A 57,671-nucleotide genomic window follows, 5' to 3' on the forward strand; every position below is an offset into this window, starting at 1 on the left:
TCCAAGCTCCAACGGCTGCACGCCGACAAGGCTTACGATCTTCCTGACCTGCGACAATGGCTGCACAGCCGACACATCGGCGTCCGCATCGCCCGCAAAGGAATCGACTCAAGCGAGCGACTGGGCCGCCGAAGGTGGGTGATCGAGCGCACGATCTCCTGGCTCACCGGCTACCGTCGGCTGTCACCCCGTTACGAGCGTCACCCACGCAACTACCTTGCCTTCCTCGGCCTCGCCGCCGCCCTCTGCTGCTACAAACGCCTCCTCAAACTGACCATGTAGGACACGGTGTAAGTCTGGCGAGTTGCGAGGAGAGTTGGCCGTAGGCTTGGCCCACGCACTACGTGTCTCCTCGCTCATTCGCAAAGGGCAGCAGTAGCTCACCAGTCCTGAGTCCGTGCCTCCCACCTTCGGCGCCGACCTCTGCCATGGCTGCCTGGCAAAGGTGGCGGAGCCAGCGGCGTCTGCCGCCGAGATGCCCAGTGGGTCCTCGAGCGCGCCAAGCTCGCGGACGGTGTGTGCCAACTGGGGCGCGGTCACCGACGAGGGCCTTACTCTCGCATGAAGAGACGCTATTCGCTCGGCCGGCTCCTGACCAGGCGACAGGTGTCACGGCGAACCAGGCTTAGGCAGTTTCGTTTTGATCATCGGGCGGACCGGATGAAGAGCGTCTGCGGCGATCCGGAATCGGTGCATGGCGTCGTGATCTCCGGCCAGGCACAGGCGGACAACGACCTGCCGAAGCCGTCCATACAGTCGTTCCACCCCAAGCCCGCGGGTGCGCGTCTGTACGCCGACTCCCTTGAGAAGACACTCAAGGACGAGTAACACCTCATCGTGTGGAAACCGTGGGGTCCTGCGTACGGTACGCAGGACCCCACAGCCTCTGGAAAGTGTGGAATGAAACATGTCCCGAGCGGTACAGCCCCTCAAGGGAGCGGCAGTCACAGCTGTGGCGGTACTCGTATGCCACCTCATCCTCAGCGCCGGTTAGGCCACCGCACGGGCCCAGAAACGCGCAAACTCCGACGACTCATGGATAAGCGATGAAATCCACCTGGTCACATTCGTGGGGATCTTACTCGTCATGCCGCTGCTGCCGTGGGCAGGCATGCGCATACTCGGCGAAAGGGACAACTACCTGCTGATCATAGTCGGCAGTCTGCTCTGGTTGGTCGGAGCCGGATTCAACCTCAGCCACCTGAAGTACACGCCAGGCGGCCACCTACCGGTGCCGCTGCTCGCGGGCATGGTGGCCGTCGGGGCCCTTTTGGCTCCCGCTTCGCGGCTCTTCCGTTGACCACAGGAAGGTCGTATGACCGTCATGGGTGTACCCCGGGCAGGCGCATCAGCGCCGTGGGCATGAGCAGCCGGCCGAGCTTCCGCTACACGTACGGCTTCGATATCGAGCACATCGACATCCTCCGCAGTCCTGATCCCAACGCCGTCATCGGCACCCGGCTCTTCATCGCCACGGCCAGGCCCAGATGATGGCGACACAGGGAGGGGAGGACAGACAGCGACGGGACCCGACGCCGTTCACGCCAGCGCTGCGTCGGGCCGCGCTCAGCGCGCCCTGTATGCCGACTGCGCCAGCAGGTGTCTGAGCTTGGCGACGGCCTGGGGAGAAAGGGTCCCGTACGCGTCCCTCTCCTGTCAGCGACGTGTGGCAGTTTCCCGGACGGTGTGTGTCGACGTTGGTTCTGCTTGAGTCAGGGAGAGCTGTTCACGTAGCGGACCAGCCACGTGAGCATGGCGTCGAGGTCCTCGGCGGCCGCGAGGACTTTGCTGACAGCTTCAGGAGTGTGGAGCCAGTCGTCGCAGCCGAGGGGTTGGGCAGCGATCAGTGAGCGGTGGCGCAGCAGGTCCGTGCGGGAGTGATCGGACGGATAGCCCCGTGGGGGGCGCTTCATCACGTCCCCGGAGATGTCGTAGCCCTTTGCCCTCAAGTCATTGATGATGGCCGAGAGTTCGTGGCCGCTTCCCTCGGCGGCGACGGCCTTGCAGAACATGGTGACCTGGCCAGGGGCGGGATACCACCAAGCGCCTTGGATCCGCAGGCCGTCCAGGTCGAACCGCAGACTGATCTCGATCTTGTGGCCGAGCCGGATCACCGCGCCTTGATGTTGCCACCACCAGGAGTTGGTGCGGTAGTGCCAGACAGAGAAGTCCTCGTACCGGGGATCTACGTCTGCCACATCATTGAGCAGCGCGATCATCGGCTGCCGGACGAGACGTTCGCGATCCGCGCGGTACTGCTCGCGCACCGCGTGTGATGGCTCGCCCTGCAGGTGCAGCAACACGTCGATGGCTCGTTCCGGCCAGCCGGTGAACCGTCCGCTCATGCGGGCACCATAACCCACCAACCCACCCACGATCCGTACAAGGACGTGGCGGCGGGCCAGGAGGAGCAGCTCCACACGTGTGAGGGGTGTTGCGGCGGATCAGCGGCAGGGCAGTGCGGGAGAAGGCGCCCACCAAGCTCTACGCGTGCCACTCCCTCACAAGTCCCCATCGAGGCCGGGGGCTTCTCGAGCCCTGCGCGGTCGGCCTGCAACTCTCAGGAAGGAGAGGCCGTGCTGGGCTCAGCCGTACCAGCGGCCGCGGCCGGGTTGGCAGCCGAGTACAAGACGGACCTCTGCTGCTTGGTGCGGTGAGCTTCGCCCTTGGCGACGAGTGACTCGAGAGTGCTGCGCACGACCGTGGCCTTGATCTCGCGGTCCGGAAGGGCCTGGGTGAGGGCGGAGGTGATCTCGGCTGCGGAGCGCGGTTCACGGTGCTGGGTGAGGTCACCGTGGATGAGGTCCCGGAGGGTGGGCGCACCCGCTGCTCGCACCCGCTTGGTGCGGTTCCCGCCCGACTCCGTCCCCTTCCGCCTGCCGTTGGCTGTGTCGGTCTTCTTCGTCGGCTTACGTGTCGCCGGCCGGTCCGCGGACTTCCGTGCAGCGGATGCACCATTCTCGGAGCCGCTGACGCCGGTGTTCTCCGGAACGTCACCGGAGGCTTCGTCGCCAAGGCTCTGTCGCATGCCGAGCAGCAGCGTTCGGTTGTTTTCCAGCACCAACAGCTGCTGCTGTAGTGCCGTGATCTCGGAGGTGAGACGTTCGTGGTCGGCGGAGTTGCGTTCGAGATCGGTATTGATCTGTGCCGCGTATTGGGACTTCAGATTGGTGTTGTCGGCAGAGGTGTCCACCACAAGCTCCCTCGTCTGGGGCGTTTTCATGTTGGTGGTGGATGGTACCTCTGCGCGACGGCTACGCGGCTACGAGTTTGAGCGGGCAGGTGTGTAGGTGATCCGGGTGTCGCGGCAGCCAGCTACGAGATCGGAGAGCGCGGTTACTTCGCCCGGGTCCGCTGAGAGTCCCCAGCGGGACTTCGCCACGGTCCATTCCTCGATGTACCGGCAGAGTGCTCCCGGATCGGAGGGAAGCCACTGGTTGGGATCCTGATCGGACTTGGAACGGTTCTCCCGAGCGCTCACCGTGGCCAGAGACCTGGTGTCGCCCACATCGTTGGCGTAGTCCTGGCGTTCCTGGGCCGACCAGGTGGAGGTGCCGCTGTCCCAGGCTTCGGCGAGCGGCACCATGTGGTCGATGTCCAGGCCGAGGGTGCCTTCGCCACGGGCAGTGCGTCAATGGCTTCCCGCAGCGTGGTGGTGACCGTCCCATTGGGTGCTGCTGGGCGCCACGGGACCGGGCAGGGTCACGACCGTGGCAGCGAGCGTGAGAACGGTGGATCTGATGTGCAGCCGCATGGGCGTCGCCCCTCCTGTTTGAACCATCCGGGGCAGCAACTACCGGGACCGGGCAGAGCGATACGTGACAGACACATCAAGGACCGCTCGAGAACACGAGAAAGAGGCCCTTGAGGGAAATCGGCAGGCCCTGCAGCGACGGCAACTGTTCCACTGACCAACGTGATCCACAGCAGCCCGGCGGCTGCTGTGGGTGCAGGCGGCCCGGATCAGTGGCAGCGGCGCCCCGGCGGCCCCGGCGCCGCTGCCACTGGACCGCGATTCGGTGACCGACCTGACCGTGCGAGTCCGGGACGGGGCACTCCGGTGGACCGCGCCCGACGACGGCCAGTGGGCGGTGATCTCGTACTGGGAGCGCGGCTCCGGGCAGCGGCCCGAGGGTCCCGCCCACACCTCCCCGCTCGCCTACGTCGTCGACCACTTCAGCGCCGCCGACACCCGCGCGGTCATCGATTTCTGGGAGCGCCGCATCCTCACCCGCCGGGTTCGCGAGCTGCTGCGGCGGGCCCGGGGCGCGCTCTTCGAGGACTCCCTGGAGATCGAGACGGATGCCACGCTGCGGACCCCCGGCCCGGCGGAGGAGTTCGAGCGGCGCATAGACCGCCCCATCTGGCCGCGGTGGTCGAGAAGGACGAGAAGTACGTCTTCATGTCGGCGCCGCCACCGACAAGGCGGTGCGCCGCGACCACATGCAGGTGACCACCGACCTCTATCTGGAACACCACCTGCTGCCGCTGCGCGACTGGGCCCACTCGCTGGGCCTCGCCCTGCGCGCTCAGCCGTACGGCCTGGAGACGGACGCGATCCACAGCGTCTCGCTCCTGGACATCCCCGAAGGCGAGTCCCTCGGTTTCAAGAACCTCGACGATTTCCGCTGTCTGGCCGACGGCCGGGACATGGGCGACGGGCGGGTACTGTTCCAACGAGGCGGGCGCCACGGTGGGCGGCGCGTACACCACCACCTGGGACGCCACGCTGCGCAAACTGGTCACCCAGTACTGCGCGGGCGTCAACCAGGCCGTGATACACGGCTTCGGCTACGCGACGGCGCCCGGCGCCACCTGGTCCGGCTTCGCGGCCTTCTCCCCGTACCACGGCGGCCCCGGCTACGGGGAGGCATGGCGGCCGCGCGCCCCCGCCTGGCGTCATGTGCCCGACGTGGCCGGGTACCTCGGCCGGATCCAGGGCGTGCTGCAGACCGGTACCCACGCGTCGACGTGGCCGTGCTGCGCCAGAAGGGCTACGCGGGCTCCGGGCTCGGCGCGCCCTGGTTCACGTCCGACGGGGTGCCGCTGGGCTGGACGCACACCTTCCTCAGCCCCCGCTCGCTCGGCCTGCCCGGCGCCGTGGTGCGGGGGCCGGCGGCTGGCGCCGGACGTCCCGCCTTCAAGGTCCTGGTGTTGGAGGGCGACGTCATGATCGGACGCGAGCGCACCCTGGAGCTCGAGACTGCCCGCAGGCTGGTTGAACTGGCCGAGGACGGCCTGCCGATGATCGTGGTGGGGGACTGGTCGGAGGGCATGTGCCTGGACTGCCGGGGGAGGGCGACGGCGCACCGTTGCGCGCCCTGATCGCCCAGCTGCTCGCCGTCCCCGGAGTGCTGGGCGTCGCCGACCGGCCCGACATCCCCGCGGCCCTGGGCGACCTGGGCATCCGGCCCGATGTGGCCTACGCGGCGCGCTCGCCGCTGCTGCACGCCCACCGGGCGGCGCGGGACGTGGCCTACCACTTCTTCGCCAACGGCTCGGCGACCGAGGCGGTGGACCACGAGGTCGCCATCGCCTCGCCCTGGGCGAAGGCCACCCCGTACGCGCTCGACGCCTGGACCGGTGAGGTCGGGCCGGTCGCCGTCCACCGCTGCGACGGGGGCCGGGTCACGCTGCGGATGACCCTGGTGCCCGAGGCCACCGCGCTCGTCGCGCTCGCCCACGGCGTCGGGCCCGTCCACGCGATCAGCACCCATGCCGAGGCGGCGTGCTTCACGGACGGTGTCCTGGAGGTGGTGGACATCCGCCCCGGCGCTCGCGAGACCATGCTGAGCGACGGCCGGAAGGTCCTCGCGCGGATCGGTGAGCTGCCCGCGCCGCTGGTCCTGGGCTGGTGGTCACTGCGAGTGGCGGACTGGCGGCCGGGCAGCTCGCCCGACCGCCATGTCACAGTGGACCACCGGCTGGACCTGGGCGCCCTCGCGGCGTGGCCGGACATCCCCGGCCTGGAGGACGTCTCCGGCGTCGGGCGCTACCGCACCACCGTGCGGCTGGGGCGTGGCTGGACCGGAACCACCGGTGCCCGGCTCGAACTGGGAGAGGTCTTCGACACCTGCCGGGTCACCGTCCACGGCACCGCGCTGCCGGGTCACCGTCCACGGCACCGCGCTGGGCCCCGTGGACCAGGTGACGGGCGTGGTGGACCTCCAGAGCCTGCTGCGGCACGGCGAGAACATCATCGAAGTCGAGGTGGCCACCACGCTGCTGAACCGGTTGCGCACCGTCCGCCCCGCGGAGTTCGGCGCCGCCAAGCGGCAGCGGTACGGCCTGATCGGGCCGGTCCGACTGGTGCCCTACGGACGGGCCGTGGTGTCCGACGGCTGAGCGACCGCGGCCCGGGGCGGCTGAAGCGCGCTCCAGAAAGGCATGGTGAGGCGGGCTCGCGTTGCCATGGGCGTTATTGGCGCGGGTTCTGTCGTCGCTGCCGGCGGACCGGGCCGCATAGCGCGTGGTGTTCATAGCCGGTTGGTCACGGGGTGTGGGAACCATGTGTGTTCCATGGGCCCCTTCACATATGTCCCGGCGAGACATGAGTCTCACTGAATCATATGTCCCATGGGGACGTGTGCGGGTTATGGTGAAGCCATGACGGCGACGACGCTTCACCACGGCGGCATGGCCCCGACGGAGGACCGCAGGCAGCGAAAGGCCCGACGGACCCGGGAGGCGATGGCGGCCGCGGCGCTCGACTTGATCCTGGAGCGTGGTCTCACGGCGGTCACCGTCGAGGAGATCGCCGAGCGTGCCGACGTCACCCGCCGCACTTTCAGCCGCCACTTCAACGGCAAGGAGGACGCGGCCCTGGACGCCACCCGCGCCGACGGCGTCCGTATCAACGCCGCCCTGCGCGCCCGTCCGGCCGACGAGCCGCCATTGCTCGCCTACCGCAATGCGGTCGGGGAGTGGCTCACCGCCCGTGAGGCGTTGGGCCCGGCTGCCGCCGAGCGGTGGCGCGCGCTGCTCCGGCTCGTGGACACCGAGCCGGCGCTGTTCGCCGCGTACGAGCGGATCCGGGTCGACGCACAGGGCGAGTCCGTGGCGATCATCGCCGACCGGCTCGGCACGGACCCCGCACGGGACCTGCTCCCGGCCGTCGTCGTGGGGGCCGCTGCGGGGATGCTCACCGCGGCCCTGTGCGGCTGGGCGCGCGAGGAGCACCGGGACGCCGGGGGCCTCACCGGATGGGTGGACCGGGCCTACGACGCGCTCACCGATCAGATCGGCTCTGGCCGGGGCTGATCGTGTCCGGCAACGGCCGTGTCCGCCGTCTGGGCTCCTTGCGGGGCAGCCGTGCCGAGTTCATCGAGGTGCTCGGCCTGGCCAGGGCGGATGTCCTCTCCGCCCACACCGAGCCCTTCCCCTCGACGAGGCACCGCTCGCCCCACGAGCGGCTGCCCGCCGGATAGATCGACGGCCGCGCCGTGATCGTGCCCAACGGCTGATCCTCCCCGGCTTCATCCCGAAGAAAGTGAGTACCGTGAGCACCACAGAACCCGCCGAGTACGCCACCGAGTTCGCCGGCAAGACCGCACTCGTCACCGGCTCCGCCTCGGGCATCGGCCTCGCCATCGCCCACCGGCTGGGCTACGGCGGCGCCCGCCTCGTCATCGCCGACTACAACCTGGAAGGCGCCGAGAAGGCCGTCGAGCGGATGGAGGCGGAAGGCCTCACGGCCGCCGCGGTGCGCGTGGACGTAGCCGACCACACCTCGGTCGAGGCCGCCGTGCGGTTTGCTGTCGACACTTTCGGCGCCCTGCACCTGGCGGTGAACAACGCGGGCATAGGCGCCGACGGCATGCCCGTCGGCGAGCACGACATCGAAGTCTGGAACCGGGTCGTCCGCACCGATCTGGACGGCGTCTTCTACTCGATGCGTTACGAGATCCCCGCCATGCTGGCCGCCGGGGCCGGCGCCATCGTCAACGTCGCGTCCATCCTCGGCTCGGTCGGCTGGGCGGGCTCCTCCGCCTACGTCGCCGCCAAGCACGGTGTCGTCGGACTGACCAAGTCCGCCGCGCTGGAGTACGCCGACAAGGGCGTCCGCGTCAACGCGGTCGGCCCCGGCTTCATCGAGACACCGGCGCTGAAGGCCATGGACCAGGACGCCTACGCCGGCCTCACCGCGCTGCACGCGACCGGCCGGCTGGGCCGCCCCGAGGAAGTCGCCGACCTGGTCGCCTTTCTCCTCTCCGATCGCGCGTCCTTCATCCACGGCAGCTACCACCTGGTCGACGGCGCCTACACCGCCCGCTGAGCCGGAGTGGAGAGGCCACCCGCCCGCCGTGGTCTCCGCGGCAGGCGTGGTGGCGGACCGGCGGCAGCGGCTCGGCCGGGGGACCGCTTCCACTATGTCGGCGTGGGGGTCATCGTCGGCGCGTTCGTCCTGGTGCGCGCGGTACTTCTTTGGCGTTCGGCGGCTGGTCGAGTGGCCACGCCGAGCAGGTCCGAATCCTGCTGAGCGCGACACGCTCCGCCGGGGCCCTGCAAAGTGAGACCTTGCTTGGCATTGTCGCGGCAGCGGCAGGGGTCGTTGGCGCAGCTATCGGCGCTGGTGGAGTGGTAGCAGCTGCTTCACCATGCGGTGTGTCCGGTCGCGCTCGTCGCTCACGACTGATTCCGCGGCCCTATGGCTGGCGCCCTCGGGGCACTGCCACATCCAGCTACTGCGGGGGATGCTCCTACGCGGCGGGCTGCGCGCCCACATCCGGCCGAAGGGGGGTGTGCGGTTTCCTACCCCCCGCGGGTATATTGGCGGTCCCCTGGCAGGGAGCGTGGGTGGAAGCGATGACCGTGCGGAAAGTCCGGTTGACCCGCACCCATAGTGGTGCCGTCCGCTGGGCTCGTGCTGTCGCCATCGCCCTGTTCTTGGTGATCGCCGTTCTGGTGCACCATCAGGCGATCTCGGTGATGACCTCTACTTCGCCGGATGCTTCGCGCGCGATGGCCGCCATGGCTATGCCCATGGACTCCGCCGAGCACGGGGCCCACAAGGGCGCCGCACCAGCCGCCCCCGACGCTCCGGCGGGCTCTGTGGCCACGCGGCCGGTACTCCAGGCCGATCCGGTCATGTACGGGTACGGGAAGATGGCGTGCGGCGGTGCGGGCGTCGAACACTGTTCCGCCTTCAGTGTCGACACGCTGAAGCTCACGGCGCCGCCTGCGATGTCGTACGCCGAACGCGACGCCGCCCCGGACGCAGTCGTCTCCGAGCGCGGTTCCTCCGGCACGGCGGAGCGGGCACCGCCCGACCTGCTTTCCGTCCTTTCTCGTTTGCGCATTTAGGCCGCGCCCCATGGCATCCATGCCCCGGCGACGGGGCGAGGAGCCATGTCCGCATGTGACCTGAATGGCATATCGAGACAAGGACACCACTACTGTGAACAGCATCAATCGCCGATCCATTCTGCTGGCCGGACTGGGAGCGGCCGGCGCTGGTGCGCTCGCCGCCTGCAACAACGCCTCCGGCTCCGGCGGCACCCCCGGTCTGGTCAGTCCCTCCGGCTCCGCGGTCGCTCGCGTGGAGAAGAAGCGCCCGTCCGTCGGCAAGGTGATGAAGCGAAGCCTGACTGCCACACCCGTCAGGCTCGACCTGGGCGGCGGCGTCATGGCGAGGACCTGGGCCTTCGACGGGCAGGCCCCGGGTAAGGAGATCCGACTCACGGCCGGGGACATTTTGGCCGCCGAGCTGAACAACCAGCTGCCGGGCAGGACCACCACATCCATTCACTGGCACGGCCTTGCCCTGCGCAACGACATGGACGGCGTCCCTCCGGCCACCCAACAAGCGGTCCGCGCCGGATCGACCTTCACCTACCGCTTCATCGCCGACGCACCGGGCACGTACTTCTTCCACCCCCACGTCGGCGTCCAGCTCGACCGCGGCCTGCACGCCCCGCTGATCGTCGAGGACCCAAAGGAACCGTTGTCCTACGACGATGAGTGGGTCGTTGTCCTCGACGACTGGCTCGATGGCGTCACCGGCACCCCGGACGAGGCATTCGCGGAGCTCAAGCAGGGCATGGGCGGGATGGACCACGGCGGTATGAGCGGTATGGGCGGCAGCAGCCCCAGCTCTGAAAGCTCGGGTGGCCACGATATGGGCGGCATGGACACGAGTCCGTCGCCATCCCCTTCGGACTCCGCTGACGGCATGTCGATGAAGTTCATGCTCATGGGTGCCGACAGCAGGCTCCTCGGTGGCGATGCGGGGGATGTGAAGTACCCGTACCACCTGGTCAACGGCAGGGTCCCGCAGGACCCGGACGTCTACACCGGCAAGCCGGGCAAGCGAGTGCGGCTGCGGATCATCAACGCGGGCTCGGACACCGCGTACCGGGTGGCGCTGGGCGGCCACAAGCCGACCATCACCCACACCGACGGGTACCCCGTCGAGCACCGTCAGACTGACGCGCTGCTGATCGGCATGGGAGAGCGCTACGACGTCCTGGTCACCCTCAAGGACGGTGTCTTCCCCCTGGTCGCGCTGGCCGAGGGCAAGAAGGCGAGCGCCATGGCGCTGATCCGTACCGGTTCGGGCAGCAAGCCGTCCCCGACCGTCCGCCCCAAGGAGCTGGACGGCCTGATCACGAGCGCGGCTCAGCTGCGCGTCGCAGACGATGTGCGGCTGTCGTCGAAGAAGGCGGACCGGGTCCACCGCATCGAGCTGACCGGTGGGATGGGCAAGTACAACTGGGCCATCAACGGTGCGAGGTTCGACATGGACAACCCTGACGCGAGTCCGCTGCGTGTCGAAGAGGGTCAGCGGGTGCGGCTGGACTTCGTCAACACCACCGACATGTGGCACCCCGTGCACCTCCACGGCCACACGTACCAGATCGGCAGTACGGGTCCGCGCAAGGACACCACCATCGTGCTGCCCAAGAAGAAGGTGTCCGTCGTGTTCGACGCGGATAACCCCGGACAATGGCTGTTGCACTGCCACAACGCCTACCACGGCGAGGCGGGGATGATGGCACTGGTGGCCTACCAGTCCTGATCGCAGACGTCTGCCCACCCAGGGACGGGCCCGCGAAGGGGCGGACTCGTCCCCGAGCCGACGCCGTGGCAGGCGACTGGCCCCCGGCAGTTCGGCGTCAGTTCGTCTGGAGCATCTTCTGGGCGATTTCAGCGGTCTGGGTAATGACGATGCGGTTGGCGAGTGCCATGGCGGCGCCGTGGGAACCGTGCTTCTTCTCGGTTTTAGCCGTCTGGTTCGGGGTCCTCGCGAAGGAAGTCGGTGAGGCGGGACAGAGTTTCGGTGGCGTTGTGGATGCTGTCCGGGGTGAGTGCGGGCACAGGGTTCCTCATCAGGGGGGCGCCGTCGGCGTGGACGCTGCGGCGGGCCTTGCGGGAGGCGGCACGTACGGCCTTCAGACCTGTTCCGTGAGCGGCACAGACCGCGCGAGTCGGTTCCGCAGCATCTGGGGGATACGGCGGGGGACCGCCGCGTCCGGCCAGGCCGAGGGCGGGTCTCGAACCAGATGGTGCAGTGCAGCTCGTTGCAGCGGGTGGGGACGGGCGGGGTGTGTCACCGAGCGGGGCCCCGCCCACTGCTCTCCGGTAGGTTGCGGCGGGAAACTCAACTGCCTTTGAAGGACATCCGACATGAGCACGTCGAAGCTGGTCGAGGTCCCACAACCCCTGGCCGCGTCGTACGCCAGAAGCTTCGGCGAGGAAGGGATGGCCTGGAACTCCGCACTGCCGGCTCTCGCTGCTGAACTGCTGGACCGCTGGGAGCTGAAACGGGACGGCGCGGCCGGAGCAGGAGAAGCCTCGCTGGTGCTGCCGGTGCTGCGTAAGGACGGCACGCGCGCGGTCCTCAAACTTCAGATGCCCAGGGAGGAGACCATCGCCGCGCTCACCGGGCTGCGCACCTGGGACGGCGAGGGGATGGTGCGGCTGCTCGACCACGATCCCGAGAGCAGCACCATGCTCCTGGAACGGCTGGACGGTGCCCGCACGCTGACCTCGATCGAGGACGACGACGTTGCGATGGGCATCCTTGCAGAGCTTCAGGCGCGGCTGGTCCGTCTCCCCGCGCCGCAGGGGCTGAGGAGCCTCGGCGACATCGCCACCGAGATGCTGGAGCAGGTTCCGCGCACGGTCATGGCTCTGGCTGACCCGGCCGACCAGCAACTCCTGCGGGGCTGGGCGTCGGCCGTGGCCGAACTGGTCGGCGAACCCGGCGACCGCATGCTGCATTGGGATCTGCACTACGACAACGTGCTCGCCGCGGAACGCGAGCCGTGGCTCGGCATCGATCCCGAGCCGCTGTCCGGGGATCCAGGATTCGACTTGTGGCCCGCCCTGGACAGCCGGTGGGAGGACGTCGTCGCGAAGGGCGACACTCTGCGCATAGTGCGGCGCCGCTTCGACCTGCTCACTGAGGTCCTCGGCCTGGACCGTGCACGTGCGACTGGCTGGACGCTGGGGCGGCTGCTGCAGAACGAGCTGTGGGACATCGAGGGCGGTGCGACCGCCCTCGCCCCGTCCTCCGTCGCCATTGCGGAGTCGCTGTCGAACCGGGGCGCACTGGCGAGTGCAACCCCGGATCCGGCCGCCACGGAGGCTCGTCCGGTGCCTCGCGGCTGACCGTGCGCGCCGGGAAACCGGCTTTTAACCGACCAGCAATTGCTGGGACACGGGTGCGGGCGAAGGTAATTGGCAACTGTTGACAGAACCTCCTGACCTAGGAGAACGCCAGTTAGGGAGCCCCATGAGACCTCGATACCGACGAATGGCGGCCGCTTGTACGGCCGTCGTCATGGCCGCGTTGTCAGCCTGCGGCGGATCCAAGACGGCGGGCGCACCGAACGCCGTCGTCGCCCCACCGAAGAACCTCGTCTCATCCGGCACCCTGACCTACGGCACCGCGGCGACCTTCCCGCCCTTCGAGTCCAAAGCGGTGGGCGGTGATCTCGAAGGCTTCGACATCGACATGGTCAAGGCCCTGTCGCAGTCCATGGGGCTGCGGCCGAAGCCGATGGACATGGACTTCGACGGCCTCATCCCGGCGCTGTCCGGTAAGCGGACCGACATCATCAATTCGGCCATGTACATCACGCCCGAGCGGGCCAAGAAGGTCGACTTCGTTCCGTACCTGGTCATCGGCGAGGCGCTGCTGACGCGGCCGGGCAACCCGAAGAAGATCACCCGGATTCCCGGGGATCTGTCCGGGAAGACCGTTGCCGTCACCCGCGGTGCCATCGGCGAGACTTATATGGAGCAGTACAACAGCGCGTTGAAGAAGCAGGGCCTCGGCGCGATGAAGATCATGACCCTGCCGAACAACCAGGACGCCATGCTGGCCGTCCGCTCCGGCAGGGCCGACGCCTTCGATACCTCCACCCCCGGTGCCGCGGCCATCCTCGGCAAGACCAAGGGCGCGTTCTCCCTGGCCGCCACCTTCAAGAACGAGACGAAGATCGGCATAGCGGTCCGCAAGGGCGATACGGCCACCGCCTCCGCCATCAAGAAGGCGCTGGCCAGATGGGTGAAGTCCGGCGACTACCGCTCGCTGCTGTCCACGTACCGGCTGCCGAAGGAGTCGGACTACTTCTCCGGGTCCGGAGGCTCGTCCTCCCCGGCCTCGCCGAGCGCTGCCGGGGGCTCGTAAATGACCTTCCTCGACAAGGCGTTGTCCAGCGACTTCTTCAACGCCTCGCTGCTGACCTTCGAGCTGACCGTGCTGTCGATGGCGCTCGGGGTCGCCGGGGGCGTACTCCTGGCCCTGGTCAAGGGCGGACCGCTGGCCCCGCTGCGCTGGCTCGCGGACGGCTACATCTGGCTCTTCCGCGGTACGCCCGTACTGCTCCAGCTGATCTTCATCTTCAATGTGCTGCCGCTGTGGGGGCTGAACTTCTCACCGTTCGTCTGTGCCGTGATCGCGCTGAGCCTCAACGAGGTCGCCTATATGGCGGAGATCGTGCGGGGTGGTCTGCTGGGTGTGGACCGAGGGCAGCGCACTGCGGCGCGCATGCTCGGCCTGTCCGAGACGAAGATTCTGCGCTGGGTGGTGCTGCCGCAGGCGGCCCGGCTGATTCTGCCGCCCACCGGCAACCAGTTCATCGGGATGCTCAAGACGTCCGCGCTGGCGTCCGTGGTCAGCGTCCAGGATCTGATGCTCACCGCTCAGCGCCAGGCGGCGGCCGATTTCGACTACGCCGGGTCGCTCGGCGCGGCGGCCCTCCACTACCTCGTACTCACCACGGTGTTCACGCTCGCCGTCCGGCAGATCGAGCGGCGCCTCGATGTCACCCGGCGCGCCGCCGGGCGGCGCGCGAAGGCGCCCGTCGCTCCTGTGACCACGGCGGCCGTCGACCCGGCGGCCCGGTGAGAACTGTGCTCTCACGAGCCGTTGGCGGAACCAGAAAGGCCGGTGCCATGAACGATGCCATGAACACAGCGAAAGTCCCGGTCAGGCCCGCGGGTCCCACGCCGGTCGCCGGCTCCACGGCGGGCGGCGCCACCGCGACCGGCCCCATGGAAACCGGCTCCACCAAGCGCCGTACGGTCCTCGTGGCGCAGGGCGTCGGCCGCAGCTACCACGGCAAGGCGGTGGTCAGCGAGGTCGATCTGGCCGTCCCGGCCGGTCAGACCGTCGCTGTGCTGGGCCCCTCCGGGGCGGGCAAGTCCACCATGCTGCGCTGCCTGGCCGGGCTGGAGCCGATCCAGACCGGCAGCGTGGGCTTCCAGGGTGAGCTGCTGTCGAAGGCCGGAGCCAAACCGCGCGCGGTCGGCGGCCGGATCGGCATGGTCTTCCAGCAGTTCAACCTCTTCCCCCATCTCACCGCAGCACAGAACGTGGCCCTGGCCCCCGTCAAGGCCCGCCACACCCCCAAGCGGCAGGCCCACACCGAGGCCCGGGCGCTGCTGGAGCGGGTAGGCCTGCCGGAGCACTGCGACCACTACCCCTACGAACTCTCCGGCGGTCAGCAGCAGCGAGTGGCAATCGCACGGGCCCTGGCGATGCGTCCGGAGCTGATGCTCTTCGACGAGCCCACCTCAGCGCTCGACCCGGAATTCACCCGTGAGGTGCTCAGTGTGATGCGCGATCTGGCCGACAGCGGCATGACCATCATCGTGGTCACCCACGAGATGGGCTTTGCCCGGCAGAGCGCCGACCGGGTGGTGTTCATGGCCGAGGGACGGATCGTCGAGGACGGCCCGGCCGATACCGTCTTCACCACACCCCGGCACGGCCGCACCCGCCAGTTCTTCGACCAGATCCTCGGCGAGTGACCCCGTGACGACAAACCCCCCTCAGCGTCGGATCCCCCGGGTGCCCGCCGCCGTGCCGTGGAACCTGCGAAAACAGGACTGGGCCTACCAGAAACTGCGCGAGCACATCCTGACCGGCCGGCTCGCACCGGGCGAGAAGCTCAGCCAGGAGCGGCTGGCCGGTGAACTCGGCATCAGCCGCGGCCCCCTGCGCGACGCCCTGTCGCGGCTGGCCACCGAGAACCTGGTGGTCGACCGGCCGCACCAGAAGTGGACCGTCGCCGAGGTCTCGCTCGCCGACGCCCGCGACATCTACAACGGGCGCGCCGCCCTGGAGAGCATGCTGGCGGCGGCCGCCGCCCAGGCCGCGTCCGGCGAGCGCGATGCCCGGAACGCCGAACTCGCCCTCCTGGTGGAACAGCAGCGGGTCGCGGCCTCCATGGGCGATATGGCCCAGGTGCGGGCCATGGACCGGCAGTTCCACGACACCATCTACGCCCTCGCGGCCATGCCCGCCTCCATGGCGGCACTCAACCAGCTGCGCGCCAAGAGCGACCGTTACATCGCCCTCTACCTGGCGGACTCCGACCGGGCGCACACCTCGGTGGACGAACACACCCACATTCTCGACGCCCTCCTGGACGGCGACCCCGAGCAGTCGGCCACGCTCACCCGCGCACATGTCCTGGGCGGGCTGAGCCTGTTGACCGGGTCCCTCGAGAGGCAGCCCGCGACACTGTCCGACCGGCCCTGACCCGGCCCCACCCCTTTCCGTACGAGTGTGAGGATCCCCCTACCGTGATGAACGAGCCCGAGGCCATCAAACGCCTGTCCATGCCGGAGATGACCGGCCAGCTCGGGATGTCCCTGCGCGACGCCGAACGCGAACTGGAGAACGCCCCCGGACCCGGCACGCCGCTCGACGCCACCTACGCCGACACCCACCGCTTCCCGCCTCCCACCTGGGCGCTGCCGGCCTTCATCGAGGCCGCCGGCGGCAGCGGCATGACGTACACCCCCTACCGGGGCGACCGGGCCGTACGCGAGGCCGTCGCCCGGAACGTCTCCACCGTCCTCGGCATACCCGCCACCGGACCCGCCGACGTCATCCTCACCCCCGGCACCCAAGGGGCCCTGTTCACCGCGCTCGCCGCCATCCTCTCGCCCGGCGACCTGGTGCTGCTGCCCGACCCCGACTATCTGTCCACCGAGCGGATGCTGCGCTACTTCGGCGCCCGGGTGCGGCGGATCCCGATGATCTGGCCGGACGAGAGCGCGGGCGGTCCGCGCACCCGGCCGACCCTGGATCTGGAGGCGCTGGAGGAGGCAGCGGCCGAGAAGCCCCGGCTGATGGTCTTCTCGCACCCCAACAACCCCACCGGGGCGATCTACGGGGCGGAGACGGTCGCCGCGATCGCCGACGCGGCCCGCCGCCACGACTTCGCCGTGATCGCGGACGAGCTGTACTGCAGGCTGGTCTACGACGGCGAGGAGTTCCACCACCTCGCCGCCCTCGACGGCATGGCCGAGCGGACGGTGACCCTGCTCGGCCCGTCCAAGACCGAATCGCTGTCCGGCTACCGGCTCGGCGTCGCGGTCGCCCCCACCGCCCTGGTGGACGCCATGGAGGACGTCCAGTCCTGCACCGCTCTGCGCGCGCCGTCCTACGCCCAGCACCTGCTCACGCACTGGATCGCCGAGGACGGCGCCTTCCTCGACGAACGGCTGGTGGAATACCAGGCGCTGCGCGACGCCACCGTCAAGAAGATCAACGCCTCCTCCGTGATGCGGGTCAACTCCGCCTATGGAACGGCCTATCTGTTCCCCGAGATCCTGACCGGCGCGAGTGACCAGGCGGTGGCCCTCGCCCTGAAGGAGCACGCCGGGGTGGTCGTCAACCCCGGCTATCAGTTCGGCCCGGCGGGCACCGGCCGCATGCGGTTGTGCTTCGCCCAGGACGAGGCCGCCTGGGACGCCGCCCTCGACCGCGTCATCGAGGTCGTAGGCTCCGTGGCCCCGGCATGAGCGGCGGCCCACCGGCGGTGACCGGCGCGTGGTACGGAGTCGTCGGTCTGCCGCTGCGCCAGAGGCTGCGTCACACCACCGCCGACACCGGCGAACTGACGGAGGTCTTTCTCCACGTCCGGCTCGCGGACGGCCACACCGGGTGGGCCGAGACCCGGGGCAACGGTGAGTACGCCACCCACCGTACCGCCGACCAGATCGTCGCCGCCCTGGCGGCCCTGCCCGAGGCGGCGGACCCCGCCTGGCGGGACCCCTCCGCGCTGGCCACCGCGCTGGCCGCCCCCTGCCCGCCTGCCGCCTCGCTCCTGGACATCGCCTGGCGTGACGCCCTGGCGCGCTCCCGAGGCCTGCCGCTCTGGGCCACGCTGTCGACCGGCGGCGGGATACCGGGCCCGCTGCCCACCCACGCCCCCATCGGCTTCGGCACTCCGCGACAGGCCGCCGAACTGGCCGCCGTCGCCGCCGAGGCGGGCTTTCGCCGGGTCAAGGTCAGGGTCGGCGGCGACCCTGACCTGGACCGCGAACGGATGGCCCGGATCCGCCTGGCCGTGGACCGGGCGGCCGGCGACGGTACAGTCGCCCTGGCCGCCGACGCCAACGGCGGCTGGGACCCGGACACCGCCACCGCCGCCACGGCGTGGCTCGCCGACCTCGGCGTGGCCTGGCTCGAACAGCCCACCCCACCGGGCGATTTGACGGCGATGGCCACCGTGCGGGCTTCGGCACGGCTGCCCATCTGGGCTGACGAGTCGGTGCGCGACGCGGACTCGGTGCACGCCGTAGCCGACCTCGGGGCCGCGGACGGTGTGCATCTGAAACTGGAGAAGGCCGGTACCGTCGCCCAACTTGCCGCGGCCCTCGCCGCCGCCCGCCGCCGCGGCCTGGAGGTGGGACTCGGCCAGATGGACTGCGGGCGCCTGGGCTGCGCCACGACCGCGCATCTGGCGGCGGGTCTGGGAGTCGAGGTCGCCGAACTCTGGGGCTGCGCCAACGTCGAACGCGACGTCACCGACGGCGTCGAACTGCACCACGGCACCGTCCGGCTTCCCGATTCCCCGGGCCTGGGGGTACGGGTCGCGCTGGACCCGGAGGCGCTGACCCCGGTGGGCACCGTGCGCCTCGCGTCCGTACCGGCGCCGCCGTGACCGCCGCCGCCCGGCCACCAGGCACCCGGACACCGGGCCAGGTCCACGCACCCTCCACCGCCACTGGCGATCCCCGCACCGACCGAGCAAGGACGTACTCCCCATGACCTCCGTATCCGCCGCCTCCGGCACGCCCACCGCGCCGTATCCCGCCACCGATGTGCTCGGCCTGCTCACCGCCATGGTGGGATGCGACTCCACCACCCCGACCGGCGAGGAGGAGAGCACCGCCGCCCTGCTCGCCGACCACCTCGGCGCGGCCGGTTTCCACGTGGAAACCGAGCGCCTGGCCCCGGGCCGGGTCAATCTCACCGCGCGCCGCCGGTTCGGCGAGGGCGGCCCCGTGATCATGCTCAACTCGCACCTCGACGTGGTACCGGCGGGGGAGGGCTGGACATCTCCGCCGTTCCGGCCCACCGTCCGTGACGGCCGCCTGTACGGCCGGGGCACCGCCGACGCGAAGGGGCCGCTCGCCGCCATGGCCTGCGCGGCGATCGAGCTCGCCCGCCGGGCCGACGAGGACCTGGCCAGGTTGCGCGGCGAGATCGTCTTCTCCGCCGTCTCGCAGGAGGAGGGCGACTCCATGGGCGCCCGCCACCTGGTGCCCGCGCTCCAGCGCGAGGGTCGGCTGCCGGACGCCGTGATCGTCGGCGAGCCCACCGGTATGCGGCTGCTGACGGCGCACAAGGGGTCCGTCCGGCCGGTGATCGAGGTCGCGGGCGTGGCCGCGCACGCCGCCACCCCCGACCGGGGCGTCAACGCGGTGACCGCCGCCGCGCGGCTGATCCCCCTGCTGGAGCGCTACAGCGACTCCCTCGCGGCCGCCGGACACCCCTTGCTGGGACCGCCCACCTGCACCCCCGTGCTCATCGAGGGTGGCGAGGCACCCAACGCGGTACCCGAGCGCTGCCGGATCACCCTGGACCGGCGGCTGCTGCCCGGCGAGACACCTCAGTCTGTACTCGAGGCGGTCGGCGCGGTCCTCGCCGCGTTCAACGCGGACGGGCACGGGGCCACCGCCTCCGTGGTGGAGTGCGCGCCCAGCACCGGCGGCCCCTCGGAGACCCCGCAGGATCACCCCTTCGTCCGGCTGTGCCGCCGGGCGCTGGCCGCCGCGGGCGGCGACGACACGCTCGGCGGACTCACCGTGAACTGCGATATGACGCACTTCCGGGCGGCCGGTGTGCCCGCCCTGGTCTGCGGACCGGGCCGGCTCGACGTCATGCACGCCGTCGACGAGCACATCGCCATCGACGAGCTGGAGCGGTCCGTCGGCCTGTACCGGGCCGTCCTCGCCGAAGTGCTCGGCACCGCGGGAACGGAGCCGTGGTGGGACTGAGCATCGCCCTCGGCCAGGCGCCGAGCAACCCCGGCGACATCGCCGCCAATCTGGACCGGGCGGCAGGTCTGGTGGCCCGGGCGGCCGCCGCCGGGGCGCGCGTCCTGGCCCTGCCCGAGCTGTACGCCTGCGGGTACGACCCGGCGTCGATCGCCGCCGACCCCGCGGGGTGGTCCCTGACCACGCCCCCGGACGGCTCGGCGCCACTCCCCGGTACGCCGCTGGCACCGCTGGCCGCGGCGGCCCGCGAGGCCGGGGTGTGGGTGCTGCTCGGCGCCGCCGTGGCCACCATCGGGCGACGGCCGCACAACGGCGTCCTTGTCATCGATCCTGAAGGCAGGGCACGCGGCCACTACGCCAAGGCCCATCTGTGGGGCGAGGAGCGGCACGCCTTCGACCCCGGCCCCGGGCTGGTCGTCATCGAGGACGGCGGGATCTCGGTCGGTCTGGGGATCTGCTACGACGCAGGTTTCCCCGAACTGTCCCGCGCTTACGCGCTGGCCGGTGTGCACGCGGTGCTGTTCTGCTCCGCGTTTGCCACCGGGCCCACCGAGTACCGCTACGACGTGTACCACCCGGCACGGGCGGTGGAGAACACCGTCTTCACCCTGGTGGTGAACACGATCGGCGAGATCGCGGGCGAGCACTACTTCGGCCGCAGCGGGGGATGGACCCCACGGGGGCGGCCACTTATCGGCTGCGCCGGCGGCGAAGCCCTCTGCGTCGTGGACGTCTCGTCCGAGGAGACCGACCTCGCCCGGCGTGAGCTGCCCTATCTCACCGATCTCCGCACCGACCTGCTGGGCGGCCGCCTGGCGCCCCCAATCGCCCGGATCGCTCTTCGCGGCCCGGTCACCGCCTGACCCGTCACCACCTCAGGAGCACCACATGTCCCCTGTCTTCCCCGCTGCCGAGTACGAAGCGCGGCTCGCCACACTCCGCGCCACGCTCAGGGCCAAGGACCTGGACGCCGCCATCGTGCATACGCCGGAGAACGTCTGCTACCTGTCCGGACACGCCACGCCCGGTTACTACACGTACCAGTGTCTGATCGTCACCGCCGACGGCGAAGCGGCGCTGCTCATGCGCGAGACCGAGACCGTCAACGCCACCGAGACCACATACTTCCAGCGGATCACCGGCTACCCGGACCGTGCCGACCCGGTCCGGGCCACCGCCGAGTTGCTCGCCGAAGTGGCGCCGGGCGCACGGGCGGTGGGCGTCGAGGCCCGCTCCTGGTTTCTGCCGCCGGAGCCGTTTCTACGGCTGAGCGCCCTGCTGGAGGGATCGGGGGCCCGGCTGACGCACATCGACGACGCCCTGGCCGCCGCCCGGCTGATCAAGTCCCCCGCGGAGATCGAGCAGATCCGGGCTGCCGCCCGGAGCACCAACGAGGGCATGGCCGCGGCGGCGGCCGCCGCCGTTCCCGGCGCGGGGGAGCGCACCGTGGCGGCCGCCGCCTTCGCAGGGCTCATCGCCTCCGGTTCGGAGTACTTCGGCATGGAGCCGTTCGTGGCGTCCGGACCGCGGGCCGGGACCATTCACGCCAGCTGGTCCGACCGGGTCATCGGCGAGAACGAGGCGGTGCTGTTGGAGATGTCGGCCACCTGCGGGCGCTATAACGCGCCCCTGATGCACACGGTCTGGACCGGCACGCTCACCGGTGAGGCCGCGGCCATGGCCACCGCCTGCGCAGACGCCCGGGACGCGGCCCTCGCCGAGGTCAAACCGGGCGGTTCCCCGGCCGCGGCGCACGCGGCCTGCAAGGCCGCCATCGCGGACGCGGGGCTGGCCCATACGTACCGCAAGCGTAGCGGGTACTCGGTCGGCATCGCCTTCGCACCGGACTGGGGCGAGGGCCATCTGCTGTCCCTGGGCGAGAACGAGGAACGCCTCTTCGCTCCCGGCATGGTGGTCCATGTGGTGCCCACCCTGCGGGTGGCGGGCAGCGCCGGGATCGGGCTGTCCGCGACCGTCCTCATCACCGAGAGCGGGCACGAGGTGCTCACCGCCTGCGAGGACGGACCTCAGCGATGACCGGGCCCGTACCCGTCGCCCCGCGCCGTGTTGCCCGGAGCGATCGCGTTGACATTGACGCCCCGCGCCGACCACTCGTTGCACAGCGCCTTGGTGCGTTGCCCCAGCGCCCCTTCGCCGCCGCGTAGGCGGGTACGTGCAGCCCGCCCTGGTAGATGGTGATGGACGCGATGTTGACTATCTTGCCGTGGCCGCGGTCCAGCATGGGGACGCCCGGTGTCTGTTGTAGTGCTCCGCGTACTCGCCGAAGACAGGGCGGGGGTGGCGTTCTCCGGTGATCAGGATGCGGTCGGTGGCCTCGCGTCGGCATGATGCGAGCGCCGGCCGTACACGCTGCTGCTTGCTCACCATCCGGAGCAGCGCTGCCACAACGGCCCTGTCGCTCCAGGAGAGCCGAGGCTGTGGCCGGGCGCGCTGTGCGACAGCGAGTTGATGCAGGCGCACCAAGAGCTCAATGCCTTTTGCTGCACTTGACCGGGCCGGCAGTGCGAGCCACCGGAAAGTCTGGCACGCGAGCTGATAGATCAGACGTTTTGCCACGACCAGCATGATGCCCCACAGCACCCCCCAGTCCTGCGCTCTGGTAGATCCGAATCCGCAGGTCACCTCGGGTGACACAGTTTCCGGCACCCACAGGGTGCGATTCACTCCGGGCGACCGGGCGTTCCTGGCGGCGCTGCTGCATCGGCTGCCACGAGATGTCCGAGGGCGAGCTGGGTGGCGGGGCGCCGGGCGGTAGCGTCAGGCCCTCCCACGAATCGGGCGGCAGAGTCTCAAAGGCGGGCTCTTCAGGAGTGGGACTCCAGTGAGGGCTTTCGCATCGCCAGGGGAGCTTTGGACCAGTCGGGCTCGCGGTAGTCGACCGATGCCGGCAGGGCGAAGAGGGCGACCAGGATGGACACCACGCACGCGGCCGTCATGTACCAGCCGAAACCGATATCATTGCCGGTCAGGTCGTGCAGCCAGATCGCGACCAGGCCGGCGGTCGAGCCGATCAGCGAGGTGCCGATGTTGAAGTTGAGCGCGGCCGCGCTGGAGCGCACCTCGGGCGGGAAGCTCAGTACATAGGCGATGTTCAGAGGCGCGGCCACCAGATTATTGATGATGGTGAACACCACGACGGCGCCGGCGGCAAGGACGATGGACTTGCTGTCGATGGCCATGAAAGTTGGCACGGTCAGCGCCACGAACAGGCCGTAGCCGACCAGCAGCGGCAGCCGGGCGCCGTAGCGGTCCGCGAGTACGCCGCCCCAGATACTGGGCAGTGGTCCGACGGCGTAGGTGAGCATGGAGGCCAGCAGCGCCAGCGAGGTGGGGAAGCCGGCGGTGATCAGGGCGGTGACGAAGTACGCCTGAATGGTGTATGAGCCGATGCGCTGGCCCGCGCCGAGGCCGATGGCCTTGAGCATGTCGCGCCAGTAGAGGCGCACCGCGTCCTTCAGCGGTGCTTGCTTCGCCTCGGCGGCGGCGATCTGGCGCTTCATCTCCTCGAACTGCGGTGTCTCATCCAGCTTGTTGCGGATGTAGAAGCCGATGGCCGCGATGGGGATGGCGAGCAGGAACGGGATGCGCCAGCCCCAGCTCTCGAAGGCCGACGCCGGCATGGTGATGATGAGGATGAAGGAGACGGCGGAGCCGAGCAGGGAGCCGACCGAGCACGTGGCGTTCATCAGGCCCGCCAGGTAGTTGCGGCGGCGGCTGCCCGGTTCGTGTTCGAGCAGGAACTGGGAGGCGGTGGTGTACTCCACGCTGGCGCCCAGCCCTTGGAGCACCCGGGAGAACAGCAGCAGGATCGGAGCGGCCGCGCCTATCGCCGCGTAGGTGGGCAGAACACCGATCCCGGCGGTGCCGATGCTCATCAGCAGGATGGTGAGGGTCAACACTGTCCGGCGGCCCCTGCGGTCGGCGAGCGGGCCGAGGAACAGGGCGCCGAGCGGGCGGATGAAGTAGGACAGCGACACCCCGACATAGGTGGAGAAGAGCGCGACTGTCGGGTCGTCGGACGGGAAGAACAGCTTGGCCAGCACTGCCGCCAGGGTGCCGTACAGCGTGAAGTCGTAGTACTCGACAATGTTGCCGATCATGGTGGATGCGTACACCCGGCGGCGGGTGCTCTTCGCGGGGATGTCGGTGCCCATCAGCGTTCCTTAGAGGAGGTGCGGTGCCCGGGGTAGTGACGTCCTGCGGTGCGACCGGAGATCTTGCCTTCGGCGAGATCCCGGTCGATGGCCTCCGGGCTGCGATCTTCCGGACGGCCGTAGCCGCCCGCCCCCGCCGTCTCGATGGTCGCGGTCTGGCCCGGCTGCAACACCGTGTATCCGTGGTCGACGGGCTGGGCGCCGTCGCTGAGGACGACGTTCGCGGTAGCTCCCTCCGTACCGCCGCACAGTCCCCACGGGTGGGACTTCTGCCGGCTGGTGTCCACCCAGAAGTGCACGTCGTCGCACTCCACGCGAACCCGTCGCCTGATGCCGAGACCACCGCGGAACTCACCGGTGCCGCCCGAGTCGTCGATCAGCTCGTACGCCTCGATGAGCAGCGGGTACTCCGTCTCGAGGCTCTCCACCGGCAGATTGGAGGTGTTCGTCATGTGCACCTGCACTCCGTCCAGCCCGTCCTTGGTGGCCCGTGCGCCGGAGCCGCCGCCGATGGTTTCCAGGTAGACGAACTCCTTTCCGGTCAGCGGATTGTGTCCGGAGAAGTGCACGCCGGTGTTCGCACCGTTGCTCGCCGCGGTGACCCGGGCCGGGACCGCGGCTGCCAGGGCACCGTGGATCAGGTCGACGATGCGCTGGCAGGTTTCACTGCGCCCGTTCACCGCCGCCGGGTAGCCGCAGTTCACGATCGAGTCGGTGGGCGCATCGATATGGATGGCCCGGTACATGCCGGCGTTGGGCACGATGTCGGCGTCGATCAGGCTCTTGACCGAGTAGTAGACCGTGGCGTGGAGCGCGGTCCACACCACATTGACGCTGGCCCGCACCTGCCGCGGATTGCCCGCGAAGTCGAAGAAGATCTCGTCGCCGGCCACGCGCACGGCCACCCGCAGCTCCAGTTCCTCATCCAGCTCCGGGCAGTCGAAAAGATCGGTGAACTGATAGGAGCCGTCGGGGATGGCGGTGATCGCGGCCCGGGTACGCCGCTCGGTGTAGGTGAGCAGCTCATCTCCGGCCCGCATCACCGTGTCCCGGCCGTAGCGGTGGCACAGCTCGCGGTAGCGCAGCACGGCGAGCCGGTTCGCCGACGCTTGCGCACGCAGGTCCGCGCGGCGCTCGTCCGGCACCTGGCAGTTGAGCAGGATCAGCGAGAGCAGTTCGTCCTGCTGCACCCCCGCGCGCACCAGCCGCACGGGCGGAATGCGCAGCCCCTCCTGGAAGATGTGCGCGTGCCCGCGGTCGCCGAAGTCGGCGTGGTGTGCCAGGGTGGCCGCCCACGCGGTGAGCTCGCCGTCCACGAAGACCGGGGTGGCCAGCACGATGTCCGGCAGATGTGAGCCGCCACCGTTGTACGGGTCGTTGCCGATGAAGACGTCGCCGTCCTCGATCTGTCCGACCGGGTAGCGCTCCAGAATGCTGCCGACGATTCCCATCAGCGAACCGAGGTGCAGTGGTGAGCCGCCCTCGTCCTGGGCGATCCCGTTGCCCGTGGTGTCGAACAGTCCGGCCGTACAGTCACGGCGCTCTTTGATGTTGGTGGAGAACGCGGCCCGGACGAGGGTGCCGCTCATCTCCTCCACGACGGTCGCCAGTGCCGAGCCGATGACCTCGACCAGCACACCGTCCAGTTCCCGCTGTGTCGTCACGGTCAGACCTCTCGGGTTCGAATGATCAGGTTGCGCAGTTCGTCCACTTCGCAGGTGTCGCCGGGCAGCAGCAGGGTGGTGCTGTCCATCTGCTCGATGACCGCGGGCCCTGTGAGGCGGTGTCCCACCTCGAGCCGGGCCCGGTCGTACACGGGGCAGTCCACTTCGGCGCCGGCCTCCTTCAGATGCACTCGGCGGCGGGTCGTGACGGCCTCTTCGGGTGTGCCGCCCCGGGGTGCGGAGCGCACCAGTTCGGCGCGGGAGACCGCGCCCACGGCCTGTGCCCGGAAGGTCACCGCCTCGACGGACTCGTCCGCCAGCCGGTAGCCGTACATCCGGTCGTGCGCGTCGCCGAAGTCCGCCAGCAGCCGGCGCACCGTGTCCACGGTGACCGGACCGTCGTCCGGAAGGTCCACGCCGAGTTCGTAGTTCTGGCCGCGGTAGCGCATGTCCACCGCACGGGTGATGCTCCGGCGGGCGGGGCCGATGCCCTCGCTGTCGAACCATTGCGTCGCGCTCGCGACCAGCTCGTCCAGCACCTCGGACAGCGGACCGGCGTTGCCCTGGTGCACGGGCAGCCGACAGGTACGCATGAAGTCGCTGCGCACATCGGTCATCAGGAGCCCCAGCGCGGACTGCGCGCCCGGGGTTTCGGGGACCACGATGCCGGCGCAGCCGAGCTCGGCGGCGAGCCGGGCCGCGTGCAGCGGGCCGGCGCCGCCGAACGGCACCAGCGCGTAGTCGCGCGGGTCATAGCCGCGGTGGACGGAGATCACCCGGATGGCCCGTGCCATGTTGGCGGTGACGACATCGATGATGCCCTGCGCGGTTTCCGGCACGGACAGACCGAGCCGCTCCGCCAGGCGCCCCACGGCGCGGTGGGAGGCATGGTGATCGATCTTGAGTTGGCCGTTGAGCAGATATTCGGGGTTGAGCACCCGCAGGACCACATTGGCGTCGGTGACGGTGGCTTCCTCGCCGTGGCCGTAGCAGGCCGGTCCGGGGAACGCGCCGGCACTGGCCGGCCCGACCCGCAGGTGCCCGCCGCTGTCGATCCACGCGATGGAACCGCCGCCCGCGCCCACGGTGTGGATGTCCAGCATCGGCGAGCGCACCGGACGTCCGTCGATCTCCAGACTCGCGGTGACCTTGGGGTCGCCGTTCTGCACCAGCGACACATCCGAGGAGGTGCCGCCCATGTCGAAGGTGATGATGTCGCCGAAGCCGGCCGCCGAGCAGACCGCCGCGGCGCCGACCACCCCGGTGCTCGGCCCGGACAGCACCAGCCGGACCGGCAGCCGCTCGGCGGTGACGAAGGGGATGATGCCGCCGTTGGACTGAGTGACATGCGGTTCGCAGCGCAGCCCGGAGGCGGTCAGGGTGGAGCGCAGCCGCGCCAGGTAGTCGGCGACCACGGGGCCGATGTAGGCGTTGGTGACCACCGTGGACAACCGCTCGAACTCACGGAACTCCGGCAGCACCTCACAGGAGAGCGAGACGTGCGCGTCGGGCATCTCGGCGCGGATGATCTCGCCGATCTTCCGCTCATGGTCCGGCCGGACGTAGGAGTACAGCAGACAGACCGCGATGGCTGCCACGCCCTGCTCCTTCAGCACGCGCACGGCCTCGCGCACCTCGGCCGGGTCCAGCGGGATCTCCACCCGGCCGTCGTGCCGGACCCGCTCGGTCACCTCCAGGCGCAGATCGCGCGGTACGAAGGGGGCGGGCTTGTCCGCCTGTGCGTCGTACATGTCCGGGCGGCGCCCGCGGCCGAGTTCGAGCAGGTCGCGGAAGCCCCGGGTGGTGATCAGGCCAGTGCGCACGCCCCGCCCGGTGAGCAGCGCGTTGGTGCCCACCGTGGTGCCGTGCGCGAAATAGCCGACCTCGGCCATGTCCCGGCCGCCGATCTGGTCGAGCAGTTCGTGAAGTCCGCGGACGATGGCCCGGCCGGGGTCGTCCGGCGTGGACGAGACCTTCCGTACGTGGATCTGTCCGGTCGCCTCGTCGTACGCGCACACGTCCGTGAAGGTGCCGCCGGTGTCCACACCGATTCTCAGGCTCATGGATGCCTTGCCTCGTGAGATTTCCAATGCGCCGGGATGCTGGTGGCCCGACCTCCGTTCCGGGAACGTTCCCGGAAGAGTGGCGTCACTCTAGGTGGACCTGATTTGCGGGGTCAAGACCCGCGTAGTACCCGGTAGTGCGATGAAACATGTCGATAACGCAACGATCACGGCACTGCCGTTTGACCGCTCTCGATGGCGATGCATATGGTCGGCACAGAGGCTCCGGGAACGTTCCCGGAATGAGGGCAGGTTTCCGGACGGCGGTCCCGCGGCCGGCGGACAAGGGAAGAAGAGGCATGACTTCCACAGCACAGGAGATTCGCGTCGTCGTTGTCGGCGGCGGCATTCTGGGCGTCTCCACGGCATACCAGCTGGCCCGGCGCGGCGCGGTCGTCACGCTGGTGTCGGACGGCGCTCTGGCCGGCGGAGCGTCCGGGCGCTCGCTCGCCTGGCTGAACTCCGCCGCCGTCCGCTCGCCCGAGTACCACCGGCTGCGGGTGCTGGGTATCGACCGCTACCGCACGCTGGCCGCCCGCGAGCCCGGCCTGGACTGGCTCCGCTTCGACGGCGGGCTGGCCTGGGGTACGGCGGACCAGGAGGCGGATTTCCGCGAGCGGTTCGCCCACCAGAGGGCCAACGCTTACGAGGCGGACTGGCTGAGCCCGGCGGAGATCGCGACGGTGACGCCCGGTGTCGACCCGGCGGCGGCGCCGAAGTGTGGAGCGATTTTCAATCCGGGCGAGGGCTGGGTGGACCTGCCGCCGCTGATCGAACGGCTGGCCAAGGAGTTCACCGGACTCGGCGGCGAGGTCGTCACCGGAGCGGGGCCCGCCACCGTACGGACCGCGGGCGGCCGGGTGACCGGCGTGGCCACCCGGTCCGGGCCGGCCTGGGAATGCGACGCGGTGGTCCTGGCGACCGGCGCCGCCACACCGGCCATGCTGAGCGGGCTCGGTGTGTCTCTCGGCGACCGCACCCCCATCTCGCTGCTGGTGCGCACCGCACGGGTGAACGCCCCGCTGCGCGCCGTGCTGAACACCCCGCGCGTATCGATCCGGCCCACCCCGGACGGGGCTCTGGTCCTGGACTCGGGATGGTCCGAGGAGGAAATCGTGCGGCATGACGACGGCACCTTCGAGGTGCGTCAGTCCACCGTGGAGGGCCTTCTCGCCGAGGCGTCAGCCGTGCTGGCGGGCGCGCCCGGGCTCCGGCTCCAGTCGTATGCGGCCGGTCCGAAGCCGATTCCCGCAGACGGTCAGCCCGTGCTCGGAGAGCTGGAGGAGATCGCCGGCTGCCATGTCGCGTTCACCCACAGCGGTGCCACCCTCGGCCTGATCGCCGGCGAACTGCTGGCCGACGAGATCGTCACCGGCCGGCCGCACATGCTGCTGGCCGCCTTCCGGCCGGAGAGGTTCCGCCGATGACCATCCGTACCGCGATCATCGGCTTCGGCACGGCGGGCCGGGTCTTTCACGCCCCCTTCATCGCCGCTGATCCGCACTACGAGCTCAGCGCGGTCGTCACCCGGGACGAGGGCCGCCGGGCGGAGGTCGCAGCCCGGTATCCCTCCGCGCGTGTGCTGCCGGATGTCGACGCACTGCTGGCGTCGGCGGCCGAGGTGGACCTGGTGGTGATCGGCTCGCCTTCGGGTACCCATGCCGAACTGGCGGACGCCCTTTTGGACGCGGGTGTCGGAGTGGTGGTGGACAAGCCGTTCAGTGTGACCGCGGCCGAGGGCCGGGCGCTGGTGGAGAAGAGCGAACGGCTGGGGCAGCCGCTCACGGTGTTTCACAACCGCCGGTGGGATGGTGACTTCCGCACCCTGCGGGGGCTGATGGAACGCGGTGAGCTGGGCGAGGTGTGGCGTTTCGAATCGCGCTTCGAGTGGTGGAAGCCGGACCGGGACGACTCCTGGAAGACGACCGCGACCACCGCGGAGGGTGGCGGCATCCTCTACGACCTCGGCGCGCATCTGCTGGACCAGGCCCTGCTGCTGTTCGCGACGCCGTGCCGGTATACAGCGAGGTGGCCACCCGCCGGCCGGGCGCGGCGGCCGACGAGGACTCCTTCGTGGTGCTGCGGCACGACTCGGGGGTGCACTCGCACCTGTGGATGAACGGTCTGGCGGCTCAGGTCGGCCCGCGCTTTCATGTGCTGGGCTCGCGGGGCGCGTACACCAAGTATGGGCTGGATCCACAGGAAACGGCGCTCAAGGCCGGCGCCGCGCCCACCGACCCGTCGTTCGGCGGCGAACCGGAGTCGGCGTGGGGGCTGCTGGGCGTCGACGGCGCGGCCCGGCCCGTACCGACGCTGGCCGGCAGCTATGCGCGGTTCTACGCCCGGCTGGCCGATGCCCTGCTCTCCGGCGGTCCGCTGCCGGTGGATCCGCGGGAGGCGGTCCGGGTGATCGAGCTGATAGAGCAGATCCATCAACGATCGGTGGTTGAATGTGGTCCGGCTGCGCGGCCGACCGCGTGACGGGTAGGAGAACGAGGTGGGAGCTGTCGTGACACGGCCCGCTCAGCACTCCGTCACCATCGTCGATGTGGCGAAGGCCGCAGGGGTGTCGAAATCCACGGCCGGACGCGCGCTCACCGGTGCCGACGAGGTCAGCACGCGGACCAGGGAGAAGGTCGCCCGGGTAGCGGCGGAGCTCGGCTATCGGCCCAACGGTGTGGCCCGCAGCATGATCACGGGAAACACCGAGACCGTGGGTGTCGTCATCCCGGACATGAGCAACCGGTTCTTCTCCGCCGCGTTGCAGAGCATCGCCCGAACGGTCCGTCAGCACGGTTATGAGTTGCTGGTCAGCAGCACCGAGGGGGAGCCCACGCTGGAACGCCGGTCGGTGGAGGTGCTGGCCACCAAGCGGGTGGACGGGCTGATCGTGGCACCTGTGGGCGGGGCCGACGCCCACCACCTGAGGCAACTCGCCGAGAGCGGCACCGCGCTGGTCCTGCTGGACCGCCCGGCTCCGAAGATCACCGGAGCGAGCTTCGTCTCCGTCAACAACATCGAGGCGTCCCGGCTGGCAGTGAACCACCTGATCGGACTGGGGCACCGTCATATCGGGATCATCAGCGAGGCGTGGTACGACGCCGCGTCGGCCGGGGACGCGGAGCCCGCCCCCACCGTCGACCGGCCCAGCACCCTGCGGCTCGCCGGCTATGTGCGGGCGATGACCGACGCGGGTCTGACAGTGCGGTCCGAACACGTCGCGCACAGCGCGTATTCCAGCACGGCCTCCTATGCGGCGACCCGCAAGCTGCTGCAGGCCACGCCCCGGGTCACGGCGATCTACTGCACGGACAATGTGCTGTCCGTCGGCGCGTTCGCGGCCCTGCAGGACAGCGGGCGGCGTTGCCCGCAGGAGGTGTCGCTGATCGGTTTCGACGACCATGAGTGGGCACCCCTGGTCCGGCCCCGCCTGACCGTGGTGGCCCAGCCGACGGAGGTCATCGGGGCCACCGCCGCGGAGGACCTGCTGGCCGCCATCGCCGACCCCACCCGCGAACCGGCGACCCGTCTGCTGCCCGCGCGGCTGGTCACCAGGGATTCCACCGCGCCCCCGGACCACCTCGGCTGACGTTCCATCGCCCGCCCGGGCCGCTGCGGATGCGGTCGATGCGTAGGACGTAGTTGGAGTGGCGGACGTAACGGGCTGGGTAGTTGAACGACTTCAGCTGGTTCCGGACCGGGGAGCCCCATTTGGCAATCAGGTTGTTGTGCTCGGTGGTTCCGGTGGCTGGTGGTCGTCGTCGTGGTGGTGCTGCTCGTGGTCCTGGTGGCGGTCGTCGGGTGGAAGCAGGGTGGTGTCGTGGGTGCAGCGCCGCCGTCACCCGCAGGGCCGGGTTCACCGGGGGTGGCTCGCGGCGTACAGCGCGTACCGGGCGGTGGTGAAGCGGGCGAGGACGTCCGGCAGCGGGGTGATGCCGATGCCGGGCCCGGTCGGCACCGGCAGGTGGCCGTCCGCTAGGACGAACGGCTCGGTGATGTCCTCGGCGAAGTACCGTCGGGAGGCCGAGGTGTCGCCGGGGAGGGTGAATCCGGGGAGCGCGGCGAGCGCCAGGTTGGGCGCCCGGCCGATGCCGGTCTCCAGCATGCCACCGCACCACACCGGGACCCCGTGCGCGGTGGCGAGGTCGTGCATGCGACGGGCCTCGAGGTAGCCGCCGACCCGGGCCGGTTTGATGTTGACGACCCGGCAGGCGTCCATGGCGATCGCGGACGCGGCGTCCGCCGCGTTGTGGAGGGATTCGTCCAGGCAGACCGGAGTGGTCAGCCGCCGCTGGAGACGCGCGTGGGCGTGCAGATTGTTCTCCGCCAGTGGCTCCTCGATGAGCAGTAGTCCGAAGTCGTCCAGTTTCCGCAGGTGGGCGGCGTCGGCGAGGGTATACGCGGTGTTGGCGTCGACTTGCAGCGGCAGCGCGTCGCCGAACCGTGTCCGTACGGCTCGCACCGGCTCCACGTCCCAGCCCGGCTCGATTTTGAGCTTGATGCGGAGGTAGCCCTCCTCCAGGTACCTCTCGATGTCGTCGATCAGCTGGGGGAGGGAATCCTTGATGCCGACGGACACCCCGGCGGGCACCCGGTCGCGGACCGCGCCGAGGAAGGTCGCCAACGGCATCCCGTAGCCGCGTAGTTCGGCGTCGAGCATGGCGGTCTCCACGGCCGCCTTCGCCAGTTCGTGGCCCTTGACCGCGGCCATGGCGGGGGCGAGGGCTGCCGTGGTCGGCTCGGGGAGGGCGGTGATCCGGGGCAGCAGAGCGTCACGGATGACGATCTCGGCCCCGGCGACGAACTCCGAGCAGTACAGCGGCTCGGGGTCGGCGGCGAACTCCGACCAGCCTTCCGCCTCATCGGTGACCACATGCAGCAGGAAGGTGTCCTTGCTGGTCATGGTGCCGAAGGAGGTGCGAAAGGGGGTGACGAGAGGAAGGGTGACATGGAGCAGTTCGACGTGTTCGAGTCTCATGTCCGCGCGTCCTTCGAGGGGTCGGGAGTGAGCAGGTACCAGCCGTCGCGGGACATCGCGGTGGCCCGCAGGCCCTCGTCGTACGCGGCGGTGAACACCTCGCGCACCGCATGCCGCCAGCGCAGCGCCAGATCCGGGTCGGCGGCGCGCAGCGCGACGATGTCGCCGGGTACCCGGCACCACAGCCGCCGCTCGTCCCGTACGGAGAGCGGGCCGCCGTCCGGGGCCCGGCGGTCGGCCGCGGCTGCGGCCCGGGGCGCGTCCTCAGCGGCGGGGTCATCGGCGCGGGGGGCGTCGGCGCCAAGGTCCCAGGCGGCGGTGAGGCGGTCGCTCTCGTCGCCGTCGTTCACCCCGTCGTTCATCGGCCCGTACAGGTCGACGAGGTACTCGGCCGCGACGGCGCCCAGTTTGACCAGGTTGAAGCGGGCGTTGCGGCCGACCAGTGGATCGAAGGTCCAGCGCATGGTGCGGGCGCCGCGGTCCAGCGCCCAGACCCGCTGGGCCTGTTTGACCGCGAAGCCGACGCCCCGGTCGGAGGCGGCCGTCGCCGCCACGAAGGAGTACGCCTCCCGCGCTGCGGGCGTCCCGAAGACGACGACCGCCGCCCCGGTCAGGCGCCCGTTCCCGTAGGCGGCGTGCACCGCGCCTCCCGCGTGGACGAGGCTGTGCAGCACCTCCGTGGGATAGGGCGGGGTGGCGCGCGGCATCCGCCACACATCGGCGAGGAAGTCGGCCACCGCCCGGATCCCGGCCACGTCGTCGACGGTGCGGACGGTGACCCCGGCCGTGCGGGCGGCGGCGGTGGCGAGCGCGCCGGCGTCCATCGTCACTGGTGTCATGAGCCTCAGTCTCCCCGGCCTGCCCCGCGCCCTTCTTGTCCGGATCCACAAAGACGGCTTATGGTCCTGTGGCGATCGGACAACAGCGACAGCGGCCGGCAGGAGCGAGGAAAACGCCGCCATGGACACCCGCCCCCTCGGGGACCTGCTCGACACCCTCGGTGAGCCCACTCTTCGTCTGCTCACCGCTCCCGCCGGGCTCACCGTGCCCGTCAGCGAGGTGCTGCTGTACGACGCCCACGCCCCGCTCCCGCCCCGTGCGCCCGGCGCCCTACTGCTGGCGGTCGGGGTGCGCGCGGACGAGGCCGGGCAGCTGGTGGGCGAGGCGGCCGCCGCCGGGATGGCCGGGCTCGTCGTACGCGGCGCCGACGGGCCGGGGGACGGGCCGGTCGCGGAGGCGGAGCGGCACCGCCTGGCGCTGCTCGCGATCGACGAGGACGCCACCTGGCACCACGTCCATCTGCTGCTGGCCGAGGCCATCGGGGCACGGCCCGCCCCGGCGGGTGGCGGGGCCGCGCTCAACGATCTGTTCTCGCTGGTGAACGCTGTGGCGGCGGCCGTGGGCGGCGCCACCGTCGTCGAGGATCCGCGTCAGCGCATCCTGGCCTACTCCACCGTCCCCGGGCAACCGGTCGACGAGCCCCGGCGGCAGGGCATCCTGGGCCGTCAGGTGCCGGACAGCCCTGAGAACACCGAGCAGTACCGGGTGCTGTTCGCCTCCCAGAGCCCGGTCCGGCTCGCCGCCCTCGGCGAGGGCGAGCTGCCGCGGCTCGCCGTCGCCGTCCGGGCCGGTGGCGAGACCCTGGGCTCCCTCTGGGCGGTGGACGACGGAACGCTCACCCCGGACGCCGACGCCGCCCTCGTCCGGGGCGCCTCAACGGCCGCCCTGCTCCTGCTGCGCGCCCGGGCGGCGGCGGAGCTGACCCGCCATCTGACCGGCGATCTGCTGCGCCGGCTGCTGGAGGGCACCGCCGAGCCCGACGCCGCCGCCCGAGACCTCGGTCTTGCCCCCGACACCCCGGTGCGGGTGGCCGCCTTCGCCCTCGACCGCACCGTGTCCGCCCCGGACGGCGAGCAGGCCGCGCTACGGCTGCTGGATCTGGTGCGGCTGAGCTGCGAGGCCCGATACGGGCGGCACGCGTGTGTGCTGGTCGACGGGGTGGTGTACGCGCTGCTGCCGGTGACCGGCGAGGGCGGCCCGGAGCGGCAGCGGCGGCTCGCCGAGGACATCGTGCGGCGCGCGGAACAGGCCCTGCGGGTGCTGGTGCGGGCGGGGCTCGGCGAGGTGGTGCCGGAGCTGGCGGAGGTGCGTGACTCACGCCGTGACGCGGATCTGGTGCTGCGGGTCCTCGGGCCGGCCGAGACGGTCGCGGCCGTGCGCGAGGTGCGCTCCCGCGTGGTGCTGTTCCGGCTCACCGAGGTGATGCGAGCCGGGCGGGAGGTGCGGGCCGGGGCCTGGCGGGAGGTGCTGGCGTACGACGACGCGCACGGCACCGACTACGCGCGGACCCTGGTGTGCTGGCTGGACGCCGGCGGCGACATGGCGCGGGCGGCGAAGCTGCTCGCCGTCCACCCCAACACCTGCCGCTACCGCCTCCGGCAGGCGCAGGCGCAGCTGGGCATCGATCTGGACGACCCGGACGAACGGCTGGTGCTGTGGCTGCAGTTGCGCACCCTCGCGGGGCTGCGCGGCGGGGCGTCGGCCGCGCCCCCGACCGGGTAGGTCGTCAGCCGCGAAGCCAGTGCGCGAGCCGTGTCTCACAGGTCCGCAGCTGGGCCAGGGGCACGTGCTCCCCAGCGGAGTGTGCCAGGGACGGGTCGCCGGGGCCGTAATTGAGCGCCGGGGTGCCGAGCGCGGTGAAGCGGGCGACATCGGTCCAGCCCAGTTTGGGGCGGGGCGTCGCGCCCAGCGCTGCGACGAGCGAGGCGACGGCGGGCCGGTCGAGGCCAGGGAGGGCACCGGGGGTGGTTTCGGTGATCTCGACCTCGTACTCGGAGAACAGACCGCGGAGGTACGCCTGGGCCTGCCGGGGTGAACGGCTGGGCGCGAACCGCAGATTGACCGTGATCACGCAGCGGTCGGGGACCACGTTCTCGGCCACGCCCGCGCGTACGGTGACGGCGCTCAGCCCTTCGCGGTACTCCAGGCCGTCGATGACGACCCGCTCGGCGCGGTGGTCGGCGAGCCGCTGGAGGACGGCGGCGGCGCGGTGGGCGGCGTTGACGCCCTTCCAGGCGCGGGCGGTGTGCGCGCGCTCGCCGCGTACGGTGATGTCGGCCATGAGCACGCCCTGGCAGCCGGCTTCGATCCCGGCGTCGGAGGGCTCCATGAGGATCGCCAGATCGGCCTGGAGCAGATCGGGGCGTTCGGCGGCGATCCGGGCCAGGCCGTTGCGGTCGCCGGAGACCTCCTCGCATTCATAGAAGACGTAACTCACGTCGTGGACGGGGGCGGTGAGCGTCGCCGCGAGGCGCAGCGCCACCGCGACGCCGCCCTTCATGTCGCAGGCTCCGAGGCCGTGGAGGCGTTCCCCGTCCAGGCGGGCGGGGAGGTTTCCGGCGGCGGGGACGGTGTCGAGGTGCCCGGCGATGATCACGCGCCGGTCGCGGCCCAGCCGGGTGCGGGCCACCAGGGAGTTGCCGAGCCGTTCGACGGTCAGGTGCGGCTGGGCGCGCAGCGCGGTCTCGACGGCGTCGGCGAGGGCGGCCTCGTGGCCGCTTTCGGAGGGGATGTCGACCAGGGCGCGGGTGAGTGCGACGACATCGGCGGCCGGGTCGAGGACGGTGGCGGAGGGGGATGAGGTCATGGGGTGTTCTCCGGGGCGGTCCGCTCCGGTGCGGCGGGCCGGTTGAGGGTGGAATGTCGGATGTCGTAGAGCCCGTGGACCGCGAGCCTGGCCGCTATCCAGGCGCCGGTCCGCCGCTCGCGTCGGCGACCAGATCCGTCACGGTCCGACGTCTGGTCAGTCTGTTCCCACCGTGCACCGCGCCTTCCCTCTGCTGCCGCATGGCCCTCGATGATGTGGCAGCGGAGGGTGTGGGAGGTGGGCGTATCGGCCAAGGCTGCGCACTCCGCTTTGGACATCCGGCCAACGCGCCGCGGACCGGCCGCCTCAGCCTCCGGCGTCGAGGTCCGCCCGTGGCCGACCGCATCAGCTATCACCATCTGGCCATGAACACGATCGGCCGGGCAAGTCCAGGCAGGTCGGGTGGTCGGTCACGAGCACATTGGAGGATCGGCCAATGTTCTGGTTCGCTTTAGTCCGGACGACTAAAGACTGAGGGGTGCGGCCGCTCCAAGATGCTGGCACGGCCAATGATGCGCCTGCCCGCATCAGGGGGCTTCGAGTAGCCGCCCGTTCCCGCTCACATACCGAGGCCCCTATGCGAAAACGTCAACGCCTCCGCAGCTTTCCCCTGCCCGCAGCCGCCGGGTGCCTTGCCGTCGCATTGCTCGTATCCGGGTGCAGTGGAGGTGCCACCGGCCTGGCGCCGGCATCGGCAGACCTGTCGGGCGTCAGGAAGGACGCCAAGCTGCAGGCGCTGCTCCCCGATGACATCCAGAAGACGCGACGGGTCGTCGTCGGCACCAACGCGCCCTATCCGCCGTTCGAGAGCTTCCGTTCCGAGAGCGACCAGAAATTCGTCGGTCTGGACATCGATCTTGCCAGGGCCGTCGGAAAGGTGCTGGGTGTGAGGTTCGACTTCCAGCAGCAGCCGTTCGACGGGCTGGTCCCCGGCGTCAGGTCCGGGAAGTACGACCTGGTCATGGCGGGCATGGTGGACACTCCCGATCGCCAGAAGGTCATCGACTTCGTCGACTACGGCGTCCTGGTGCCCACTCTGCTGGTCAACAAGAAGAAACACCCCGATTTCCGCACCATGATGAGCCTGTGCGGGCGGACGGTCGGCGCCCAGACCGGCACCACGACCATCGAAGATATCGAGAAGAACTCGCGTGCCTGCGGTGCAGCGGGACAGCCGGGCAGCGAACTCCAGGCGTATCCCGTGTTCTCACAGTCGCTGCTCGCGCTGAGTAGCGGCAAAGTGGATGCGGTCGTCACCAACTCCGCATTGGGCGGATACGCCGTGAAACGACAGGGCGATGGGCCGCTGGAAATCGCCAAGAAATTCAACTTCGGCACCAAACGGGACCTCATCGGAATTGGTGTCTCCAAGCAACGCGCGGGGCTTTCCGAAGCCATCCGAAGTGCCTTGCGCCGTCTGAAGGAGAGCGGTGTCTACCACCGGATTCTGGAGCACTACGGCATGGCCGACTACGGCCTGACCCACTACACGATCAACGGAGCGAGCAAGCGGAGGCACACGTGAGCACCGTCCCCGGGACGAGGTCCGACCCCGCGTCCTCCCGGGCCACCGGCCCGGCGCCGACGATCAAGCCCCTGCGGCACCCCGTCCGCACCGCCTGCGGCGTGCTGGCGCTGCTGTGCCTGGTCGGTGTGGTCTGGTCGGTCGCCAAGAATCCCAACCTGGAGTGGCACACGGTCGGCCGGTACCTGTTTCACGAGCGCACCCTCTCTGGGCTCGGCGTCACTCTCTACCTGACCGTCATCTGCATGATGATCGCCGCCCTCGGCGGCACGCTACTGGCGATCATGAAGCTGTCGGACAGCTTTCTCCTCCGTGTGATCGCCGATGGCTATGTCTGGCTGTTCCGGGGCGTGCCGCTGCTCGTCCAGATGATCTTCTGGGGTTTCCTCGGGGCCTTCTATCAGCGGCTGATCATCGGCATTCCCTTCACCGACGTGGTCTTCTACAGCGCAGAGACAAACGCGCTGGTCACCGCCACGGTCGCCGCCGTGCTCGCGCTCGGCCTGAACGCGGCCGCCTACGCGGCGGAGATCGTGCGCGGCGGCATCACCTCCGTGGACACCGGGCAACGGGAGGCCGCGCACGCCCTCGGCCTCACCCCGGGACAGACCATGTGGAGGATCGTGCTGCCTCAGGCGATGCGGGTGATCGTGCCGCCGATGGGCAACGAGGCCATCACCATGCTGAAGATGACCGCCCTGGTCTCGGTCATCGCGGGCAACGACCTGATGACCAACCTCCAGAGCATCTATTCGATGAACTTCAAGGTCATCCCGCTGCTCGTGGTCGCGTGCCTCTGGTATCTGGCATTGACCACGGCGCTCACCTTCGGGCAGCGCCACCTCGAGCGGCGCTTCGGCCGCGGCGTCACAGCGGTCCGCGTCGGCTCCGGCCCGCGCGTGGCCCCCATCACCGGAAGTGAGCAGGCATGACCACGCCCATGCTGTTGGCGGAGGACGTCCGCAAGAGCTTCGGACACCAGGAGATCCTCCGGGGCATCGATCTGACCGTGGGACACGGGGAGGTCATGTGCCTGCTCGGGCCGAGCGGTTCGGGCAAGAGCACGTTCCTGCGGTGTGTCAACCACCTGGAGCGGCTGGACGGTGGCCGGCTGCACGTCGACGGTGAGCCCGTGGGCTACCGCCAGGTCGGTGACGTACTGCAGGAACTGTCACCGCGCGAGGTCGCCGCCAAGCGCGCCCGCATCGGCATGGTCTTCCAGCGGTTCCACCTCTTCCCGCACATGACCGTCCTGGAGAACATCATCGAGGCGCCGCGCCGAGTGCTGCGGCAGAGCAAGGAGGCCGCTTCCGCTCGGGCCCGGGTACTGCTGGACCGGGTCGGTCTCGCCGACAAGGCCGACGCCTATCCGTCACAACTGTCCGGCGGCCAGCAGCAGCGCATCGCCATCGCCCGGTCGCTGGCGATGGAGCCCAAGCTGATGCTCTTCGACGAGCCCACCTCGGCGCTCGACCCCGAGCTGGTGGGCGAGGTGCTGAGCGTGATGCGCGACCTGGCCGAGTCCGGCATGACGATGGTCGTGGTGACCCACGAGATCGGCTTCGCCAGGGAGGTCGCCGACCAGGTGGTCTTCATGGACGGCGGGGTGGTCGTGGAGTCGGGCCCCCCGGGAGAGGTGCTGACGCGACCGCGGCACGAGCGGACCAAGGCGTTCCTCGGAAAGGTGATCTGAGTGTCTGCCGCCTCCAGTGGGCCTGTCGCCTCCGTCCCCGTCACACCTCCCGTGCGGCCCGCGGCTTCCGGCGCGACCGCGACCCCCCGGGGCGGCACCCTCCTGATCACCGGCGCCACGGTGCTGGATGGCACTGGGGCGCCGCCTCGCCTCGCCGACGTCACCGTGACCGCGGACCGGATCACGGCCGTCACACCGCCCGGCACCTTCGTCCAGCGCGACGGCTACGCCATGCTGGATGCCACCGGACTGGTGCTGGCGCCCGGTTTCATCGATCCGCACTCGCACGCCGACATCTCGCCCCTGGAGCGCGAGGACGACACCAGCAAGATCCTCCAAGGCATCACCACCGAGGTCGTCGGCAACTGCGGAATGAGCCCGGACCCTCGTCCCGACGGCGGCTTCGGCGGTCTCTTCGAAAGGCTCGACGCGGCGGGCTACGTCACGCACTACTGCCCGCTGGCCGGTCACCAAGCGCTGTACGAGGCGGCTATGGGTGGCCGTCCCGGACCGCCGGACCGCGCCGACGCCCGCCGGATGGGCATGCTGCTGGACGAGGCCATGGAGGCCGGGGCCTTCGGGATGTCCTCCGGGCTGATCTACCCGCCGGGTGTCCACACCGCACCCGACGAACTGGTCGAGCTGGCCGCTCGGCTGCCCGAGGGCCGTATCTACGCCACCCATATGCGCGACGAGGGACGCCATCTGCGACGCAGCGTGGAGGAGGCGATCAGCCTGGGCGTTCGTACCGGCCGCCGGGTACAGGTCTCCCACCTCAAGGCGGCCGGAGTGCCGTTCTGGGGAGGGGTGGACGACGCGCTGGACCGCTTGGACCGGGCCCGCGCCGAGGGCGTGGACATCAGCCAGGATGTCTACCCGTACCACGCCAGTTCCACCACTCTGCTCGCCGTCCTGCCGCCCTGGTTCCTGGAGGGCGGTGACGACCGGGTGCGGCGGAGGCTGAACGATCCGGTTCAGCTCGAGCGCGCCCGCGCCGAGGTCGAAGACCCGGCCGACCACGGCTGGGAGAACATCGTGGCGGGAGACGGATACGACCGGATCATGGTGTCCTCGACCCGCAGCCACCACCATGAGGGCGCCACGCTCGCCGGGCTCGGCGAAACACTGGACATGGCACCGTTCGAGGTGATCGTGCATCTGCTGCGTACCGAGGACCTCCAGGTGCACATGGTCGATTTCTCCATGGACGAGCGGGACGTCGAGACGGTGCTACGTGCCCCGCGTACCAGCGTGTGCACCGACGGCCTGGCCATCGGACTGGGTGGCAAGCCGCATCCGCGGCTGTACGGGAGCTTCCCGCGCGTATTGGGCCGATACGTGCGCGAGCGCGATGTGCTGGACCTGCCGACGGCCATCCACAAGATGACCGGGCTGACCGCCGAGGTCTTCGGGGTGCCCGACCGCGGACGGCTGGCGCCCGGCCTGGTCGCGGACCTGGTGGCATTCGACCAGGCAACGGTCGGTGACACCGCGACGTACGCCGACCCGCGGCGCACGCCGACCGGTATCCGCTGGGTGATGCAGGCAGGTCACGTCGTCGTCCGCGATGGCCGCTGGCTGGGCACCCGCTGCGGAGTTCGGCTTGCACCGGCCTGAAACGAACTCATGCACGGTTGGCCCTGCAACGCGGCCTGCTCGTCGGGGAAGTGCCCGCGGGCGTTGAGTACGTGTCCTACCTTCCAAGCATGGGTCGCAGACGGTCATTCGTAAGATCGTCAGGCCCACTGGCGGAGGTGACCGTGCCCGAGATCTGGGCCGGGGTGGACATCGGCAAGGAACACCATCACTGCGTGGTGGTCGGTCCGGACGGCGAACGACTGCTGTCTCGCCGAGTGCTGAACGGCGAGTCCGTGCTCCTTGAGCTGATCAAGGACGTGCTGGCACTGTCCCCGGACGCCTTGTGGGCGGTGGACATCAACCACGGTGGGGCAGCCCTGCTGATCGGCCTGCTGATCAGCCACGACCAACCGATGGTCTACCTCACCGGTCTGGCTGTGCACCGGGCCTCGGCGGCCTACCGCGGCCAGGGCAAGACGGACGCCAAGGACGCCTTTGTCATAGCGGACCAGGCCCGCATGCGGCGGGACCTGGGAGTTCGGGCGGCGGTGGCCGTCCGGTCCGTGCAGGCGGTTCTGCTTCTGGCGGCGTTGGCGGCTGACGATCGGCGTAGTCGAAGGTGACCAGGACTACGGTGAGAAGGCTCTGGGCGACCTGGCCAGGGGCGGGCCGACACTTCGGGTTGCCGATGTCGGTCTCGTCGCTCTTGAGACGACCGTGGATGCCTTCGTTGTGCGAGCGGATCGGCTTGTAGGTAGCGATCCAGTCGTCGGACAGGTGGTGGCTGTCCTGCCGGAACTTTGCAGTCTTGAGATCACCGCCGGCGTCGGCAGGGACGGTGATGTCGGACTTGCCGCAGACGGGCGGCAATTCGTCCGCTGGCGGAGGGGCGAGCCATTCATCCTGGGGGAGTTGGACCGGTGGCCGGGCAGCGGGGTGCGTGGCGCGTTTGCGGCTGTCGCTGAGATCGACCACTGCGGAGGGCGGACTCGATGTGCGGCGGCGGAGGCGGCGCACGCAGCTCACCGACGGCGAGGGTCCGGCGGCTGGGCACTGAAGGCGGATGGAGCCTCGGGCGTCGGGTCCCTGTTTGGTCTTGAGGTAGTACGGTTCACGGGCGGCGATGCGCTCGATGAGCTGTTGGTTGTCGCGGATCTCGCGTGTGGCGTTCAGGCCGCAGGTCGCGTGGACGAGCGCGGTCGGTGTGTGGGGGCAGGCGTTGGTCCCCGATGGGATGTACGGGATGCGAGGGTATGCATGTCTGGCGGAGGAGAGCAGTGAGGTACTGGCTGATCTGTCGGAGCGGCATCGCCGGCTGCAGAAGGCGTTGACTCGGGCCGCGGAGTGGCCTGCCGAGCCGGTCGACGAGACGGGCGAGTGGGGTGGAGGCCGTGTCGAGGACACCTACGACGACTTCACGGGCCGTTACATGTTTGCTTTTTGGCGGCTGGTCGTCCCGGCTCCGCGCTGTACGACCCCGAGGTGCGCGTCGTCCGGCCGGCCGCGCCCTCGTCGCGCGCCTCGGATAGGTCGGGAGAGAAGAAGCGGGCGTATCACCATCGGTGCGCGGAACGTATCGCTGCCGGCGCACCGCTGTTCAGCCGGTGACCACGGGGCACTCGCCTTCGCCCCGCTCGGGCAGGGCGGCCGCGGCGGTGTGCAGGAGGGCGATGGCCTGGGGGAGGAAGGGGTTGGGGTCGGTGGTACGCCGGGTGGCATAGACCCGACGGGTGTGGGTGGAGTCGGTGAGCCGGACGAGGCGGGTGCCGGATGCGTCGGGTGAGGCGGAGGCGTCCACGACGGCGAGTTCCGGTGCGATCGCCACCCCCAGGCCCTGCCGGACCAGTTCGTAGGGCAGGTTGTAGTCGTTCGTACGGAAGAGCACCTCGGGCAGGAAGCCGCCGGCCGCGCAGATGTGGCGCAGGCAGTGAGCGGCGTCGGTGTCCTCGTGGTAGCTGATCCAGCGCTCGTGCCGCAGGTCGGCGAGGCGGATGTGCAGCCGTCCGGCGAGGGGGTGTTCCGTGGGGAGGAGGAGGTAGAGCGGCTCTTCCCGTACCAGTGTGTGTTCCAGGCCCTCGGGCCAGCTGTGCGGTACCACGCCGTACTCGAAGATCACGGCGAGATCCAGCCGCCCCTCCATCACCGCGGGCACGGTGACCTGCGGGTCGCCTTCCTCGTAGCGGACGTCGACCTCGGGCCGATCGCGAAGGAACCCCGTCAGCACCGTCGGAACCAGCCGGAACCCCGCGGACCAGAAGCTGCCCAGCCGCAGTCGTCCTCGCTCGGCTGCGGCGTAGGCGCGCATCTCGTTCTCCGTCGCCGACAGGTCGGCCAGCAGCCGTCCCGCGCGCAGGGCGAGCTGGAGCCCGGCCGCAGTGGGGCGCACGCTGCTCGGTGCGCGCTCGAAGAGCGGGACGCCCAGGGCGCGCTCGACGGTGGAGATCTGCTGGGAGACGGCGGAGGGGGTGTAGCCGAGGCGCTGGGCGGCCGTACGGAACGAGCCTGCGGCGACCACCTCGCATATCGCCTGAAGCTGCGGCGGAGTCAGCATCAAATGAACTTAACACTCCGCATGGAAACGTTCATTCTCCCTGTTCTTGCCCAGGCCGCCGCCATCCCGCAGATTGGGCGTTCACCAGCCCCGCGCCGGTCCTCTGACCAGCGGCCCAGAAGGGAGGCCCCGTGCCCGGAAGGCATGCGCGAGCCCGCGCCACCGCACTTCCCCTCGCGCTCGCGACGCTGCTCACGTTGACCGTGACGGCCTGTGGCGGCACCGCGACCGTCAATCAGTCCAAGGTGCCCGAGCAGCGCGTCGACCCCGCACTCCGTGCCCTGCTCCCTCGGGACATTCGCGACAAAGGGTCCATCACTTCGGCTGTCGGCAACGACTACCCGCCGCTGTCCCTCCTGGACATCGACAACAAGACCGTCATCGGCGCCGAACCCGACCTCATTCACGCGGTCGGCCAAATCCTCGGCGTCCGCGTGCACCTGGTGCAGGCGAACTTCGACAGCATCATCGGCGGTGTCCGGTCCCAACGCTACGACGTGGCGATCCAGGCCATGCTCGACAAGAAGGAGCGCCAGTCGCAGGTCACGTTCGTCGATTACATGAAGACCAGCAGCTCGATCCTCGCCTCCGGGAAGGCCGCCGGGAACATCCGCTCCCTCACCAGCCTGTGCGGCAGCCAGGTGGCCGTCGAGCAGGGCACCTCGCAGGTGGACGATGTGGCGGCGCAGGCCGAGAAGTGTGCGGCAAACGGCAAGCCGGAGCTGGAGAAACTGGTCTTCCCCGACTCCGTCGGCTGCTTCCAGGCGCTGTCCACGGGCCGCGCCGACGCGTTCGTCGGCGGCACCCCCACCGTCGTCTACCAGGCGGAGATGTCGCACGGCAGGTTCCGCACGGCCGGTGAGCCGTACCGCTTCCTGCCCTACGGAATCCTGATCAACAAGGAGGAGCCGACCTTGGTCCGGGCTGTCCGCGGTGCCCTGCAGAAACTTATCGACAACGGCACCTACGCGAAGATCCTCAAGCAGTGGAACATCAGGTCCGGAGCCCTGAAGAGCGCCACGGTGAACGGGGGCGCGGCATGACCGAGACCCTCATCCGGGCGGACTCCGGCGACGCCGCCGAGTCCCTGCGCCCCGTCCCGCCGCGCCGTCCGGGGCAGCGCGTCGCCGCGGTCGTCGTGGCCTTCCTGCTGGTCTTCCTCCTGGAGGGCTGGATCACCAATCCCCGTATGCAGTGGGGGACCGTCGGTGAGTTCCTCTTCTCGCCGGTGATCATGGAGGGGCTGCGGACCACGCTGCTGCTGACGTTCCTCGCCATGGCACTCGGCATCGTCGGCGGTGTCGTCCTCGCCATCCTGCGGATGTCCGCCAACCCGATGCTCTCCCGGCTCAGCTGGTGCTACATCTGGCTCTTCCGAGGCACCCCGCTGCTGGTCCAGCTCCTCTTCTGGTATTTCCTCTCCGCGATCGTCCCCACCATCGGCCTCGGCATCCCCTGGGGGCCGACGTTCGTGCAGGCCGACACGAACGACCTCATCACCCAGCTCACCGCCGCCGTCCTCGGCCTCGGGCTGCACGAGGCGGCGTATATGGCCGAGATCGTCCGCGCGGGCATCACCTCCGTCGACGACGGCCAGAACGAGGCCGCCCAGGCGCTGGGCATGTCCCGCGGGCAGACCCTGCGCCGCATCGTGCTACCGCAGGCACTGCGCATCATCATCCCGCCCACCGGCAATCAGGCGATCTCCATGCTGAAGACCACCTCGCTGGTCTTCGCCATCGCCGTGCCCGAGCTGCTGACCTCCATCCAGGGCATCTACTCACGCAACTTCCAGCAGGTTCCGCTGCTGGTCGTCGCCTGCTTCTGGTACCTCGTGGCGACCTCCGTGCTGGGCGTCGGCCAGTACTACCTGGAACGGCGCTTCGGCCGCGGCACCAGCCGCGACCTGCCGCCCACCCCGCTCCAGCGGTTGCGCGCCGCGGCCCGGAACCACCGTAAGGAGAGCGCACGTTGACACCAGCCGTGATCAGAGCCGAGAGCGTGCACAAGAGCTTCGGCCGCACCGATGTACTCAAGGGCATCGACCTGACCGTCGCCCCCGGGGAGGTGATGTGTCTGGTGGGCCCCTCCGGGTCCGGCAAGTCCACCTTCCTGCGCTGCGTCAACCATCTGGAGACCATCGACCGGGGACGCCTGTACGTTCGTGACGAGCTCGTCGGCTACGAAGAGCGGGACGGCAAGCTCCACGAGCTGAGCGAGAGGGCCGTCTCACGACGCCGCCAGGGCATCGGCATGGTCTTCCAGCGCTTCAACCTCTTTCCGCACATGACCGCGCTGGAAAACGTCATCGAGGCCCCCGTCCACGTCAGGAAGGTGCCGAAGAAACAGGCATGCGAACGCGGCGCGGAACTGCTCGACCGCGTCGGCCTCGCCGACAAGGCGGGCAGCTACCCCGCCCAGCTCTCCGGCGGCCAGCAGCAGCGGGTGGCCATCGCCCGCGCGCTGGCGATGAAGCCCGAACTGATGCTCTTCGACGAGCCCACCTCCGCGCTCGACCCCGAACTCGTCGGAGAGGTGCTGGAGGTGATGCGAGCGCTCGCCGACGACGGCATGACCATGGTCGTCGTCACCCACGAGATGGGCTTCGCCCGCGAGGTCGGCGACTCGCTGGTGTTCATGGACGACGGAGCCGTCGTCGAGACCGGCCCGCCGGCGGAAGTGCTGAGCGACCCGCGCCACGAACGCACCCGCGCCTTCCTCAGCAAGGTTCTCTGACCACCTCGCCGGGATCTCTGACCTCCCCGGCAAGGTTTTCCGGCCGTCGGGCGCGCCCTCCGACCGCCCCACACCTGACCGCCACCGAAGGAGTCTCCATGACCCGTGCCCTCGTCATCGGCGCCGGAGTGATAGGCGCCGCCACCGCCCACCGCCTGGCCGAGGCAGGTGTCAGCGTCACCGTGCTCGACGCCGGCGGCCGCACACCGGGCACCTCCAGCGCCACCTTCTCCATCGACGTCACCCATCTGAAGACCCCCCACTCCTACTTCCTGCTCAACCGGCGCAGCGCCGCGCTCCACCGGGAGCTGGAGCACGAGATCCACGCGGGCACAGGAGCCGTCGGCTGGCGCCATCCCGCACCGCTCGTCCAGTGGGGCCACACCGAGGAGGAACAGCGCATCCTCCGCGCGCGTGCCGAGCGCCTCGCGGGCTGGGGGCACCCCTGCCGCACCGCCGACCCCGGCGAGCTGCGCACTCTCGCACCTGCCGTCGACCCCGCCTCCTGCCGCGCCACCGAACTCGTCGTGCACGACGACGCCGCCTGGTACGACGCCCCCCTCCTCGCGCGCACCCTCCTCGACCGGGCCGCGGCCCTGGGCGCCGACATCCGCTACGACAGTCCCGTCACCGCCCTGCTGCTGGACGGTGAGCGGGTACGCGGCGCCGAGGCACGGGGCCGGCGCTTCGAGGCCGACCACATCGTCAACTGTGCGGGCCCCGACGCCGGGCGCATCGCCGAACTGGCCGGGGTACGGCTGCCGTTGCGCCAGATCCCCGGTCTGGTGGGCGAGTCCGTCCCGCTCGCCGAGCCGCTGCGCGCCATCGTCGCGACCCCCGGCGTCGATCTGCGCCCCGCCCCGGGCAACCGGGTCTGCGCCATCTCCTGGCCGGTCGACGCACTCCTCGCCCCGACCGCGTCAACTGATGTGCCGCCCGAAGCGGACCTCCTCAGCCGGTGCGCCGCGATCCTGCCCGCCTTCCGCTCCCTGGGGGGTACCCGGATCGGTGTCCGCCCCGTTCCCGAAGACGGCCTTCCCCTGGTCGGCCCGCATCTCCAGGCTCCCGGCCTCTACACCATCACCACCCACAGCGGCGTCACCCTCGCCCCGCTCCTCGCCGCCCTCGCCGCCGAGGAACTCACCACTTCCATGCCCGAACCCACCCTGGCTCCTTACCGGCCCGACCGCGACACCTCACACCCCATCCGCGACGAAAGCCTGGCAGTGATGAGCGGGCACCGCGCTGAAGCCGGTTGAGTTCTCACGTCTGATGACGCGGAGTGCCCTGGACGGCTATCAGCCCGCGGGCCAGGTGACCGCCTGCCCCTCGGAAGACGCTGGGGTGAGGAAGCGCCGCAAAGGGCCGGGCATCCCTGTGAAGACACGCCCCTGAGGCCCAGCACAACCGTGCCCTGGCCCGGGTGCGATGACCGGGCCATGGCACGGGACACGCGGGGCACTCACGACAAGAGCTACCTCCTGGACACCGGACAGGCCGAGGCGGGGGAGCGCTTCACCGCGCTGTCGACGCTCTTCGACCCGTCGACGTTCCGGCACTTCCAGACGGTCGGGGCCGGCGAGGGGTGGCGGTGCTGGGAGGTCGGCGCGGGTGCGCCCACCGTGCCGACCTGGCCGGCCGAGCGGCCCGGCCCGACCGGGCACGTGGTGGCCACCGACATCGACACCTCCTGGATGCGGTAGGCGGCGGGCTTCGAGGTGCTGCGCCACGACGTGGCGGCCGAGGCGCCCCGGCCGGAGGGCCGTTCGACCTGATCCATGCCCGGCTCGTGCTGGTCCACGTCGCCGACCGAGACAAGGGCGTACGGTCGATGGTCAAGGCGCTGCGCCCCGGCGGGTGGCTGGTCCTGGAGGACGCCGACCCGGCGCCGCTGCAGCCGCTGATCTGCCCCGACGAGTACGGGCCCGAGCGGGCGCTGGCCAACAGGCTGCGCCGCGGCTTCCGCGCGCTGCTGCAGCAGCGCGGGGCGGACCTGGAGTACGGGCGCAAGCTGCCGCGGCTGCTGCGCGGGGCCGGGCTGGCCGACGTCGAGGCCGACGCCTACTTTCCCATCACCTCGCCCGCGTGCGCCGTGCTGGAGGAGGCCACCGTCCACCAGGTCCGCGACAAGCTCGTCGCCGAGGGGCCGGCCTGTCCGCTCGGACCGAGCCCCGCCTACCGTTAACCCGGCGCCAACCACCGGTGAACTCCGTACAACCAGCCCCGCCCTTCGACGGTCACACCAGATAACCCGCACCCGTCGACCGAGTGGGAGCCTCCGTGCCACACAGCCGCCGCATCCTGACGTACGCCATCGCAGCCGGCGCTGTGGCCACCGCCGGGTTGGTGTTCCCGTCCGGCGCCACCGCTGCCGCGCCCCGTAGCGCCACGAGCGACTTCGACGGCGACGGCTACGCGGACCTCGCCGTCGGTGTCCCGGACGGGACCGTCGGCGGCCAGGCCAAGGCCGGGTATGTGAACGTCGTCTGGGGCGGTCCGAAGGGCGTCGGCGCCTACGGAAGCATCCGTGTCACCCAGGCCACTCCCGAGGTTCCCGGCACCCCGGAGGCGGGCGACCGCTTCGGCGCATCCGTGGTCCTGGTGGACCTCAACGGCGACGGCATCGCGGAACTGCTCGCCGGTGTCCCCGGCGAGGACGTCACCGACCGCGGTACGGACGCAGGCATGGTCATCGCCATAGGCGGCTCGACGGACGAGCCGGGACCGGGGGCGACGGTCCTGACCGGGCCGTCGCCGTCGGCCGCGTACGGCAAATCGGTCGCGGCAGCCGAGCTGACCGGCGACGACAACAAGGAGATCGTGATCGGCGGCACGGACAAGGTCCTCGCTCGTGTCATCCAGGGTGAAGACAGCATGATCACCACTGTCGTCGCCGTCCCCATGGGCGGCCGCGCCCCCGTCCTGACTACTGGCGACTTCGACAGCGACGGCACGGCGGACCTGGCCGTGGCGTACTGGACCGCGGGCAACCCCAACACGCAGTCTCACGTGCGCCTGTGGAAGTGGGACGCCGACCGGTCCGAGATGGCCAACTTCTGGAACACGGACAACGCCGGCGTGACCGCCCTGGCCGCCGGCGACTTCGACGGCGACGGCCACGACGACCTGGCCCTCGGCGAGTGCCGTGAGATCGCCGACGAGAACATCGACGACCCGTGCGGCCCCGAAAAACTCGCCAAGGGCGGCGGCATCCACCTCCACTACGGAAGCCCCACGAGCGGCTCGTTCGGCAGCCGCGCCCAGACTCTCAACCAGGACACGGCGGGTGTCCCGGGCGTGGCCGAGGACGGCGACCGCTTCGGCGCCGCCCTCGCGGTCGCCGACGTCAACCGCGACGGCCGCGACGACCTGATCGCGGGCGCTCCTGGTGAGGCCATCGGAAGCAGAGCGGGGGCGGGCGCCGCCTGGCTGCTCTCCGGCAGCGCTCAGGGCCTGCTCGACGCAGGCGGCGCTGCCACATCCGTCTCCTGGAACCAGGACACGCCCGGTGTCCCGGGCGTCGCCGAGGCGGGCGACACCTTCGGCGCGGCGGTCGCCTCGGGTGACTGCAACGCCGACGGTGTACCGGATGTCACGGTCGGATCCCCCGGCGAGAACGCCTCCCTGGGCGCCGCATGGCTCTTCCGCAGCGGCTCGGCCGGCGGCTCGGCGGCCCTCTCGCCCCGCACGCTCGGCCTCCCGTACCTGTCCACCGCTCAGAAGTACGGCAAGCCGCTGAGCAGCCGCTGAGTGCGCCCTACGGTCGTTGTACCCACCCCCACAGCGTCGGCTCGCCCGCCGGGCGACGGGCCGACACCTCCCTGCCCGGAGCACTCGATGGACGCCTCGACAGCTACCCAACGCGGAGGCGGTGGCAGACCGCGCTCCGCGGTCTGCCCGTGAGTTCCTTCGTTGAGGCCGAGGTCAGCCGCACGAGGCCCCCTTCGTGATCGCTGCCGACCTTCTTCCCCGGCGCCCCGCCCCCAGCTCCACGTGATCGCGGCTGCGTTCCCATCACCGCCTCAGCCAGTGCGGTTGATCATGCAGCTTGCGATGAGCCGGCCCTGACCGTTCGGAGACGGCGGGTCACCCGCGTCTTTGCCGTCGGCGAACTATCCGGGCCCGGATACTTCGGCCGGAACGCCCGCATCGAGGCCCGAACCCTGGTGTTGTCTCCTGGTTCTCGCGCCAGTGCAACCAGGCGAGTGCGAGATGGCAGAGCGGGGCCTGTCGGTGCCGGCGGTGGAGTGGATCAGGATGCTCGCCGGCCACGCGCCGGAGGACGTTGAGGTGGCGGCATGGATTTCTGATCCGAGGCCCGGCGGCGGTCTATCGCCTCCGCGTCCAGTGCTTGATCATGTCAACGTCAACCGCGCGGGGGCACTCGGCCTTGGCGTAGCCCTTGAGCCATGCGCTGGTGCTGATGCTCCCGTTGTCGCAGTAGGCATTGACCCGGACGTACCAACCCGGGCATTTGGCGTGCGCGCGGCCTGCACCGGTGGGCCCCGCATGGTCCTTCCACACGCTGCACCGCGCCTTTGCAGCGGGCTCTGCCAGCGTCCGTGGGCAGTTCGCGCCCCACGAGCTCGAGTGCGGCAAAGTAGGACGACAGTAGAACGTCGCGTTTCCCTGGCGGTTGCCCGCACCGCACCCCGGAGGTGCACCACCGCGACCAACGGAAGGCGGTGCGGAGTGCGGCACCGGATGACCGACCCTTGCCCGTCCAGCCATTGGCATGACAGGACGGGCGCTGGGCGTGGCGCGACAGGCCAGGCGCGAGGGCGGGGCTCCTCCTCACGGCCGTGCCACTCCGCTGTGGCCATCGGCGATGTCAGCGGCTCCGCAGATGCGCAGCATGGTGGCGAGGTGCATGCGGACCGCGTCCAGGTAGTCGACGATGTCGACACGCTCGTCCGGCATCGTGTTGTAGCGTCCGCCCGGACCGCAGACGACACCGGACATGCCGGCCGAGTGCATCAGATGTCCCGCGTCGCTGCCGTAGAAGCAGTAGGGCGCCAGCGGGCCGTTGGCCTGATCGGTTCCGCGTACCTCGTGGTGGGCGGCGGCGACGGCGCGGACCACCGCTGAGTCCAGGTCGGCGGCGAAGGGCGGGAAGTCGGGCTTTCCGGATTCCGGGCCGTGCCGCCCGACCTCGGCTCCGAGGCCGGGGAAGCGGGGGAGCAGCTCGGTCTCGATCAGGCTTCGGATGTCCCCCAGGACATCCTCCGGGTTCTGGCTGGGAGCGAACCGGGCGGCCCCCGACAGGCGTACGATGTCGGCCACTTGAGGGGGCCTGGTCTCATTGAACTCCCGGGACAGGGCGCCGCGGATCACACCGACGTTGGCCCGGTTCACCGAGCGATGCTCGGCGTTCGCCGCGCCGCCGAACGTCATGGCGTTGATCCGGGGTATCAGTTCGCAGGCGGCCATGATGGCGTCCACCGCCTCCTCCCGCTTGGACAGGTGGCGGGTGGCACCGGTGAGTTCGACGCTGAAGTCCACCGAACCGGCGTGCAGGGTCAGGGCGTTGAGATCCGTCGGCTCGCAGTTGACGAAGTGGTCGGCCCTCAGTCCCTCGTCGATGAGCTTCAGCGTTCCGACGCCGCCTTGGAGCTCGCCCACGACGAAGGTCAGGACGACATCGCCGCGCAGCCGTGTCCCGTGGGCCAGGAGCGTCTCCACGGCGGCGAGGTATGAGGCACACCCCGCCTTCATGTTCGACACGCCCAGCCCGTACACGAAGCGGTCGTCGGTCACCCCGCCCCAGGGGTCGACGGTCCAGCCCTCCGTGAGCGGGTTGGTGTCCAGGTGTCCGTTGAACATCAGGCTTTCCCCGCCGCCGGTCCCGCGCAGCCGTCCGACCGCGTTGAAGCGGCCGGGGGAGACCGGGATCAACTCTGTTTCCAGGCCCGTGTCGCGCATGCGGTCCACCAGGCGCCGGGCGAGTTCGCCTTCCCCCGGTGTCTCGGTTCGGCTGTCGACTTGGATCATGTCCCGCAGCAGGTCGAGGGCGCCGTGCGGGTCGGGGTGGAGGGTGCTGCTCATGGTGTGACGGGGTGTCCTTCGTTGCGGGGGATGGTGGAACGGGGGGTGTGCCGACTGTCAGCGGAGCGGCTCCAGGCGGCGGCCGGCCCGGAGTCCGGTCGGCATGCCGGCCCGGACCGCTTCGCGGCCCGCGATCAGCACGGTGTGCACACCGGTCGGCGGCACGACCGGGGTGCGGTACGTGGCCAGGTCGGCGACCATGGCCGGGTCGAGGAGCACCAGGTCGGCGAAGGCTCCGGGGACGACGCGGCCGCGCCCGCCGAGGCCGAACGCGTCGGCGGCGCGGGAGGTCATGGCGGCCACCGCCTCGGGGAGCGTCAGCAGGCGCTCCTCCCGGACGTACCGGCCGAGGACCCGCGGGAAGGTGCCGTACGCCCGCGGATGCGGATGGCCGCCGAACCCGGGCGGAGCGGCGTCCGTGCCGATGGTGGTGTGCGGGTGGCGCAGCGCCGCGGCCACGTCCGACGGATCCATGCACTCCACGATCATGTTGGCGCGGTTGCGCTCGCCGGCCACTACGCGGACCAGCGCTTCGAAGGGATCGCAGTCCAGGCGGTCGGCGACCTCCGGCAGCGGCAGTCCGTCGTGGGTTCCCGAGGCCGTGCTGGCGACCGTGATCCCCTCGTACCCAACGGCGTCGACGTGGTTGTCCCAGTCGTCCTCGCCGCCCTCGACCGCGGCGCGGATCGCCGCCCGCCCGGCCGGGTCCGCCAGCCGGGCGAGGAGTCCTTCAGTGCCGCCCTCGTGGGCCCAGGGCGGCAGGGCGGCGGAGAGCATGGTGGAGGACGCGATGTACGGATACACGTCCTGGCCCACGCGGAGGCCGCCGTCACGCGCCGAGTCCAGCCGCTCCAGGACGGCGGGCAGCCGTCCCCAGCGCCGCGGGCCCGACGCCTTGATATGCGAGATCTGCACTCGGCAGCCCACCGTGCGGCCAACCGTCAGCGCCTCCTCCACCGCGGTGTCGAGTCCGGCGCCCTCGCTGCGCAGATGCGTGGCGTACACGTCGTCCTCGCCGAGTTCGGCGGACACTTCCAGGAGGTGCCCGGTGTCCGCGGCGGCACCCGGTGCGTAGGCCAGTCCCGTGGACATTCCGAAACAGCCCGCCGCCAGTGCCTCGCGCAGCATCCGGCGCATGATGGCGGGATCGCCGTCGGCGGCGGTCCACAGGGTGCCGTGTCCCACGAGGGGGACATGGTTGGTGCCGTGGCCGCCCGCCTCGGCGGCCGCGAACAGCCCCTCGTGGTCGCGCCAGGAGGGCGACAGCGGTGGCCACACCTGCTCGGCGAACCCGGCGAAGGTGTGCGGGTCGCCGACCGGGGCGAGCGAGAAGCCGCAGTTGCCGACCACCTCCGTGGTCACCCCTTGGACGAGCTTGGACGGGTCGACGGTGGGGTGCAGGGGAGCGTTGTCGCTGTGAGAGTGGACGTCCACGAACCCCGGCATGAGGACCTGCCCCGGGCCGGCCCGCAGCACCCGCCGCCCGGCCGGCTCGACGCTGCCGGGCGGTTCGACGGCCTCGATCCGCTCGCCACGTACCAGCACGTCGGCGGCGAAGGGCGGCGCGCCGGTGCCGTCCACGACCGAGGCCCCGGCCACAAGCAGTTCGTTCACGCCGTGGTCACCGCCCCGGAGTCGGCGGTCTCCGCCGCCGGCTTCACCGCGCGAGGCGCGGTCTCCGGCAGGCAGAACCGGATGACCAGCAGCGATACCAACGCGATCACGGTGATGTACACGGCAGGGGACAGATTCGAACCGGTACGGGAGATCAAGAACGTCGCCACGTAGGGGGCTGTGCCACCGAACACCAGATACGACAGGTTGTAGCCGATGGACGAGGCCGTGTAGCGGACACGGGTCGGGAACATCTCCACCAGCAACACCGTCACCACCGGCCCGGTCGCGCCCGCGACGGACACGAACAGCAGCTGACCGGCGAAGGCGGGCCAGAATCCGCCGAGAGAGGAGAGCAGGAAGGCGGGCACGGCCAGGAGCGTCAGGCCGCACGCCGCGTACGTCATCAGCGGACGCCGCCCGTACCGGTCCGACAGGTGGCCGAATACCGGCACCAGAGCGATGAGCACCAGATAGGTGGCGGCCGACGACCACAGCGCGGTGGTCCGGGGAAGCCCGACGACGCTCGTCAGGTAGGTGGGCCAGTAGCTGCCGAGCACGTAGAAGGCGACCGCGTTGAACGTCACCACGCCGAACACCACGCCGATGGCCCGCCGCTGACCGTGCCACGTCGCCTTCAGCGGGGCGGACTCGACCTCGGCATCACGCCGCAGGGCCAGGAACTCGGGAGTGTCGTCGACCCGGAGCCGCAGATACAGCCCGACCAGGCCGAGCGGCAGCGCGAGCAGGAACGGGATCCGCCATCCCCACGACTGCATCGCCGTGTCGCCCAGCGCTTGCGTCAGCAGCGCGGCCAGGCCGAGACCGCACAGCGACGCCGCGTTGGTGGACACCGAGAGGACGCTGGCGTACAGCCCCCGGCGCTCGCGCGGTGCGTACTCCACCACGAAGGCGGAGGCACCCGAGTACTCGCCGCCCGCGGAAAAGCCCTGCACGAGCCGCAGGACGAGCAGGAGCACCGGGGCGAGTGTCCCGACGGACGCGTGGGTGGGCAGTACCCCGACCAGAGCGGTGGAGCCCGACATCATCAGCACCACCAGGGAGAGCGTGGCGCGCCGGCCGACTCGGTCGCCGAGCCTGCCGAGGACGATGGCGCCCACGGGGCGTATGAAGAAGGCCACGGCGAAGATGCCGAAGGTCGCCAGCAACCCCGCGGTCGGATCGTGACCGGGGAAGAACGCGGTGGCGATGACGGTGGCCTGGAAACCGTAGACACCGAAGTCGAACCACTCGACGAAGTTGCCGGCGGCTCCGGCCAGCAGGGGGCGCCGGACGCTCGGAGGCGTACCGGGCGGTGTGGAGGGGACTGAGGATGGCATGGGCGCTCCACGGTTGCCGAAGATCGGGGAGAGGGCGGGATCCCCTTCGCCGTACACCCCGTCGTGTCGCGGTCCGAAGGTTGCTCCACTTTCGGATCGACGGAAACCGTTGTCCAATTCCTCTTGGCGTGCTATCCATTCCCGAATGGGAATGGATCCGACGTTCCAGCAGCTCAGAGTGTTCCTCACCGTTGCCGAGGAACTGCATTTCGGCCGTGCCGCCGAGCGGCTGGCCATGACCCAGCCACCGGTGAGTCGGCAGGTGCGGGCGCTGGAGAAGGTCGTCGGCGTCCCCCTGTTCGACCGCACCTCGCGCCACGTCGCGCTCACCCCCGCGGGCGAGGTGCTGCACGCCGAGGCGGCCCGGACCCTGACGTCCTGGGGCCGCGCGGTCCAGGAGGCCGCCCATGTGGCCCGCGGGCTTCGCCGCGCCCTGGTGCTCGGCTGCGTCGAGGCGGTCGCCCTCGAACTGCTCCCCTCGGTCGTCAACGAGATCCGCCGCACCCATCCGCAGGACGAATGGGAACTGCGGGAGGGGGACACCTCCGACTTGCTGGCGGGGCTGCACGCCCGCGAGTTGGACTGCGCCGTGGTGCGGGGCCCGGTCGCCGCCGATGCGGAAGTCCTGGTACGGCCGTTGTTCGACGACCCGCTGGTCGTGGCGTTGCCGTCCGCGCATCCGCACGGCGGATCGCCCATCGAGTGGTCCGCCCTCGCCGAGGAGGATTTCGTGGTGTACCGGAGGGACGTCAGGCAAGGTCTGCTTCCAGTGCTCCTCGATGGCTGCGCACGGGCCGGTTTCACCCCGCGCATCCGGTACCAGGCCACCGCGACCGAACTGCTCCTCGGCCTGGTGGCGGCCGGTGACGGGGTGGCTCTGGTCTCCTCGGCGGTGGCCCGCTCCCCGCGGGCCGGTGTGCGGTTCGTTCCGCTCGCGGGTGGCGGTGCCACCTCCCCGCTGTTGTTCGTGTGGCGCCGGGGCGCCGCGGTGGGGGCCGTGAAACGGATCGGCGACATGCTGTGGCGGGCCGCGGCGGAACGTCGCGGCGCACCGCGCGATCCCGCGGTGCCGTGACCGTCGTGGCCGACGCGGACACCGGAATGCCGCCACCAGGCCGGCCAAGACCGGGATCCGTGTCGCTGCCTGTGGGATCCCCGCTGCCACTGGGCCAAGGCCATCCTCACCGCACCGTGCACCCCACGCGGGTTGCTACCCGACCGGCCAGTCCCCGGTGCGGGCGAAGAGCTCGATGTCGGCCTCGTACGGCGCGGGGTCGAGTCCCCGCGCACGCACCCACTCCGTATTGAGGTGGGTGTTCCGGTACGGATCGGCGACGTCGCCGATGATGGTGACGACGCTGCCCTGCATCCCGGCTTGGCGCATCCGTGCCACGAGGTAGCACGTTCCCCAGAAGTTGGTGCCGGTCGCCGGTCCGGCTTCGATTCCGGCAGCAGTACGAAGCCACCGCAGGGCCGCAATGGAGGCCGCGTCCGGTACCGGGATCATCAGGTCGATCACCGCTGGCAGGAAGCCGGGCTCGGTGCGTGGGCGACCGATGCCAGGTATCCGCGAGGGCATCCCCGTGGTGTAGTCGCCACACCCGCTCGCCCACGCGGGGAAGTAGGCGGAGTTCTCCGGGTCCACCACGGCCAGCCGGGTCGGATGACCGTGTCGCCGCAGGTGGCGTCCGATCGCTGCCGAGGTCGCTCCGGTTCCGGCACCAGTGACGATCCACTCCGGGATCGGGTGCGGTTCCCCGCTCATCTGATCGAAGATCTCGTCGGCGATCGTCGGCTCACCACACCCGGCCACCGCCCGCTCCGCGTCGCTGAAGTGGTCCAGGAAGTGGCCGCCGAGCTGCTCGGCCAACGCCCTCGCCTCCTCCTGCACCGCGGCGGGCGGCTGCTCACCCACCTGCCACCGTCCGCCCTCCCCCTCGATCCTGGCCAGGACGTCCGCAGAGGTCTTCGCCGGTACGACGGCGGTGAACACCAGGCCCAGCAGTCTCGCGAAGTGGGCTCCGGCGACAGCAACCGCTCCGCTCGTAGCCGCGATCACCGGCGTGTCCGACCTGATAGCGCCGCTGGCGATCGCCTCACAGAACATGGCCCGCACCAGGCGATACTTCATGCTGCCGGTGGGATGCGCGGACTCGTCCTTGATGTAGATCTCGACGTCCCGGATCGCGGGCAGCGGAAGCGGGCGCAGGGGCGTGGGTGTCAGATGCAGGCCGCCTGTCCGTACCCGCCGGATCGCGTCGGCAGCCCACGAGTTGGGGTGTTCCGTGGTCATGACCGGACCCTACTGGAGCCG

The 57,671-nt window shown here is 70.3% G+C and carries 47 protein-coding genes and 4 pseudogenes; 37 read left to right on the forward strand and 14 right to left on the reverse strand.

All coding sequences use genetic code 11. The features are described from left to right. The 4 genes from J5X86_RS44255 to J5X86_RS52230 form a co-directional block, all read left to right on the forward strand. The coding region (locus tag J5X86_RS44255) for a transposase (protein ID WP_208522273.1) at positions 1–282 on the forward strand (282 nt) is incomplete at its 5' end. Between the two features lie 378 nt (positions 283–660). Then, the gene (locus tag J5X86_RS44260) at positions 661–828 is read left to right on the forward strand and encodes a hypothetical protein (RefSeq protein ID WP_208522274.1); all 168 of its coding nucleotides are present in this window, start codon (positions 661–663) and stop codon (positions 826–828) included. A 259-nt stretch (positions 829–1,087) separates the two neighbouring features. Beyond that, a complete protein-coding gene (locus J5X86_RS44265) occupies positions 1,088–1,300 on the forward strand; it encodes a hypothetical protein (protein WP_208522275.1) in 213 nt (70 codons plus the stop codon). A 62-nt stretch (positions 1,301–1,362) separates the two neighbouring features. After that, positions 1,363–1,491: a hypothetical protein gene (locus tag J5X86_RS52230; protein WP_279595765.1), complete on the forward strand. Its 129-nt coding sequence runs from the start codon at positions 1,363–1,365 to the stop codon at positions 1,489–1,491. 221 nt (positions 1,492–1,712) lie between these two features. Here the strand turns inward: J5X86_RS52230 and J5X86_RS44270 are convergent, their stop codons facing one another. The 3 genes from J5X86_RS44270 to J5X86_RS44280 form a co-directional block, all read right to left on the reverse strand. Next, positions 1,713–2,345, reverse strand: coding sequence for a DUF2461 family protein (locus J5X86_RS44270; protein WP_243983070.1), 633 nt, complete (start codon positions 2,343–2,345; stop codon positions 1,713–1,715). A 215-nt stretch (positions 2,346–2,560) separates the two neighbouring features. Then, positions 2,561–3,193 (reverse strand): hypothetical protein, encoded by a 633-nt coding sequence (locus J5X86_RS44275; protein ID WP_308124912.1) that lies wholly within the window; start codon positions 3,191–3,193, stop codon positions 2,561–2,563. A 69-nt stretch (positions 3,194–3,262) separates the two neighbouring features. After that, positions 3,263–3,586 (reverse strand): HNH endonuclease, encoded by a 324-nt coding sequence (locus J5X86_RS44280; protein WP_208522276.1) that lies wholly within the window; start codon positions 3,584–3,586, stop codon positions 3,263–3,265. Positions 3,587–4,428: 842 nt separating this feature from the next. Here J5X86_RS44280 and J5X86_RS44285 point away from each other — a divergent pair. The 17 genes and pseudogenes from J5X86_RS44285 (at position 4,429) to J5X86_RS44365 (ending at position 21,786) form a co-directional block, all read left to right on the forward strand. Next, on the forward strand, positions 4,429–5,325 hold the full coding sequence (locus J5X86_RS44285) for a hypothetical protein (protein ID WP_208522277.1): 897 nt from the start codon (positions 4,429–4,431) through the stop codon (positions 5,323–5,325). After that, on the forward strand, positions 5,277–6,482 hold the full coding sequence (locus J5X86_RS44290; protein ID WP_208522278.1) for a hypothetical protein: 1,206 nt from the start codon (positions 5,277–5,279) through the stop codon (positions 6,480–6,482). Before J5X86_RS44285 ends, J5X86_RS44290 begins: the two co-directional genes overlap by 49 nt. A 124-nt stretch (positions 6,483–6,606) precedes the next feature. Beyond that, complete coding sequence (locus J5X86_RS44295; protein WP_243983072.1) at positions 6,607–7,260, forward strand: TetR/AcrR family transcriptional regulator; 654 nt, start codon at positions 6,607–6,609, stop codon at positions 7,258–7,260. Positions 7,261–7,262: 2 nt separating this feature from the next. After that, complete coding sequence (locus J5X86_RS44300; protein ID WP_208522279.1) at positions 7,263–7,427, forward strand: hypothetical protein; 165 nt, start codon at positions 7,263–7,265, stop codon at positions 7,425–7,427. Between the two features lie 62 nt (positions 7,428–7,489). Further along, positions 7,490–8,275 carry an SDR family NAD(P)-dependent oxidoreductase gene (locus tag J5X86_RS44305; protein ID WP_208522280.1) on the forward strand — a complete coding sequence of 262 codons (786 nt, stop codon included), beginning with the start codon at positions 7,490–7,492 and terminating at the stop codon, positions 8,273–8,275. Positions 8,276–8,796: 521 nt separating this feature from the next. Beyond that, complete coding sequence (locus J5X86_RS44310) at positions 8,797–9,303, forward strand: hypothetical protein (RefSeq protein ID WP_208522281.1); 507 nt, start codon at positions 8,797–8,799, stop codon at positions 9,301–9,303. A gap of 94 nt (positions 9,304–9,397) precedes the next feature. After that, entirely contained in the window at positions 9,398–11,017 is a 1,620-nt protein-coding gene (locus tag J5X86_RS44315) for a multicopper oxidase family protein (protein ID WP_208522282.1), read from the forward strand. 608 nt (positions 11,018–11,625) lie between these two features. Further along, a pseudogene (locus J5X86_RS44320) lies at positions 11,626–12,537 on the forward strand (aminoglycoside phosphotransferase family protein); the annotation flags it as partial. Between the two features lie 247 nt (positions 12,538–12,784). After that, positions 12,785–13,636 (forward strand): ABC transporter substrate-binding protein, encoded by an 852-nt coding sequence (locus tag J5X86_RS44325; protein ID WP_243983074.1) that lies wholly within the window; start codon positions 12,785–12,787, stop codon positions 13,634–13,636. Then, positions 13,637–14,356 carry an amino acid ABC transporter permease gene (locus tag J5X86_RS44330; protein ID WP_208522285.1) on the forward strand — a complete coding sequence of 240 codons (720 nt, stop codon included), beginning with the start codon at positions 13,637–13,639 and terminating at the stop codon, positions 14,354–14,356. It abuts the gene before it with no gap. 146 nt (positions 14,357–14,502) lie between these two features. Next, positions 14,503–15,261 carry an amino acid ABC transporter ATP-binding protein gene (locus tag J5X86_RS44335; protein ID WP_208522318.1) on the forward strand — a complete coding sequence of 253 codons (759 nt, stop codon included), beginning with the start codon at positions 14,503–14,505 and terminating at the stop codon, positions 15,259–15,261. 40 nt (positions 15,262–15,301) lie between these two features. Further along, complete coding sequence (locus J5X86_RS44340; protein ID WP_308124914.1) at positions 15,302–15,994, forward strand: GntR family transcriptional regulator; 693 nt, start codon at positions 15,302–15,304, stop codon at positions 15,992–15,994. Positions 15,995–16,041: 47 nt separating this feature from the next. Beyond that, entirely contained in the window at positions 16,042–17,265 is a 1,224-nt protein-coding gene (locus J5X86_RS44345) for an aminotransferase class I/II-fold pyridoxal phosphate-dependent enzyme (protein ID WP_243983076.1), read from the forward strand. Next, positions 17,262–18,410 (forward strand): mandelate racemase/muconate lactonizing enzyme family protein, encoded by a 1,149-nt coding sequence (locus J5X86_RS44350; protein WP_208522288.1) that lies wholly within the window; start codon positions 17,262–17,264, stop codon positions 18,408–18,410. Before J5X86_RS44345 ends, J5X86_RS44350 begins: the two co-directional genes overlap by 4 nt. A 103-nt stretch (positions 18,411–18,513) precedes the next feature. Then, a complete protein-coding gene (locus tag J5X86_RS44355; RefSeq protein WP_208522289.1) occupies positions 18,514–19,749 on the forward strand; it encodes a M20 family metallopeptidase in 1,236 nt (411 codons plus the stop codon). Further along, on the forward strand, positions 19,740–20,612 hold the full coding sequence (locus J5X86_RS44360; RefSeq protein WP_208522290.1) for a carbon-nitrogen hydrolase family protein: 873 nt from the start codon (positions 19,740–19,742) through the stop codon (positions 20,610–20,612). Before J5X86_RS44355 ends, J5X86_RS44360 begins: the two co-directional genes overlap by 10 nt. A 25-nt stretch (positions 20,613–20,637) precedes the next feature. After that, a complete protein-coding gene (locus J5X86_RS44365; protein ID WP_208522291.1) occupies positions 20,638–21,786 on the forward strand; it encodes a Xaa-Pro peptidase family protein in 1,149 nt (382 codons plus the stop codon). A 788-nt stretch (positions 21,787–22,574) separates the two neighbouring features. Here J5X86_RS44365 and J5X86_RS44370 read toward each other — a convergent pair. The 3 genes from J5X86_RS44370 to J5X86_RS44380 are packed head-to-tail and all read right to left on the reverse strand — an operon-like array spanning position 22,575 to position 27,651. Next, entirely contained in the window at positions 22,575–23,924 is a 1,350-nt protein-coding gene (locus J5X86_RS44370; protein WP_208522292.1) for an MFS transporter, read from the reverse strand. Then, positions 23,924–25,588: a hydantoinase B/oxoprolinase family protein gene (locus J5X86_RS44375; RefSeq protein ID WP_308124915.1), complete on the reverse strand. Its 1,665-nt coding sequence runs from the start codon at positions 25,586–25,588 to the stop codon at positions 23,924–23,926. The genes J5X86_RS44370 and J5X86_RS44375 overlap by 1 nt, the downstream gene beginning before the upstream one ends. A gap of 2 nt (positions 25,589–25,590) precedes the next feature. Beyond that, on the reverse strand, positions 25,591–27,651 hold the full coding sequence (locus tag J5X86_RS44380) for a hydantoinase/oxoprolinase family protein (protein ID WP_208522293.1): 2,061 nt from the start codon (positions 27,649–27,651) through the stop codon (positions 25,591–25,593). A gap of 299 nt (positions 27,652–27,950) precedes the next feature. Between J5X86_RS44380 and J5X86_RS44385 the strand changes: the two genes are divergently transcribed. From J5X86_RS44385 to J5X86_RS44395, 3 genes and pseudogenes are all read left to right on the forward strand, one after another. Then, on the forward strand, positions 27,951–29,078 hold the full coding sequence (locus J5X86_RS44385; RefSeq protein ID WP_208522294.1) for an FAD-binding oxidoreductase: 1,128 nt from the start codon (positions 27,951–27,953) through the stop codon (positions 29,076–29,078). After that, positions 29,075–30,132, forward strand: a pseudogene (locus J5X86_RS44390) (Gfo/Idh/MocA family oxidoreductase). Before J5X86_RS44385 ends, J5X86_RS44390 begins: the two are co-directional and overlap by 4 nt. A 28-nt stretch (positions 30,133–30,160) precedes the next feature. Beyond that, positions 30,161–31,240, forward strand: a complete 1,080-nt coding sequence (locus J5X86_RS44395) for a LacI family DNA-binding transcriptional regulator (RefSeq protein WP_208522295.1) — start codon at positions 30,161–30,163, stop codon at positions 31,238–31,240. A gap of 267 nt (positions 31,241–31,507) precedes the next feature. Here the strand turns inward: J5X86_RS44395 and menC are convergent, their stop codons facing one another. Then, on the reverse strand, positions 31,508–32,629 hold the full coding sequence (gene menC / locus J5X86_RS44400; RefSeq protein ID WP_208522296.1) for an o-succinylbenzoate synthase: 1,122 nt from the start codon (positions 32,627–32,629) through the stop codon (positions 31,508–31,510). Next, positions 32,626–33,468 carry a chorismate synthase gene (locus tag J5X86_RS44405; protein WP_243983077.1) on the reverse strand — a complete coding sequence of 281 codons (843 nt, stop codon included), beginning with the start codon at positions 33,466–33,468 and terminating at the stop codon, positions 32,626–32,628. The genes menC and J5X86_RS44405 overlap by 4 nt, the downstream gene beginning before the upstream one ends. A 121-nt stretch (positions 33,469–33,589) precedes the next feature. Here J5X86_RS44405 and J5X86_RS44410 point away from each other — a divergent pair, with 121 nt between their 5' ends. Then, a complete protein-coding gene (locus J5X86_RS44410) occupies positions 33,590–35,191 on the forward strand; it encodes a CdaR family transcriptional regulator (protein WP_208522297.1) in 1,602 nt (533 codons plus the stop codon). A gap of 4 nt (positions 35,192–35,195) precedes the next feature. On the opposite strand, the gene dapE is transcribed toward J5X86_RS44410, so the two are convergent. Continuing rightward, positions 35,196–36,275 (reverse strand): succinyl-diaminopimelate desuccinylase, encoded by a 1,080-nt coding sequence (dapE, locus tag J5X86_RS44415; RefSeq protein WP_208522298.1) that lies wholly within the window; start codon positions 36,273–36,275, stop codon positions 35,196–35,198. A 577-nt stretch (positions 36,276–36,852) separates the two neighbouring features. On the opposite strand from dapE, the gene J5X86_RS44420 reads away from it, so the two are divergent. The 5 genes and pseudogenes from J5X86_RS44420 to J5X86_RS44440 all read left to right on the forward strand — a co-directional run. Then, a complete protein-coding gene (locus J5X86_RS44420) occupies positions 36,853–37,800 on the forward strand; it encodes an ABC transporter substrate-binding protein (RefSeq protein ID WP_208522299.1) in 948 nt (315 codons plus the stop codon). Between the two features lie 101 nt (positions 37,801–37,901). Beyond that, positions 37,902–38,732, forward strand: coding sequence for an amino acid ABC transporter permease (locus J5X86_RS44425; RefSeq protein ID WP_308124918.1), 831 nt, complete (start codon positions 37,902–37,904; stop codon positions 38,730–38,732). Further along, complete coding sequence (locus tag J5X86_RS44430) at positions 38,729–39,493, forward strand: amino acid ABC transporter ATP-binding protein (RefSeq protein ID WP_279595768.1); 765 nt, start codon at positions 38,729–38,731, stop codon at positions 39,491–39,493. Before J5X86_RS44425 ends, J5X86_RS44430 begins: the two co-directional genes overlap by 4 nt. A gap of 51 nt (positions 39,494–39,544) precedes the next feature. Further along, entirely contained in the window at positions 39,545–41,110 is a 1,566-nt protein-coding gene (locus tag J5X86_RS44435; RefSeq protein WP_308124919.1) for an amidohydrolase family protein, read from the forward strand. Positions 41,111–41,253: 143 nt separating this feature from the next. After that, positions 41,254–41,610: pseudogene (locus J5X86_RS44440) on the forward strand (IS110 family transposase); the annotation flags it as partial. A 1,058-nt stretch (positions 41,611–42,668) separates the two neighbouring features. Here the strand turns inward: J5X86_RS44440 and J5X86_RS44445 are convergent. Continuing rightward, positions 42,669–43,622, reverse strand: coding sequence for a LysR family transcriptional regulator (locus J5X86_RS44445; protein WP_208522300.1), 954 nt, complete (start codon positions 43,620–43,622; stop codon positions 42,669–42,671). 131 nt (positions 43,623–43,753) lie between these two features. On the opposite strand from J5X86_RS44445, the gene J5X86_RS44450 reads away from it, so the two are divergent. The 6 genes and pseudogenes from J5X86_RS44450 (at position 43,754) to J5X86_RS44475 (ending at position 50,108) form a co-directional block, all read left to right on the forward strand. Further along, on the forward strand, positions 43,754–44,665 hold the full coding sequence (locus J5X86_RS44450) for an ABC transporter substrate-binding protein (protein ID WP_208522301.1): 912 nt from the start codon (positions 43,754–43,756) through the stop codon (positions 44,663–44,665). Then, positions 44,662–45,597, forward strand: coding sequence for an amino acid ABC transporter permease (locus J5X86_RS44455; protein WP_208522302.1), 936 nt, complete (start codon positions 44,662–44,664; stop codon positions 45,595–45,597). Before J5X86_RS44450 ends, J5X86_RS44455 begins: the two co-directional genes overlap by 4 nt. Beyond that, complete coding sequence (locus J5X86_RS44460; RefSeq protein ID WP_243983079.1) at positions 45,594–46,358, forward strand: amino acid ABC transporter ATP-binding protein; 765 nt, start codon at positions 45,594–45,596, stop codon at positions 46,356–46,358. Before J5X86_RS44455 ends, J5X86_RS44460 begins: the two co-directional genes overlap by 4 nt. A gap of 98 nt (positions 46,359–46,456) precedes the next feature. Further along, positions 46,457–47,617 (forward strand): FAD-binding oxidoreductase, encoded by a 1,161-nt coding sequence (locus tag J5X86_RS44465; protein ID WP_208522303.1) that lies wholly within the window; start codon positions 46,457–46,459, stop codon positions 47,615–47,617. A 180-nt stretch (positions 47,618–47,797) separates the two neighbouring features. Next, positions 47,798–48,510 (forward strand): annotated as a pseudogene (locus tag J5X86_RS44470) (methyltransferase domain-containing protein); the annotation flags it as partial. Positions 48,511–48,638: 128 nt separating this feature from the next. Beyond that, a complete protein-coding gene (locus tag J5X86_RS44475) occupies positions 48,639–50,108 on the forward strand; it encodes an FG-GAP repeat protein (protein ID WP_308124920.1) in 1,470 nt (489 codons plus the stop codon). Positions 50,109–51,152: 1,044 nt separating this feature from the next. Here the strand turns inward: J5X86_RS44475 and J5X86_RS44480 are convergent. From J5X86_RS44480 to J5X86_RS44490, 3 genes are read right to left on the reverse strand one after another with little or no spacing between them, the layout of a single operon-like run. Next, positions 51,153–52,403, reverse strand: coding sequence for a M20 family metallopeptidase (locus J5X86_RS44480; RefSeq protein ID WP_208522304.1), 1,251 nt, complete (start codon positions 52,401–52,403; stop codon positions 51,153–51,155). 57 nt (positions 52,404–52,460) lie between these two features. Continuing rightward, positions 52,461–54,017, reverse strand: a complete 1,557-nt coding sequence (locus J5X86_RS44485) for an amidohydrolase family protein (protein WP_208522305.1) — start codon at positions 54,015–54,017, stop codon at positions 52,461–52,463. Further along, a complete protein-coding gene (locus J5X86_RS44490; RefSeq protein ID WP_208522306.1) occupies positions 54,014–55,357 on the reverse strand; it encodes an MFS transporter in 1,344 nt (447 codons plus the stop codon). The genes J5X86_RS44485 and J5X86_RS44490 overlap by 4 nt, the downstream gene beginning before the upstream one ends. Positions 55,358–55,502: 145 nt before the next feature. On the opposite strand from J5X86_RS44490, the gene J5X86_RS44495 reads away from it, so the two are divergent. Next, complete coding sequence (locus J5X86_RS44495; RefSeq protein ID WP_208522307.1) at positions 55,503–56,432, forward strand: LysR family transcriptional regulator; 930 nt, start codon at positions 55,503–55,505, stop codon at positions 56,430–56,432. Between the two features lie 135 nt (positions 56,433–56,567). On the opposite strand, the gene J5X86_RS44500 is transcribed toward J5X86_RS44495, so the two are convergent. Beyond that, positions 56,568–57,650, reverse strand: a complete 1,083-nt coding sequence (locus J5X86_RS44500; RefSeq protein ID WP_208522308.1) for a PLP-dependent cysteine synthase family protein — start codon at positions 57,648–57,650, stop codon at positions 56,568–56,570. Positions 57,651–57,671 lie beyond the last annotated feature (21 nt).

The organism is Streptomyces sp. NEAU-YJ-81 (genome assembly GCF_017592595.1).
In the GTDB taxonomy this organism is placed as follows: domain Bacteria; phylum Actinomycetota; class Actinomycetes; order Streptomycetales; family Streptomycetaceae; genus Streptomyces; species Streptomyces hygroscopicus_B.

Coding starts and splice junctions, on each gene's coding strand:
- J5X86_RS44260 (WP_208522274.1), top strand. CDS start 661: ATGAAGAGCGTCTGCGGCGATCCGGAATCGGTGCATGGCGTCGTGATC.
- J5X86_RS44265 (WP_208522275.1), top strand. CDS start 1,088: ATGCCGCTGCTGCCGTGGGCAGGCATGCGCATACTCGGCGAAAGGGAC.
- J5X86_RS52230 (WP_279595765.1), top strand. CDS start 1,363: ATGAGCAGCCGGCCGAGCTTCCGCTACACGTACGGCTTCGATATCGAG.
- J5X86_RS44270 (WP_243983070.1), bottom strand. CDS start 2,345: ATGAGCGGACGGTTCACCGGCTGGCCGGAACGAGCCATCGACGTGTTG.
- J5X86_RS44280 (WP_208522276.1), bottom strand. CDS start 3,586: ATGGTGCCGCTCGCCGAAGCCTGGGACAGCGGCACCTCCACCTGGTCG.
- J5X86_RS44295 (WP_243983072.1), top strand. CDS start 6,607: ATGACGGCGACGACGCTTCACCACGGCGGCATGGCCCCGACGGAGGAC.
- J5X86_RS44325 (WP_243983074.1), top strand. CDS start 12,785: ATGGCCGCGTTGTCAGCCTGCGGCGGATCCAAGACGGCGGGCGCACCG.
- J5X86_RS44330 (WP_208522285.1), top strand. CDS start 13,637: ATGACCTTCCTCGACAAGGCGTTGTCCAGCGACTTCTTCAACGCCTCG.
- J5X86_RS44335 (WP_208522318.1), top strand. CDS start 14,503: ATGGAAACCGGCTCCACCAAGCGCCGTACGGTCCTCGTGGCGCAGGGC.
- J5X86_RS44345 (WP_243983076.1), top strand. CDS start 16,042: ATGAACGAGCCCGAGGCCATCAAACGCCTGTCCATGCCGGAGATGACC.
- J5X86_RS44350 (WP_208522288.1), top strand. CDS start 17,262: ATGAGCGGCGGCCCACCGGCGGTGACCGGCGCGTGGTACGGAGTCGTC.
- J5X86_RS44355 (WP_208522289.1), top strand. CDS start 18,514: ATGACCTCCGTATCCGCCGCCTCCGGCACGCCCACCGCGCCGTATCCC.
- J5X86_RS44365 (WP_208522291.1), top strand. CDS start 20,638: ATGTCCCCTGTCTTCCCCGCTGCCGAGTACGAAGCGCGGCTCGCCACA.
- J5X86_RS44370 (WP_208522292.1), bottom strand. CDS start 23,924: ATGGGCACCGACATCCCCGCGAAGAGCACCCGCCGCCGGGTGTACGCA.
- J5X86_RS44380 (WP_208522293.1), bottom strand. CDS start 27,651: ATGAGCCTGAGAATCGGTGTGGACACCGGCGGCACCTTCACGGACGTG.
- J5X86_RS44385 (WP_208522294.1), top strand. CDS start 27,951: ATGACTTCCACAGCACAGGAGATTCGCGTCGTCGTTGTCGGCGGCGGC.
- menC (WP_208522296.1), bottom strand. CDS start 32,629: ATGAGACTCGAACACGTCGAACTGCTCCATGTCACCCTTCCTCTCGTC.
- J5X86_RS44405 (WP_243983077.1), bottom strand. CDS start 33,468: ATGACACCAGTGACGATGGACGCCGGCGCGCTCGCCACCGCCGCCGCC.
- J5X86_RS44410 (WP_208522297.1), top strand. CDS start 33,590: ATGGACACCCGCCCCCTCGGGGACCTGCTCGACACCCTCGGTGAGCCC.
- dapE (WP_208522298.1), bottom strand. CDS start 36,275: ATGACCTCATCCCCCTCCGCCACCGTCCTCGACCCGGCCGCCGATGTC.
- J5X86_RS44420 (WP_208522299.1), top strand. CDS start 36,853: ATGCGAAAACGTCAACGCCTCCGCAGCTTTCCCCTGCCCGCAGCCGCC.
- J5X86_RS44430 (WP_279595768.1), top strand. CDS start 38,729: ATGACCACGCCCATGCTGTTGGCGGAGGACGTCCGCAAGAGCTTCGGA.
- J5X86_RS44445 (WP_208522300.1), bottom strand. CDS start 43,622: ATGCTGACTCCGCCGCAGCTTCAGGCGATATGCGAGGTGGTCGCCGCA.
- J5X86_RS44455 (WP_208522302.1), top strand. CDS start 44,662: ATGACCGAGACCCTCATCCGGGCGGACTCCGGCGACGCCGCCGAGTCC.
- J5X86_RS44465 (WP_208522303.1), top strand. CDS start 46,457: ATGACCCGTGCCCTCGTCATCGGCGCCGGAGTGATAGGCGCCGCCACC.
- J5X86_RS44480 (WP_208522304.1), bottom strand. CDS start 52,403: ATGAGCAGCACCCTCCACCCCGACCCGCACGGCGCCCTCGACCTGCTG.
- J5X86_RS44490 (WP_208522306.1), bottom strand. CDS start 55,357: ATGCCATCCTCAGTCCCCTCCACACCGCCCGGTACGCCTCCGAGCGTC.
- J5X86_RS44495 (WP_208522307.1), top strand. CDS start 55,503: ATGGGAATGGATCCGACGTTCCAGCAGCTCAGAGTGTTCCTCACCGTT.
- J5X86_RS44500 (WP_208522308.1), bottom strand. CDS start 57,650: ATGACCACGGAACACCCCAACTCGTGGGCTGCCGACGCGATCCGGCGG.